Below are 57671 nucleotides of genomic sequence, written 5' to 3' on the forward strand. Positions count from 1 at the left end.
ACGCTTCGCCGATGACATCTATATCGGGCTGCGCCTCCAAAAAAGCGGCGAGTCCCATTCTGACCATTTCATGATCATCAATCAACAATACTCGAATCACGTTCGTTCTCTCCTTTTTCTTCCGGGAAAATCGGGACCTTTACTTCAATTTGTGTACCTTTTCCTTCAACCGAAATCACCTCGGCGACTCCGCCGATTTCGCTTGCACGTTCTTTCATCGAATTCAAGCCGTAGGATGACGCTTTTACCTGCTCCATCTTGAATCCTTTTCCGTTATCAATGACCTTCAGCCGCAGCTGATTGTTTTTTGCGCCGAGAATCACGGATACTTTTGAGGCTTTTGAGTGCCTGAATACATTGGAAAGAGCCTCCTGTACGATCCTGAATAAATGATCCTCTACGCCTTTGGAAATCGGCGTATCCTGTATGTCCCATTCGATATCAAGCGGCTGTTTTTTCCGAAACTCGTCCAAAAGCTCCGTAAGCCCCTCCTTCAGCCCCTTCCCTTCGAGCGTCACAGGTCTTAAATGGAGCAGCAGCGCCCTCATTTCATTTTGGGCTTCTCCCGCCATGTGCTCTACCATCTTGATCCGTTTCACCGTTTTATCATCCGTATCTTTTACGTGTTCTAATACAGCGGAGGTCATCATCGATATCGCAAAGAGCTGCTGGCTGACAGCATCGTGCAGATCTCTGGCCAATCGCTGGCGTTCTTCTGTGATGACTGATTTTTTCATTTGCACCTGCCATTCAGCCCGTTCATTTGAAAGCTTTTGCAGGGAAGCTACTTGAAGTTCAACCCGCTTCGCCATTTCATTCAGCTGATCGGCTGCAAGCCCGATTTCATCGTCCCCGAGCGGCGGTATACGATAAGCGAAGTTGCCATTTTCAAATGTTAAAATCGATTCAATCAATGTATCGACCCTTGTTTTCAGCCGGTTGCCGTACATGTACCCTGACGCAAAACCGATCGTAAGGCTGATCAGCACCAAAATCAGGATAAACGGAATCCCGAACCAGCTTGACGACAGCAACACAAACGGATCAAGCCGATAGTAAACCATCATAAAAGAAATCAAGCAGACAAATAGAAGCAGACTGATTCCCGTTGTCATGCGAATGGCACGCCATTGGAGACTGGCAAGCAGTTTTTTTCTCATACGTATTTCACATCCACATCACCGATAAATAGGGAGACGGATATTTTCACCCGGCGTTTGGACTCGCTGAAATCAGAAGACGCGGCGTATACCTTTGTGCTTAATCCGCTTTTCTTCGAACCGATCAGATTAATGTCGCCGATAAAAACGGACGAGCTGACAGCCACTTCAAGATCTGATGGAACATAAATATCAACGTTTCCGATCACTCCGCTGATGACAATGGTGCTCTCTCCCTCCGGAATCATCGCTTTTGACAAGTCGATTTTCACATCGCCGATAAAACCCGATACAGTTAAATCATTCAGATCAAACGGCTGCTTCATCATCAGAAGTTCGCCGATAAAAAAGCTTCGCATGTCAGGATGTTTCACATCTTTTGGGGGCTCGGACTGTTTTTCTTTTTCCGTTAAATCGGTAGGTTTCTCATTCGGTTCAAAAATAGGCTTTCCTTTCACAAGCCGGTAGCCGGCGTAAATTAAAAATGCGGCAAACGCGTAGCCAAATAAGTTAAAGGTGATGCTGAACAGATTTTTCAAAAATAAGAAAGCGGCAAAGATGTACATGACGGACCCAAGCCAGTCACGGGAGTATTTTTTCAAAAAATAACCGGCAATCAGAAAAAAGAGCGGCCAAAACAGCAGATCGCCTACTCCGATAATTTGCAAAAACATGCTGATGCCAAATAAAGCAATGATAAGTCCAAGAAGCTGTTTTTTTGTCATTCTGGTTGTTCCGCCTCCTTTCTTCTGCCAGATGCTACCGTATCGCTACATCCCCGCTGCCTGTTTTAATATCGACTAGATGCTGTCCGCTTCCTTGTGAGCCTGTGATTTGATGATGATCTTTATGTGTTGTATCAGCAAATGGGTACGCCGAACTGACGCTTCCGCTCTCTGAAGCAGCATTGACTTTGAAACTGCCGTTTTCGGGAAGCTCCAGATTCACATCACCGCTCGTCAATGTGACAGCTGAAGAGCCCGCTGCCTTTTTTAAATCCGCGTCAACGTTTCCTGATGTCATCCGTATATCAAGTGAGCCTGAAACACCATCCAAGTTTGCGTCGCCTGAAGTTAAGCGGATGCTGGCCGTTTTAGCGTCTGTATTTGATATCGACACATCTCCGGAAGAGCCCTTCACCTCCAGCTCCTGTAGGCGGATACCCGTTACGGTCATATTCCCGCTTGCAGATGCTGCGTTCAGCTTAGAAAGCGTGAGATGTTTATTACCGTCTACAGACACGTCGCCGCTTGAGGTTCTCACAGCCAAACCGCCTTTGTACGTGTATGGAATGCGGACGACAAGGGCAGATCGATGAAATCCATTCAAAAATTGAAATTCTTTTTCCTTTGCCGTCAGCTCCAGCTTTCTTCTCTTTTCAGCCACAAACAATTTCCCCGAGTCACCTGAGATGGTTGCTGATATGTCATTACGCTCTTCCGCTATGATCTTCACATTCTTGTTATCCGATTCAATGATTACGCTTTCGATCTCATGCGGTGAAGCACTGGCTGAATCAGCTTCAGTTCCGTTTATGAATGAAAGACCTTCAGCAAACACGTCTTTGATAACAACCGCAGAAAAAATAAGAATACCGGCAATGATCAGCAGTTTGCCCAGCATTTTTTTCATTTGTTTTCATCCTTCTCATTTATTCTATTATAAAGGAAAAGCCTGTGAATGAATACGTGCGGAAGGGAAGGACTTGACGAAAACCCTTCCCTGTCCTGTTTATTCATTTGCTGCATGTGAGGTTTGATCTGATTTTTTCAAAGAGAGTTCCCGCATCTTTTCGATTTCAGCTTCTACTTCGTCTGCAAATTCACTTTGGCTCGTTTCTGTGCCGGCTTCCGCTGACTTCGAATAATCGGCACGGATTTCCAATTCCTCAATTCGGTTTTCTATCCGGAGAAATTCCCGATACGCGCTTTCACTGTCAATTTTGTCGAATGTCGCGTTCATATGCTCTTTTGCTTTTGCAGCGTTTGCCCGGGCAATCAGCGCCTGTTTTTTATCCTTTACGTCCTGTAGCCTTGTTTCAAGTGTGGCCAGCTGTTCTTTCAGCTCAGCCAGCTGGCTGCTTGCCTGTTCATAGGAAGCTTTGTGCTCTGCTGCCTTTCCCTCTAAATACTTCATTTCTGTCAGCGCTTTTTTTGCAAGCTCTTCTTCACCGGCATCAAAAGCGAGCTGAGCTTGATTCTTACGCTTTCCAGCCACTTCATTTGCTTCTTCATATTTTTTCTTAAATTGATAGGCGATCGTATGCTGTTTGACGATCGTTTGTTTTGCTTTTGCAATATCGCTTTCCATATCACGAACGTACTGATTCAGCATCACCTTAGGGTTCTCCAGTTTATCCAAGCCTTCATGAACTGACGCAACAAACATATCTCTCATTCTTTTTAATACCATACTGTTATTCCTCCTCATATCATGTGTTATTTTTTCTTTAAGAAATTTTCCCATTCGTCATCAAAATGAGACTGGTAGCCGGCAGAAGCTGGTTCAGGGTCAAAGCTTGACATATCGCTTTCCGCGGATCCGTTTTTCATCAGTTTCCAGCCGTAATACACCATAGCAGCCGCGAGTGCAATGCCGACGAGAAACGGAAGTGAGCAAATGAGCATCATCGCCCCGATTCCGCCCAAGATGATACCTGTGATGGTTTTGCCTGCTGCGAATCTTTTAATTCCCGCGTATGTCAGCAATCCTCCGATCGCAAGCGGAATGATAAAGCCGAAGCTGCCGCCCCCAAAAAAGACGGAGATTCCAAATACAATTAATAAGAATCCGCCTATCGTTTTCTTGTTGATCTTCATGCAGATCCTCCTTTCGTTTTCCTTGTCTTCATCTTATACAAAACACAAGATGAGCAAAACGAATCAGAGATTGATTTTTGGATAAGACCAGAGTCGTAGACAGCACCGGACCCAGCGGCATAAAAAAAGCCATGCACGAGGCATGGCGTCTTCAAAAACCTTTACATATGAACACTTGCTTCCCTTTCTTTTACCAAATCGGATTGTTCTGCTTTGGCCAGCTTTGTAAACAGAAGAATTCCAATCCCCGCGATAATTTCCACAACTCCCCCGGCAGCGATCACATTTCCTGAACCAAAAGCGGTTGCGGCATATCCGCAAATGACAGCGCCGGCCGGAATTGAAATATTTGAGATCATATGTATGACGGCATAAACTTGCGGCTGGTCCTCACTATCGACAGATGTCTGTATAATTGTATACTCGGGAACATTGATTGCACTGACTGCAGCGCCAAATGTAAAAGCGGCGAAAAAGACGAGCGGCAAAAAGGTATTCATTCCGGTAATAAAGAAAGCGAATCCTTCAATGATGCCGGCGGTTACGAAAAGCAGTCCGTACTTGTTTACTTTTACTTTTGTCAGTACAAACCCCAATAAAAACGCGCCTATTGCGGTGGTGGCTTTTAATAGCGAATACACAATCGGCTGTCCGTTTAAATCCTCCGCAACATATACAGCGGAGAGCGCTTCCCAAGGGGCTGCCGCGAAATTCATAAAGATACAATAGATAGCAAGCGGATATAAGATTTGGTGTTTTCTGACTAGGACAAAACCGCGTTTCAGTCTGCCAAAATATGTACCTCTCTGTGCAACGGCCGCTGATTCCGATTTTGTTTCAACAGCAGTGTATTTAATAAAGAGAACAAGAAAACCAGAAATAAGATAAAGTACGAGAGCCATAAGCATTGTATAAGAAGGACTGATAAACGTAAGGAGAGCGCCGCATAGTGTCACAGCTCCAAGACGGACAATTTGGGCGGACGACTGCAGCACAGCATTTGCTTTTTGAATGCCTTTTTCATCTACAATTTGCGGGATTAAAGCAATGGAAGCAGGATTATAGGCAGCGCCAGTAGCTGAATGCACAATCATAAGAGTCATAACAAACCACAGCGGAGAGAACCCGCCGAAATGGCAGAGCGGAATGATTAAAACAACCGCGGCTCTTGTCAGGTCTGAAAAGTACATCCAGAATTTTAATGTATTCTGTTTCATGAAAGGACCCGTCACAGGTGCTAAAACAGCTTCCGGCAAAAAGGTGACAGCAATCAATAAAGCAGTTCCGATCGCACCTTCACCGTCAAAAATTAAAAACCATAATATCGAATTAAATGCGAACATATCGCCGGAAATCTTGACTATTCTTGAGAAGAAAAGGAAGTTGAAATTTCTCTTCCAGACGCTATCACTTTCAATGAATCCCACCATCAATCAGAGCCCCCCACTGCCTATTTTTTACATCAATTTGTTACAATATCTCATTTTTCCATTTTTCAGTCAATAATTCATAAGGTTCATTTTTTGTCGTAAAAAGGGAAATTGACAAAATGAAAAAATAAAAAGCCGGCATGTATTGAAAATGCCAGCTTTCATTCATGTTTTTTTGATTCGCTGCTGTTTCGATCGCGAAACACAATAGCGCTTCTTTCATACTCCACGTCGTCAATACCGCTTCTCACATTGACAACCCGTGCTGCGGCAAAGAAATAGTCGGACAACCGATTGAGATAACGGAGCACCATTTCATGGATCTCTTCCGTTTTCATCAGCGCCACCACTTGGCGTTCCGCCCGCCTTGTAATCGTGCGTGCCACATGGAGAAGCGAAGCGGCCTTTGATCCGCCCGGAAGAATAAATCTCTTTAGGTCAGGTGCCTCTTCTGTATAGGCGTCGATGCGCATTTCTAAAAAGGAGACGGATTCTTCCTTCAACTTATAGTCTCTTTTTTCTGTGATGATTGCCAGATCGCCCCCGCAGTCAAAGAGCTCGTGCTGGATGTTGAGCAGCTCGGCCGTTAGATCCTCAAAGCCACGCTTTCCGGAGAGCTCAGCCAAGGCCAGCCCGACAAAACTGTTCAGCTCATCAATCGTGCCGTAGCTTTCTACTCGGAGGCTGTCCTTATCTGTTCTGCCTCCGATTAAGCTCGTTTGCCCGTTATCGCCTGTTTTTGTATATAGTTTCATCATATCTGTCTCCTTTACAGACTTATTCAAGCAGGTCCGCAGCCTCTCGCACACATTCAGCTGTCCCAAACCGAATCAATTGTTTCAGCCGTTTTTCTATGTTTTCTTCTGAAGATGTCTCTTTAGTTTGTGTCGCTGCAACGAGGATTTCTCCAGGTTCATTTTGTTCACCGCCCAGCACTTTCATGCGCTCGGCTTCCGCTCCCATGACAGCCCTGACGAAGAATTGGTCTGTCGCAAAGCCGTTGATCAAAATCCATATCGAAAAGCCAGACATGACACAAATACAAACGGACAGCTCTTCGTCTTCAAACGTACGGCACACAAGCCGGTCAAGTCTGCCGGAGGAGGCCATCGCACAGGTTTCCTGCGGATAAAAGCCGTTTTCAGATAAATAGGCTGTAAGCCCTTCTTTTTGATCTGAATGGGCAGGCAGCCGTTTATGGAGAAACGTCCGGTTCCAAGAAAAGCCTGAACCGATAGGAGCCGAAGACAGCGTCCGGAGCGGGATTTCCGTTTGCAAAAGGATCTCGTCGCGCCGCACTTGCAGCAAAGCTTCAAATGGAATCGCCTGCAGCTTTAGGGCGGCCTCTTCAGGCTGAATCGCAATAAGCGGTTTAGGCAATTGATGATGGAGTAAGGCGCTGACTTTCGTGTTATACAACGCCTTTATGTGCTCTTCTGTGATGGCAGTTTCCGGTTTTTGCTTAGGCCCGGCTGTTCCGTTTTTTATAAAGACGATTTCATCACAGTACAGGCTAGCGGTATTAAGATCGTGAAAAACACTGACAGCAGCCAGCCCATTTTCTCTCGTCAGGCGCTTGATAAGATCGAGCAGTTCTTTTTGATAGGCCAAATCCAGAAAAGTAGTCGGTTCGTCTAAAAATAAAATGCGCGGCTGCTGCGCCAGTGCTTGAGCCAAATAAACCCGCTGCTGTTCACCCCCGCTTAGATCACGAATCGATTTGTCAGCGAAGGCAAGTACCCCTGTTTGTTTCATCGCATTCTCAATGATGGCTTCATCCTCTTCAGTCTGCTGGCTGAACAGCCCTTTTTGAAATGGGTATCTGCCGAAGGATACGGTTTCTTTGACAGTAAAGCTAAAGGCTTGATCTGTTTTTTGCGGCAGAACTGCCATCATTTGCGCCAGTTCCTTCGGCTTATATTCAGTGAGTGGTTTGCCAGCCAGACAAACGGAGCCTTCTATTGGCGGAAGTGTTCCTGTCAGCAAGTGAAGCAGTGTTGTTTTTCCACTCCCATTCGGTCCGAGAATGCCAAGAAATTCTCCCTTCTTCACTGTTAAACTGATATTTTTAATCAGCCGGCTGTCTCCGTAACCTCCCGACAGCCCTTCTGCCTTAATCATAAGCTTCTCCCCCCGCGATGCTGCCGAATTAAAATCAGAGCGAAAACAGGAGCTCCCGCTAAAGCTGTAATAATGCCGATCGGCAATTCAATCGGCTCAATCATTGTTCTCGATAGCAGATCGGCCAAGACGAGAAATCCCGCGCCAAGCAAGGCAGACAGCGGCAATAAATGCCGATGATCCGTTCCCCACAGCAATCTTGTGATATGCGGAATCACAAGTCCGACAAAGCCAATGGTGCCGGATACAGCCACAGCGCCGCCCGTCAGCAGTGACCCTGCAATTAAAATCATCATTTTTCTATGCTGGACGCTGACCCCGAGAAGCCTCGCTTTCTCCTCTCCATAGGTCATCACGTTGAGTTCCCTTCCGTTTATGATCAGCAGCATGATTCCTAAAAGAAAAAACGGGAGAAACAGCGCAACGTAGCTCCAGCCTCTCATCGAGACGCTGCCAAGCAGCCAATGCACAATAGGCAGTAAATTATCTCCTGTCAGAGCAATGACAAGAGAAATAAATGCGCCCAAAAATGAATTGATGATGACACCGGTCAAAATGAGGGTGGAAACAGACATTGATGCATGAACGAGGCGGCTGAAGAAAAGGACCGCCGCCATCGTGACAAGTGCCGCGGTTACACTCACAACCGGCAGTGTAAAGCCTCCGATGACAGGAAGCTGCAGGCTAAAGAATAGGGTCACAACCGCCCCCACTGAAGCACCGGATGAAACACCGAGCGTGTAGGGATCAGCAAGCGGATTTTTCAACAGCCCCTGAAAAGCAGCCCCAGCGATAGAAAGAGCCGCCCCCACAAGGGCGGCCAGCACAACTCTCGGCAGTCTGATATTCAACATAATATTTGTATACATTGGATCATAGGAGCCGGCAGAGCCGCCAAAGCCTTCATGCCAAAAGATATGGAAGATGGCGGGTATCGGAATTTGCAGACTGCCGCAGGAAATCCCCAATATGATACTAGCGGCTAAAAATAAGAAACTGATGCTATAAGCAGCAAAACGATTATTCTTTAAACGTATCCGGGTAAATGCTTTCCGCAAGTTCTTCGACCCCTTCGATCAGACGCGGACCTGAACGTGTGACGAGATCCGGATCAACATCATAAACGCGATGATGTTTCACAGCATTGATTCCGCTCCAGCCATCGCGTTTTTCCACCGCATCCGCTTTTACACCGTCCGTTGTGACAATGGTGTCTGGATTCAGCTTAACGATGGCCTCGTCTGTCATTTGCACCCAGCCTTTTTGATCCGCTGCAGCGTTTTTAGCATGGATGACATTCAGCATTTCATTCATAAACGTGTCTTTTCCGGTTGTGTAAATGTCAGGATCAGGCGAAACCTCAATAAAGACGCTTTTTTCCTCGTCTTTTGAAATGGATTTCGCTTTTTCTTTAATCTCCTGCAGGTCTGATTTCATGCTGTTGACCAGTTGGCCCGCTTTTTTCTCGACCCCGGCAGCTTCACCGATCATTTCGATTGATTTGTATACCTCTGCGAAAGATTGTGCATCATTGACAGTCAGCACAGGAATGCCAGCGTCTTTCAGCTGCTTAATGGCATCAGCTGAGGCTGACATGGAAGATTCATGGGCGAGAACGAGATCAGGTTTAAGAGAAATGACTTTCTCAACGTTTACATTCATATCCCCAACCTTCTCAACCTGTTTGACTTCCTTTGGATATGTATCGTTTTTGGTGACGCCGACCACTTTGTCACCGAGTCCGAGAGCATATATAATTTCCGTGTTGCTCGGCATTAATGAAACAATTTTTTTCGGCTCCTTTTTGATGGTAACGTCTTCGCTTGACGCATCATCAATTGTGACAGGGAACGCTTCAGACGCGGCTGTCTTTTGCTTTGCAACGGAATCCTTCTCATCTGCCGCATTGCCGCAGCCTGAAATCATAATAGCGGTCAGCAGAAGCGCCGTCCATATTCCGGCTAATTTTTTCATACCCTTTCCTCCTAAATGAACTAAAAAAGCATCTCTACGATGGTAAAGACGCTGTAAACAACAAAAAAGCCTATTGTTTACACATCATCTGTCCTCGCAGACTTCGTGCTTATCAAACAGGCAGGTATCCTGGCTCTTGGCGCAAAGGCCAATTACAGTGGCGGGACCGCACCGGCTTTTACCGGTTTCCCTATTAAGCCGGCTATTTTCACGTACCGGCACCTGTTTGACATTCGTATCCTTTTTCGGAGTTATTATACTATATGGCTGACAGGCTTGTATATGCAGTATGAATGACTTTTCCGCCGCTGCATGTATGGAAGCAAAATTCTCGTAAACACTAAATTTCATCTTGTATACTAAGTAGCATGATCAATAAAAAAGGAATGATTTTTATGGACTTACAGCTAAAAGACAAGCTCGTCTTAATCACAGGCTCAACTTCCGGCATCGGGAAAGCCGCGGCGAAAAGCTTTTTGCAAGAAGGTGCAGCCGTTGTAGTCAATGGCCGAACACAAGAGACAGTCGATCGCACGGTTGAGGAGCTTTCTTCCTATGGAACGGTGCATGGAGCAGCCGCCGACTTATCAAAACCGGATGAAGCAGCAGCTTTTCTGGAAAAAGTGAAGCAGATCGGTGATATAGATGTTCTTGTCAACAACCTCGGTTTCTTTGAAGTGAAGGATTTCGCCGAGGTAACGGATGAAGAATGGAATCAATATTTTGAAGTAAACGTGATGAGCGCTGTTCGGACAAGCCGTCACTTCCTTCCAAAGATGCTTGCCAAAAACAGCGGCCGCATTTTGAATATTGCAAGTGAAGCAGGCGTTAAACCGCTTCCGACTATGATTCCTTATTCAATGACCAAAACAGCGCTGATCAGCCTGTCCAGAGGAATGGCTGAAATGACGAAGGGCACAAACGTTACGGTTAATTCAGTGCTTCCGGGACCTACTTGGACAGAAGGCGTTGCGTCCTATATGGAGGGCGCCGCAAAGGCAGCCGGCCAGGATACAGATACATTTGTGCAAGACTATTTTAAAGTGAATGAGCCGACTTCACTCATTCAAAGATACGCAACAGCTGAAGAAGTCGCCAACACAATTGTATTCCTCGCATCTGATGCCGCATCTGCCATTAATGGCACGGCACAGCGTGTGGAAGGCGGAATTATCCGTTCACTTTAAATGCAAAAACGCATCCGTTTTCGGATGCGTTTTTTTTATAACTCCCCAGCGAATGGAACCGGCTGATATCCGCCCGTTTCAAGTCTGGCTGAAAACAATCCGCCCGCATGAGGCTGTTCATATCTTTCTGTTTCGGTCATTTGTTCAGTAGCTGTTGTGATGTAAAGGGTTTTCATGTCTTGGCCGCCGAACGCACAGCACGTGACATATTTGGCCGGAACACTTATTGAATCAATTTCTTTTTTCTGAAAAGGATCAATGTGAACCACACGGCTTCCGCCAAACAGCGCTACCCACAGCATGCCGTTTTGATCAATTGTCATGCCATCCGGCAGCCCATCCGATTTTTCAAAACGATAGACAGTCTCGGGGTTTGAGACGTTTCCGCTTTCGGGATCGTATTGATAGCACACAATCTCCTGCGTCGGCGTGTCAATGTAGTACATCAGGTTGCGTTCGCGATCCCAATCCAAACCGTTCGAGGTTGAGACTTGATCTTTCATTTTGACAAGGCTCCCATCTGCGTCCAAACGATAAAGCGAGGCTTGTTTTTGTTCGCCTTCCATGCTCGTCGTCCCTGCCCAAAGCCTTCCGTACGGATCACATTTGGCGTCGTTAAACCGAAGGCTCTCATGCATATCCTTCGGCTGTTTGATTTTTTCAAGACTGTCATCATGAAGATGATACAGGTAAAAACCGTCTTTCATCGTCATGATCAGCTCATCCTTTGAATATTTCGCAAGCGCCGTCACAAAGGATGTAAATTTGACCGAACGATTGATTTTTTCTTTAGGATCAAAAATATGGAGTTCACTTCCTAAAATATCAACCCAATATAGTCGGCCGTTTTCTTCATCCCATAACGGGCCTTCACCGATTACTGCCCTAGTATCTGCTTCTAATACTGCATCCATGTGTAACACCTCTTTAGCTTCATTCTATATATTGTTATTCCCGGCAAAGAGATGTCCAAACCACATGCCTTATTCTTTTTTGAAAAGGATGGTAATGACGGAGCCAATATTGATCCTGCTGTTGACGTGAATCGTTCCATTATGCAGGTGCACCAGCTCTTTGGCAATCGCCAGTCCAAGCCCCGTCCCGGCAGCCGGATCTTTCGTATTGGTTCCCCTGTAATAGCGGTTAAATAAATGGGTGATCGTCTCCTCATCCATTCCTCTCCCATTGTCTTTAACCTTCAATGAAATATGATTTTTTGTCTGTTCAAGAATCACCTGAATTGCTGTTCCTTTATCGTTGTGCTTCACAGCATTTCCGAGCAGATTTTCCAGGATGCGTCTGAACCAGGCTTCATCCAGTGCAAATTCAATATGCTCTTCTCTTGATACAAATGAGATATCATACCCTTCAGAAAACGGATTTTTCTTGAAATCCTCAATGACATTTTTAAAGAACGGAATGAGGCTTGTGAGGTTTCTCTCCATCGGCAGAGCGTCATTTTTTAGACGGTACGTTAAATTTAAGTCCTCGATGAGCTTTGACATGTATTCCGATTTCTCTCTGACCACCTGCCCCATTTCCTTCACTTCATCAGGAGACCAGTCGTATTGCTTCGATTCAAGCATCATGCTGTAGCCGTAAATGCTGCTGAGGGGTGTTTTTAAATCATGAGACAAACCGGCGATCCATTCTTCCCGTGTCGCCTGAATTTTTTCTCGGTTTCTCTTGTCCCGTCGCAGCGTTTCCGTCAGCTGATCCATAGATTCAAATATCTCACCGAAGAAACGGTACGGCTGTTTGATTTTCCCCTTTTTGTTTTTGCTGACTGGGCGCCCTTTACGGTTTTTCGGCTCTTCAAGCTTCCCTTTCGATAGATTGACAAGCCATTTGATTGTATGAAAAATCGGCAGGCCAAACCTGAACATATACCAGGCCGTCATCCAAAAAATATAGAGAAGCAGAACGCCCATAATCAGGAACATCGCTTTAAGGACAACATTAAGAAACGATTTGTTAAACTCCTGATCGGTTACATAGACAGGGTTCGGCACCGTAGCGACCATCCATCTGTCTTTATTGAGGATCTTAACGGAAATTTCCCGTTTATAGTTCCAGGGTTTAGAGCTGTATTTGAGCAGTTCCAGCTGGTTCATCGTTTTTCTTTCACTTTTTGTACTGTTGATGCTGTCGAGAATGTTCCCATCGCTGTCCAATAAGTAAATGGCGCCTTTTTCCCGCTTAATATAGTCAACTGTACCGGACTTATATTGTGACAAAGAGTCGAGGGACGGTTCACGGCTTTCAATGGAAGTCAGCAGCTGCTCGCTCTTTGACTTCCAGCCGAACAAGAGGAGATATGACTTGTCTTCAATATTGATTGCCCAATAATTCAGCTTATAGTTATCAAGCTTCTTGCTTTTATAAATAGACAAAAGCTCCTTCTTTGTGTAGGTGCCGGGCACGTCTTTCGGCACACTGTAGGAATAATCCGTTTTTCCATTAGAATCAATGATTTGCATCCAGCCGTGCTGTTTATCAACAGATTTCTTCAGGAAATCGTCCACTTCCCATGACCCGTCTTCGTTTACATCGAGATATGCCTCAAGCGTGTCAGTCGTTGCCTTTGTCAGCCCTGAATTGGATTCCGCATCGCTAAATCGCGAGTCTAAATAGAAAAAAGAAGCCACAAGCATGATCGAAAGAAGAAGGATAACAATCAGCATCTGCCCGAAAAAGTGAAACAGAAACTTCCATCTTAACCTCATGGGCGCTTTCCGTTTCCTTCTGGACTCGGAATAAAACGGTATCCGAGACCGCGAACGGTTACGATATATTCCGGATTGCTCGGGTCACGCTCAATTTTTTCCCGGAGCTTGCGGATATGAACCATGACCGTATTGTTATCTCCGTACGAAGGATAGCCCCATACTTTTTCATAAATTTGATCTTTAGAAAGCACCACATTGGGATGTTCGCAAAAATATTGAAGCAGCTGCAAAAGCTGAGCCGAACAGGCGACAGTTTCCCCGCCCACAATCAACTCGGCATTTTGCGGAGAAAATGTAAAGTAATCATATGTATAGGTTTTGTTTGTTTCAGCTGGTTTCGACTGATAGGTACGCTTTAAATGCGCTCTGATCCGCGCGGCTAATTCCAGCGGATTAAATGGTTTTGTAATATAATCATCAGCTCCGACCGCAAAACCAGATAATTTGTCAGCGTCCGATGATCTCGCCGTCAGGAAAAAAATCGGGGCGTCTGAATACTCCCTGATTAATGTGCAGGCCTCAAAACCGGTCATTCCGCCCATCATGACATCCAATACGATTAAATCAACCTTATTTGTCTTTACGATCGGAATGGCTTCCTCTGCACTTGCCGCATCCATTATATGTCGATAACCTTCTTTTTCGAGAACACGTTTGATCATATCTACAATCGCTTTCTCATCGTCTACGATTAAAATTGACGCATTTTCCACTTTTATGTTCCTTTCTGTCACTGTTTTTTTTCATCTTATCATTATATCGTTTCTTTTTGGTACATTTTTGAATAGGAGGGCTCTTGACGGGGGTGAACAGCAGAAAACGGGAACCTGCAAAAATGTTCCCGTTTTCTTAGAATGAGGTATCGTTATGAGTTCTCATCTACCATGTATAAAATAAACTCCCAAAATCCCGGAACATCCTGACACAGAAGCATATCAGCCTTTTCAAACATTTTGATTTTCAGCTCCTGCTCTAAATCTTCTCTTTCTTGATAGGACGTATTGCTGAGTTTTTTTCTGATCATCGGTGAAAAGCATGCAATCAGATGCTCAATGTCGTACATTTCATCATGATTCCTATTATGTTCAAACTGGCCGCTCACAGTTTACTTTTCCCCCTTTTTTTGCGCCGCTAGCTGCTTTCTAATATTTTCTAATCCCTTTTTATGAATATTAGAGATATTTTGCCGGGACTCACCTAATGAATCAGCGATTTCCTGCATCGTGGCACCGTGAAGATAGACTTTTGTCAGCACGCTTTTTTGTTTGTCAGTCAGATTCTGAATCGCTTGATAAAGCTGATAATCCTGGACATGCTGGCTCAAATCATCCTGCAGGTCTAAAAACTCCTCAAACGCGTCACTTCCAGTTTCGGAAGGAAGTCGTTCTCCTGCTTCCGGATGATCAACCGTCAGCGGATACCGTTTCTGATTTTTGCGAACCCGCTTATCAAAATCGATGGAAAAAATCCGAATCATCGAATTCATGTACTTGACGATGCGAATCTCCTTATAAAATTGCTTGAATTGCTCGTCCAGCGATTTTGCATCCTTTTCATTCGGGTTTTCCATTACATTTTTGAACAAACGGTAATGTTGAGGATTGCTCAAAAAATGCCTCACGATGGGATGCTTCATAATCTCCTTACATTTCGATCGCAACAGACCCTGATAGTCCATCAAACCGCCTCCCTACTAAATTAAATGAAGGAAAGCAAAAAAAAGTAAACTACTACTTTCAGACTAGCGCTTGCTGAAGCAAACCTTCCAGTCATGGTTTACGATTTCTTGGGTTCCCTTCACTTACTTACATGACTGCACAAAAAGGAGGGAGGTGTTTTTCATGGATCAGGTTTTTATAGAGGAGGTCGTCAAGCAGATCAGCAATCTGGGGTTCCCGGCACTGATTGCGATGTACCTGCTGACCCGTTTCGAGAAAAAGTTCGATCAGCTCATTGAATTGATGACAGAGGTGAAAGATCAGAAAGCGAAACATTAATTTTGTATCGAAGTTGACTTTTCATCGTTTTTTTTCACTTAACAAGACAGAAGGGAAAACGAAAGGCCTTTCACATTCTCTTTCTGCGTCACATTTATTTTTAAGGAGGAGCTGGAAAATGAAAAAACAAAACGACATTCCACAGCCAATTAGAGGAGATAAGGGAGCGACAGTGAAAATCCCGCGTAATATTGAAAGGGACCGCCAGAATCCCGATATGCTTGTACCGCCGGAAACCGATCATGGCACCGTTGAAAATATGAAGTTTTCTTTCTCAGATACTCATAACCGTTTGGAAAAAGGCGGGTACGCCCGTGAAGTTACCGTACGTGAGCTGCCGATTTCAGAAAATCTGGCTTCTGTTAATATGCGGCTGAAGCCAGGCGCCATTCGCGAGCTTCATTGGCATAAGGAAGCAGAGTGGGCATACATGATCTATGGGAAAGCACGTGTCACGATCGTGGATGAAAAGGGCCGCAGCTTTATTGATGATGTAGGCGAGGGAGATTTATGGTACTTCCCGTCAGGCCTGCCGCACTCGATTCAAGCACTCGAAGAAGGGGCAGAGTTCCTGCTCGTGTTTGACGACGGGTCATTCTCTGAAAACAGCACATTCCAGCTGACAGACTGGCTTGCCCACACCCCTAAAGAAGTCATTGCCGCTAATTTCGGCGTGACAGAAGAAGAAATCGCCAATTTGCCAGGCAAAGAAAAATATATATTCGAAAAACCTGTACCCGGCTGTTTAAAAGATGACATTGTGGAAGGGCCGTACGGCGAAGTGCCTTATCCGTTTACGTACCGCCTTCTTGAACAGGAGCCGATTGCATCAGAAGGAGGAAAGGTGTACATTGCGGATTCGACAAACTTTACTGTGTCTAAAACCATTGCATCAGCGCTCGTAACTGTGGAACCTGGCGCAATGAGAGAGCTTCACTGGCATCCGAATACGCATGAATGGCAATATTACATCTCCGGTAAAGCGAGAATGACCGTTTTTGCTGCTGACGGCCATGCGAGAACCTTTAACTATCAAGCCGGTGATGTCGGTTATGTTCCATTTGCGATGGGCCACTACGTAGAAAACCTTGGCGATGAACCGCTCGTTTTTTTAGAAATCTTTAAAGATGACCATTATGCCGATGTGTCTTTAAACCAATGGCTCGCAATGCTTCCTGAAACCTTCGTCCAAGAACACCTTGACTTAGGCAAAGAATTTACGGATGTCCTTTCAAAGGAAAAGCATCCGGTTGTGAAAAAGAAAAGCAGTAAATAATAAACAACTGGCAGCTTGCAGAGAGCGCTCGTTCTCTGCAAGCGCTGATAAGGAGCTGAATCAGTGCTACATCAAAAAGATACAATAAAGCAGGCCGTACAGTACGTGCTGGCAGCGGCGGCTGTGTTATTTTGCTATTTCACTATCATTCTCAGTGTTTTTTCTTTGGCGGGAATGAGCTACCGATCAGCTGCTCATGTCCTGCTATTTGCTGTGTTATTTCTTGTGATCGGACTATGCTTTGAACCTTTTGAACGGCTGATGATACATAGTTTTACGTTTTTCAAGACTGGAAGACGAGCTTTTATCCTTATGGCCGGCACCGTCCAGCTGCTGTTTTTATGGATAACCGCTTATACGACAGATCAAATGATTCATGACATTTGGCTGTCAACCACAGAAGAGATGATTCTCGCAGCCGTTTTTCTTATTTTGGATAAATGCAATTCATCACTGCCCAGCTAAAAAAAGAACGCCATCCGATTGGATGCGTTCTTTTTATTCATATCGAAGCGCGTCGACAGGCTGAAGCTTCGATGCCTTAATGGACGGCAGCAAGCCGAAAATAATGCCGACTGCCATTGAGAAAATGAGTGCTCCGATAACTGCCGGAACGGAGATGATGAAAGGCATCGGAAAGATAACCGTGATAAGTTTAGCGATGCCAAAGCCCGCAAGCACACCGAGAATTCCGCCAATAATTGTCAGCACGACGGCCTCTGTTAAAAATTGAAATAAAATCACGCGCCGCTTGGCACCGAGCGCCTTCTTAATTCCGATTTCCCGCGTGCGCTCCGTCACTGAAACGAGCATAATGTTCATGACACCGATGCCTCCGACCAAAAGTGAGATGCTGGCAATTCCGCCAAGCAGCAGAGCAAATGACTGGTTAAAGGATTCCACTTCCTGAGCGACCTCCTGAAGATCCATCACGCTGTACTCCGCTTTTTCCAAATCAGCATCTGACAGTCCTTGATTTAGAAGATCCGCGGCCATTACACCGGCTTCTTGGATATGCTCAGAAGAGTCTGCCTGCACCGCAATCTGTGTCGGTGCGTCGAATCCTTCAATTAGCGGCCACACTTTTTTCGGCGCATATAAAACCGGATTCGCATAGTCGCCACCAAACATGCTTTCTTCCTGTTTCTTTTCTTGAAAAACACCGGCAACCCGGAACGGCACACCGTTCAGCTCGATGTTTTTGTGGAGAGCGTCCCCGTCAGGAAACAGCTCATCTCTTGCAGCCTCATTGATCATAACCACTTGGTGTGTGCTGTTTAATTCTTTTTCCGTCAGTTTTCTCCCCTCTGTGATGCTGATCGGGAACATATCAAAATAATCAGCATCAACTCCGTACACTTGGGGATATGAAACGTTCGTTAAGTGAAAAACGGAGGCGCCTTCAGACAGGTAATATAAAGATAATCCTTTTACAACAGGGTCTGATTTTATCGTCTCAATCGTTTCTTCAGATACAGGGGGGGCGGACGTATAAGAAACCTCCTGGTAACCGCCTTCCTCCTCCCCGCCTGTTGGCTGGTACACTACATTAATCGCGTTATTTCCCATGCCAATCATACTTTGCTTTAATTGCTCGCTTTGGCCTTTCAGCATAGAAACGATCGCAATGATCGCCGCTATACCGATAATGACACCAAGCATCGTAAGAATCGACCTCAGCTTATGTGAAAAAATAGATTGAAAGGAGATCCGAATATGTTCAAGCATGGCTAATCCCTCTCTCGTCTAACACTAATTCTCCGTCTCTGATAAAAACGGTTCTGTCGGCTTTTCTGGCGACGTCCGGGTCATGGGTGATCATGATAATCGTTGTGCCTTCCTGATGCAATTGTGAAAACAGCGACAAAATTTGTTCACTTGATTTTGTATCAAGCGCCCCGGTCGGTTCATCTGCCAGAATAAACCGCGGCTGATTGACAAGGGCTCTTGCAATCGCCACCCGCTGCTTTTGTCCGCCGGACAGCTTTGGCGGTTTGTAGGAGATCCTATCTTTCAAACCAACCTTTTCAAGAGCTTCGTAGGCTCTTTGCCTTCTTTCTTTTTTCTTTACCTTATTGTAAATCATCGGCAGCTCGACATTTTGCAATGCGGTAAGGCGCGGCAGCAAATGAAAGGTTTGAAACACAAATCCGATTGATTCGTTGCGAATGTCAGCCAAAGCACCGTCTTTCCCTTTTAATACATCCATTTGGTCTAGCATATAGGTTCCGGAGGTCGGCCTGTCCAAACAGCCTATAATATTCATTAACGTAGACTTTCCTGAACCGGACGGCCCCATAATGGCCAGAAATTCACCAGCCTTGACGGTGAGATTAATCTGCTTTAAGATCGGCACCTCTTCTTTGCCCAGCTTGTACGATTTAGAAACATTATTCAGTGTCAGCATTGACTGTAACCTGCTTTCCTTCCTTGACCGCGGGATCAGGATAGATCACATAATCTTCCGGTGTCAGGCCGCTTTTGATTTCGACCATGTCACTTTCGTCTGTTTCCCCGATTTCAACAGGCTGTTTAACCGCCTTCTGATCCTCATCCGTCTTCCAAACATACGGTTCGCCATCGTCCGGGATAATCATGTCGGAAGGCAGCTTAATGGTATTCGCATCAGCTTCGTCACTAATGACTTCAATGTTGACATGATAGCCGACTTCAAGGCCCTTATGGCTGTCCAATAAAACAGTGAAAGGATAGTTAGAAGATTGGGGATTCATTTCCTCTTCAGCATAACTTTCTGACGCTTCCCCCTCACCTGTTCCAGCAGGAAGCTTGCCGATTGAAGTAATTTTGCCTTTCCACTCGCCTTCACTGCCTGTTTTCAGCGTAACTCTGACCTTGCTGCCTTTTTTAATCGTGTCCATTAACAGCTCGTTGATTTGGCTTTTTACAAGGTATTTGCCCGTTGAAACGATTTGGATATACGGTCCTGCTGCCTGATCACCAGTTGCGCCGTCCGCAATATCCTGATTGACGCTTTGAACAATACCGTCATGCTTGCTTGTGATCACATTTGAACCTTTGTTTTTCGATTGTGCAGCCAGTTCTTTTTGGTGCTGCTTCAGTTCAAGCTGGCTTGTCTTTAAATCAAAATTGGCCTGGTCAAGCTCGTCTTGAAGCTGTGCTTTCTCGTCTTTTCCGGCTGTTTTCAGCTTCTTCTCTGTTTCTGCTATTGATTTTTGCAAGCGGCTGATTTGAAGGTTTGTCATTTCAATTTGTAAATTGCTTTGCTCAATTTCGTCAGAATGATCCTCGCCCTCGTACTCAAAAAGCTTATCGCCTTTTTTGACCTTATCGCCTTCTTTGACGTACGTTTTTTTAATGCTTCCTTTCTCTGAATCTATGTATACTTTTTGCTGTTTCTCTGGTTCAACTTTTCCTGAAAACGATTGGGCTGATTCAGATTCACCGCCCATATACACCGCGACTGATTCAGCATAAGGCTCCGATGAAACGGCAACTTGATTCATGTGAGTAAAAAAGTAAAAACCGCCGGCGCCGATCCCCGCCAGTACGAGCACACCGGCACATATCGAACCGGCAATAAGCCATTTTTTCTTCTTGGACACAATGATCTCCTCTTTCTGTAATCTTCGTAATATTTTCGAAACATTCTAACCAATATTATCTATTAATTCAAATAGACTTTCAATCTTTTTCTTCAAAATACGGAATTTGTAAGTGAAATTACATTTTTGGGGGTTGAAAATAAAAAATCCCGGCGTTATACCGGGATTTTTCTTACACAGAAACAAGCTGTTTTTCAGTTTTAATCAGGTCATAGGTTAAGCATACGGGTTTATTTGTACGAGGATCAGTGACGATTTCAGCATCAATCTGGAATACCCGCTTCAAAATATCCGGCGTCATGACCTCCAGTGCGGTCCCTTCCTTGATGACCTTGCCTTTTTTGAGCGCAATCATATAATGGGAAAAACGGGCCGCATGATTCAGATCATGAATGACCATTAAAATCGTCCGCCCCTGTTCCTTGTTCAGTCTGTCAAGCAGCTGCAGGATTTCGAGCTGATGTGCAAGATCGAGATATGTTGTAGGCTCATCAAGCAAAAGCAGCTCTGTCCCTTGTGCAAGCGCCATCGCAATCCACACGCGCTGACGCTGTCCGCCTGACAATGCCTCAATCGGACGCTCTTGGTATTCCGCCATGCCGGTTTCTTCGAGTGCCCATTTGATGATGCGGCGATCTTCATCATTTAATCTGCCGAAGCCTGATTGATGGGGAAATCTGCCGTACGACACCAATTCGTACACCGTTAATCCGCTCGGAGCCTCAGGCGTCTGCGGCAGAATGGCCATATCCTTCGCAATGTCCTTAGTAGACATTTTATGAATCGCATTGCCGTTTAAGTAAACGGCACCTTGATGCGAGCGCATAATTCTGGACATCGTTTTTAATATCGTTGACTTTCCGCAGCCATTCGGCCCAATTAAGGTTGTTATTTTTCCTTTAGGAATGGATATATTTAAATCTTCTACAATCAGCCTGTCGCCATAACCGATCCCAAGCTGTTCCGTTGATAATGAATTCAAGTTCGGTCCCCTCCTCAATTCGATTTCATCAATAAATAAACAAAGTAAGGCGCACCTAAAACGGAGATGACAAGTCCGACCGGAATTTCTGATGGTGCCAATACATTTCTCGCCAGCGTATCAGCCAGCAGAAACAGAAACGCGCCGATAAAGGCGGAAACGGGTATAAGCGTCTGATGGCGGGGACCGGTAAGCCTTCTTGCCACATGCGGTGCGATTAATCCGAGGAACGCGATGCCTCCTGCAGCTGCCACACAGGATGCGGCAAGAGCGACCGCTGCCAGAAGGAGAATCCGTCTTTCCTTTTCAACAGCAGTGCCAAGTCCGGTCGCTAATTGGTCTCCCAGCTGTAAAATGTTCAGATATCGTGCTTTATATAAAGTAAAAGGAAGCAAAATCACAATCCAGGGGAGTACCGCCCAGATCATGTTCCAATTGGCCCCCCATATCGAGCCTGATATCCAAACCGCAGCCTGCATAAAGTCATGCGGGTCCATTTTGAGCTGAAAAATAAGCAAAAGGGCATTAAATCCCGCATTCACACCGATGCCGACCAGGATCAGCCGAATCGGAGTCACACCTTTTTTCCAAGCCAGGAGATAAATGAGAAACGCAGCGAGGAACGCGCCTGCCAGAGCACTGAACGGCAGCATAAACGTCCCTAAGAAGCCCAGATCTGATGCCGACCCTTGAAAAAAGTAAATAAAGAGCACAACAGCAAGCGAACCCCCCGCGTTAATCCCGAGAATACCCGGTTCAGCCAAATCATTTTGAGACACGCTTTGCAAAATGGCTCCGGCAACAGCGATACCCGCCCCAACAAGCAACGACAAAACTATTCGCGGCAGCCTGAACTCAAATAAGACAAGCTCATCCCGCGCCGTCCCTTGCCCGAAAAAGACCTTGAGCGTTTGCAATGGAGCAATTTTAATGACACCCAGATTCAGACTGATAAAAAAGACAAGCACGATCAGCAGTAAAGTCACCGCTATTACCACAAGAGGTTTTTTCGTTTTCGTTTTCATTACAGCCCTCTCCTTTCACGACGTGCCAAATAAAAGAAAAAGGGAACACCGATGAGAGAGGTCAGAGCGCCGACAGGCGTTTCAAACGGCGCGTTCACGAGTCTGGCCGCAATGTCAGCAAAAACAAGCAAAACAGCCCCAAGCACCATCGAGCAAGGAATGATCCACCGATAATCAACCCCTACCAAAAACCTTGTGATATGAGGAATGATCAGTCCAATAAATGCAATAGTGCCGGCAATGGAAACAGCAGCACCGGTCAACACCACAACGACAAGCATCCCAACCAGTTTTACCGCAGAGGTATACTGCCCAAGCCCCTTCGCCAGATCGTCACCAAGGCTTAACACCGTCACAGACCGGGCAATGATAAAAGCAAGCGTTATACCGACAGCTCCTGCGATAACCAGCAGCTGTACGCCTGACCATTTCACACCCGCTACCCCGCCTGCGTACCAAAAGCTGACATCCTGTGCTACATCAAAACGGAGCGCAATTGCGGTTGAAATGCCCGTAAAGAAATAACTGACGGCCGTTCCGGCAAGAGCAAGCTTTACAGGCGTGAGACCGCCTCTGGAAAACATGCCGATGCCCAATACTGTCGATGCCCCCAGTCCCGCACCCGCAAAGGACCACAGCACAAGCCCGATGGCTGAAAGCCCTGGAAAAAAAGCAAACGCAATTGAAATGGCAAAAGCAGAGCCAGATGTTATCCCCATGATAGAAGGCTCCGCCAATGGGTTTCTTGTCATGCCCTGCATGATCGCCCCAGACACGGCTAACAATGCGCCGACAAGTGCGGCGGCAGCCGTTCTTGGCAGCCGAAGATCGTGTATAATTTGGTGGGAGGTTTCATTTGGCTGAAAATGAAAGATAGCGTCCCACACAGTCCGTAAATGGATATCCGCAGCACCGAGAGAAATGGACAGCATCGCCCCGAAGCATAGGAAACATAACCCCGCTACAAGCACAATGACCGCACCTAACGACCGGGATGTCCATTGAATTTCTTCATCTAATATCATCTGTTTATTTTTCATGTGACTCAACAGCCGTACTTCCTTTCGATAATGATAATGATTATCAATTGCTGTTTCAGTATATCACTTTTTTCCGCTGATTTAATAGAGCGTTTTGATAAAAATGAGAATATAAATGCAAAAATATCGTGTCAACTGGCACTTGTGATGGTATAATCACAGATGATAATGATTCTCTTTATCATCTATTTTTTTGAAAGAAGGTATGAGATATGACCCATACATACAAAAAGCTTGGCGCCGCTTTTTTTGCTCTTTTATTGATTGCAGCGCTGGCAGCCTGCGGAAATAATTCAGAAAGCAAAGGCTCTTCCTCTGATTCAAAAGACGGAGAAACCGTTACATACAAGGCTGAAAACGGAAATGTGAAAATTCCTAAACATCCTAAACGGGTGGTTGTCATGGCTGACGGCTACTACGGAGACTTCAAAACACTGGGCATCAACGTCGTCGGTGCACCTGAAAATGTATTTAAAAACCCTTACTACAAAGGTAAAACCGACGGAGTCACAAATATCGGAGACGGCACTTCTGTTGAAAAAGTGATTGATTTAAAGCCTGACCTGATCATCGTTTGGACAACACAAGGCACCGATATTAAAAAGCTCGAAAAAATCGCACCAACTGTTGCGGTGAAATACGATAAGCTCGACAACATTGAACAGCTGAAAGAATTTGCAAAAATGACAGGAACGGAAGATAAAGCGGAGGAGTGGCTTGCCGAGTGGGACAAAAAAGTAGCGGCAGCCAAAACAAAAATTCAAAAAGTCATCGGTGACAAAACAGTTTCCATTATGCAAACAAACGGCAAGGACATTTATGTATTCGGTAAAGATTTCGGAAGAGGCGGAAGCATCGTCTACAAAGATCTTGGTTTACAGGCCACAAAGCTGACAAAGGAAAAAGCCATTGACCAAGGCCCAGGATATACCAGCATTTCTTTAGAAAAGCTCCCTGACTTCGCCGGAGATTACATTTTCGCGGGTCCATGGCAATCAGGCGGAGATGACGGCGGCGTATTTGACAGTTCCATTTGGAAAAACCTCGATGCTGTCAAAAATGATCATGTCTATAAAATTGACCCAATCGGCTTCTATTTCACAGACCCAATTTCACTAGAAGGACAGCTGAAATTTATCACCGAAAGCTTAACAAAATAAACAAAGAGCCGCACTGATCTGCGGCTCTTTTCTATTTTGCAAAGAAACCGACAAGCCGGAGCACCTCATACTGAACCACATCGCATATTTTCTTACTCCATTCATACGAAGCGCGTTCCTGTCAGCTATTTTGTGTATGACATTCGTGGAGTAATATAAAAAAGACACCTGACTGCATTGTCAGGTGTCTTTTTTTATGCTTGTTTTTCTTTCGAGAATTTCTTAATCACAAACGGATAAATCACCAGACCGACAAAGAACAAACCGATGCCGAGAATAAATGTCGTTAAATCGGCAGTTCCTGTTACGATAACAAACAATGAGTATACACACGCTAACAACGCGATCAATCCGTCTTTTACGCGGGAGCCTTTCAGCTGATCATACGTTTCGCCTTTTATAACCAGCTTTAGACTGTAGATCGCAGACACTAAATACGGAATTAAATACGCAAGAGTCGCTGCTGTCGTTAAAAATGTAAATGCGTCACTTATTGTCCGGGAAATAACAGAGAATATGAAGACCTGTGACATCACATTTGTAATGATCAGAGAAATAACCGGGCTTCCCTTTTTATTCGTTTTCGCAAAGACCGCCGGAAAATCGCCTGCTTTAGCAGCTTGGTATGGAACCTCAGAGCCAAGCAAAATCCAGCCGAGCATCGTTCCGAATAAGCAAAGAATCGCAAGTAGTGCCATGATCACGCTTCCTGCGTTTCCGACAATCGCATACAGCACATCAACGAACGGTTTTTCAGATCCGACAAGTTTATCGTGCGGCAGAACACCCATCGTGATCAATGTCACTATAATGTAGATGCTTAACGCGATCAACAACCCTGTGATTGTTGCACGCTTGACATCACGCTGAGTACGCGCGCGTCCAGACAAGATCACTGCTGATTCAATTCCGACAAACGCCCATAAAGTAGAAATGGCGGCGTTGTGAACCTGTCCGCCGATGCCAATGGTTGTGCCATTTTCACCTTGAACCGGAAAATAAAAATGATCGAATAATGTCGTTTGAAACACAAACAATCCGGCAATGATAAAGAAAACAAAACCTAATACTTTCGAAAACGTTGTGATAAAGTTTAATTTACTTGCACCGTTAATGCTTGCAACAAGAATCGTGTGCGTTCCCCAGAGCAAAATCGTACATACAGCAAACGTCAGCAATTGGCCGAGTGTCACCTCTTGGCTGCCGACAGCAAACAGTACACGTTTATCAACTAAGATCGGGAAAAACGAAGTCAAGTAACCGGCGAGACTTGTGATAATCGCCACGTTACTGATCCAGCTCGCCACCCAGTAGCCCCACACCATTGTGAATCCGGCAGCGTTCCCTTTCTTCGGATCAGAAAACAGCGCTCTCGCATAACTTTGCGGCCCCGCTGTCAGCTCAGGCTTGCGAATCGACAAGTGCCCGAAGACAAGCGCAATCATCAGCACGCCCGCACCTGTCAAAAGCCAGGCGGACGTGGCGCCAAGCGGACTTGCAATCGAAGCAAGCGAACTCGGCAGGGAGAAAATTCCCGATCCAACCATATTTCCAACGACAAACGCCGTTAATAACCAAAAACCCCATTTTTTTGTCTGTTCCATTCCAGTACCTCCAATGATTCTTTGTACGGACCAGAACCCGAGATCATGTAAATACAAAAAAAGCCTGAACAAAAGTCCATGCTTAAAGAAACACACACCCTTGATCTCCGGATAGCCCTCCGCGAAAAAGCACGCGGCAGTCCTGCACTTATTCAGATACAGTCCCAGCATAGAGAAGGATCGGCTTTCTCCACACTTCGGCGCTGATGCCTTTTACACATGTTTAACAGCTCCTGTCAGCCTGGCATGTGTGACTCATCATCCGCGCAACCTCTACCTCACTGAGAAAGAGTGAGGATTTATTTATTCAGTTACTCCAGAAGATTATCAAAGAAAGAATGATCTGTCAAAGGGAACAGATGGAAAATGCGGATAGAGCCAAGCCCTATCCGCATGCGGTTAGCGATTATTTTTCTTTTTTTGCACAGCTTCTTGAAGCGGATCATCTTTAAGAGCTGAACCGGCATCCTCAAGAGCTCCTTGGATTACGTTTTTTTCTTTTTCAGATCGTTTCCCTTTATCTTTATTAAAGAAAGCCATTCGTATCACCTCTTTTAGAAAATAGGTACATCTTTAAGATGCCTTTTTCTCAGAAAATTATGCGTCTCATTTTTTTATCGGCCAAAGTTCTGTTGCTCAAACATACATTCTCTTGATATATTTGTAATTCAGAGATTTTTGCAAAAGATAAAGGAGAAGCGGGGAAATGACAGGAAAAACACACATCATGGGAGGCATCGCTTCTTGTACCGCAGCAGCTTATTATTATGGATTTGACCCAGTACTCATGGCGGCGTCCGGCGCGGTTGGCGCATTAATTCCCGACATCTGCCACACACAAAGTAAAATCGGAAGAAGATTTCCTATCTTATCGAAAATAGTAAGTTCCGTATTTGGCCATCGCACCTTTACACACAGCCTGCTGTTTCTTCTCATCATGTTTTTTATCACAGCTACATATATTCCAGATAAAAACATATCAGCAGGGCTGATGATTGGAATGGCAAGCCACTTGGTTCTGGATGCCTGGACAGTGAATGGCATCAAATTGTTATTCCCTTCAACCATTCGCATACGGCTGCCGCTGTATATGAAGACAGGCAGTTTTTCCGAACAGCTTGTGTTGGCCGGTCTGACAATAGCATCATGCTATTATTTTTATATGCTGTTCCATGGGCGCATGTTTTAAACCGAGTGCTGAAGCTTGTCTAAGAAGACTGTTTTTAGTAGGTTTTACATAAGAAGCATCTCATGGCAGATGTTCAAGAAAACGTGAGGAGTTATAAATTGATGAAAGGAACCTTTTTTCACAATCAGCGTTTTTTAAGTTTATCCATCTTATTCATGTGGATCAAAACTTATGTGATCTATAAACTGGGCTTTGATTTGCAGACCGACTCTCTATTACAGGAGCTGATTCTGCTGATCAATCCGCTTAGCTTCATACTCCCTCTATTTGGAATTGGCCTGCTTTTACAGGGCAGCAAGCAGCGCATCTTTTTGCTGATTGCCAATTTGGTTCTGACTGCCATTTTGATCTCCAACACGATTTTTTACGGCTTTTATATCGATTTTATTACCATCCCGGTTTTGTTTCAGGCAAGCAACATGAGCGATATGGGCAGCAGTGTAAAAGAGCTGTTCAATCCTTTGTTCATCGCTCTGTTTGCGGATTTGACTTTTCTTCTTCTGCTCTCCAGAAAAGAAAAGAGACCGGAGTCAAAAGCGAACCCTCGTACGGTCAAACGGTACTATGCCGCTTCCTGCGGGTTTCTTATATGTACGCTGGGGCTTGCCGAAATTGAACAGCCGAAGCTCTTGGCCCATTCCTTCGACCGGGAAGTGCTCGTCAAAAGTATTGGTCTGTTTCAGTTTCACATCTACGATACCATTTCTCAGTCTGTCAATATGAGTGCGAAGGCATTTGCCGATGAAGACAGCCTCTCTACAATCAAAAACTACACTGAGGCTGACTACAGCAAGCCCAATCAAAGCAAGTTCGGACTCGCAAAGGGACGGAATGTAATTTTTGTGACGCTTGAATCGACTCAAAGCTTTGTTCTGAATGAAAAGGTAAACGGAAAAGAAATTACCCCGTTCATGAATGACCTGATGAAGAAGAGCTATACCTTTGATCATTTTTATCAGCAAACAGAGCAAGGCAAAACGTCTGATTCGGAATTTATCGTCGCTAACTCTCTCTACCCTTCCCTAAGCGGCGCCGTCTTTTTTACGAAAAGCGACCATCAATTTCATACGATGTACAAATCACTCAAGCAGAATGATTATTATTCAGCCGTCTTTCACGCCAATCATAAGACATTTTGGAACAGAGACGTGATGTATGAAACGTTTGGGATTGACCGCTTTTTTGATGTCGATGAGTTCCATGTGACTCCTGAAACCTCAACAGGCTGGGGATTAAAGGATAAGGAATTTCTGGAACAGTCAGCTGGTAAACTGAAAAGCCTGCCGCAGCCGTTCTACAGCAATTTCATCACATTGACGAACCATTTTCCGTTTGAAATTGACGAAAAGGATCAGCTGATTGATGAATATGATTCAAGCAGCGACCTGTTAAACCGCTATGTGACGACGGTTCGCTATGAGGATGAAGCACTGAAGCATTTTATCAAAAAGCTCAAGGATGAAGGCTTATACGAAAACTCGATGATTGTCTTTATGGGAGATCATTACGGCATCTCAGAAGCTCATAATAAAGCCCTGGCAGAGTTTTTAGGAAAAAGTGACATTACGCCGTATGACACCGTCCAGCTTCAGCGGGTGCCGTTTATCATTCATATTCCTGGAATCACTGATCAAAATCCGGAAACAATCTCCGATGCCGGAGGGCAGGTTGACGTCAGGCCGACTCTGATGCACCTACTCGGATTCAATACAAAAGGTGATATTCAGTTCGGCAATGATTTGCTGTCAAACGACCGAACGCCATTTGCCGTGCTGAGAAACGGCAGCTTTATCACGAACGACTATGTGTATACGAAAAACACATGCTACAGCCAAAAAACAGGAGAAGTGTTAGAAAACCAAGATGCGTGCACTCCCTATAAGGAAAAAGCAAATGAAGAGCTGTCTCTCTCTGATAAAATGTTAAACGGAGACCTTCTGCGTTTTTATGGTCAATAAAAAAATCCCTCTTAGAGGGATTTTTTTTCATGTTTCGTATATCACTTTGCCTGTCAGCTTCGTTTGATAGCCATTGAGATGAGATAGGTTGGCCTTATATTCTTCCGATTTCAAGATGCTCTTTACAGCTTTAAGCAGCTGCTGGTGTTTTTTCAAAATGACAACGTCGTATTGCTCCTCGATGAGCGGGATAAAATCAACGCTTCCCATATGTGCCGCGTGCTGCGCCCCGATTCCCGCGTCTGCCTGTCCGCTTGAGACTTGGGAGGCAACAGCATAATGATCAGTCACAGTGTCACTGTACCCCTTGACATCTGAAGGCGTCACACCAAGCAGACCAAGCTGTTCGTCAAGAAGCACTCTTGCGCCCGATCCTTTTTCTCTGTTGATGATGCGGATGTCAGTTCGTTTCAGGTCATCCCAGCCTTTTATGTTTTTTGGATTTCCTTTTTGAACGTATAGGCCGGCTTTGCGAAGAACAACATTCATCTGACAAAACGGTTCGCCTGTCAGAATGCGTTTGACATAAGGCGTATTATATTGAGCGGTTTCCGCATCGTACAAATGCAGGCTGACAATGTCGCATTTGCCTTGGTACATGTCAATCAGGCTGTTTAAGCTGCCTTTGTATTGGCGGAGCGGCGTCTCTTGAATGGCATTTTCCAAATGCTTGCTGAGCAGATCCATCGATATATCCTGTCCGCTGATAACGACATTCTGCCTGCCCTCCGGCATCGGCTCCTGTGCCTTTCTTGGCTCTTCGTGTGTAGACACAGGCTGAGACATCCTCATGTTTGCCTTATATTGCTTTAAATCTACTTCATCGACACGCATCTGCCTTCCTACACGGTAAGCAGGGATCATGCCTTTTTTAATCAAATCATAAACGGTCAGCTTTGATACCTTCAGCAGACCAGCAACTTCTTCTATCGTATAGGAAGAGGTTTCATTCATTATCATCACTCTCCTATTTCATTATACCTTTTCGGAGAATGTATAAAAACCCACATAACCCAAACATAATCCGTTATAATTAGATATAACTAATCATAAGGGGTGCAATCATGTTTAAGAAGTATTCCATTCTGACCACAGCATTAACTGTTTTTCTGCTTGCAGCAGGCTGCTCTGCCAGCCAGTCATCAAGTGACAATGAGAAAGAAGTGACCTTAACTGTTTCAGCAGCTGCCAGTGCCCAGGATGCACTCGAGGAAATTCAAAAGAATTATGAGAAAACCCATCACAATATTACAATCCAAGATAACTTTGGCTCATCAGGCGCCTTACAAAAGCAAATTTCTCAAGGAGCCGGGGCTGATCTGTTCTTCTCAGCCGCTGAGGACAAATTCCAAAAGCTTGTAGATGATGGGGATATCGCTAAAAAAGACAGCACTGATGTAGTCGGAAATGAAATTGTGCTGGTCGTGCCAAAAGACGGAGATTCACCTGTCAAAAGCTTCGACAATCTGACTGATTCAGAAAAAATCGCTCTTGGAACCCCGGAATCCGTTCCGGCAGGAGCTTATGGAAAAGAATCACTGACAAAGCTGTCTTTATGGAACAAAATAAAAGATAAGATCGTTTACGGAAAAGACGTTCGCCAGGTTCTTTCATATGTAGAAACAGGCAATGTAGACGCAGGCGTCGTTTATAAAACGGACGCGCTGATCTCTAAGAAAGTCAAAATCGTCGACGAGGCAAAAGCTGACACACACAGCCCGATTGTTTATCCGTTAGGAATTGTAAAAGATACGAAACACCATAAGGAAGCGAAGGAATTTTACGATTACCTGCAAACAGATGAAGCGATGAAAGTGTTTGAGAAGTATGGTTTTACTGCTGCATAACATCAGCACTTCAGAATTTTTTACGCCGGTTGCGCTTTCCTTTCAAGTGGCGGCGGTCGCCGGAATCGCGGTGATCATTCTCGGAACATTGGCGGGAGCGTGGATGGCGCGGGCTTCATTTTTCGGAAAAACTGCACTCGAAACGATTTTTATGCTTCCTCTCGTTCTTCCGCCCACCGTTGTCGGTTTTATTTTGATTGTCATTTTTGGAAAGCACAGCTTCATCGGACAAGCGATCGAATGGATCTTTCACCAGCCCGTCATTTTCACCTGGTGGGCCGCTGTGATTGCTTCTGCTATCGTTGCTTTTCCGCTTATGTATCAATCGGCCAAAACTGGATTTTCCGATATTGACCCTGATATAGAGGGAGCGGCAATGGTAGACGGCGCAAGCAGATGGAAGGTGTTTATCCATATCTCCATTCCGCTGGCATATCCTTCATTGCTGACCGGAAGCATCCTCAGCCTGGCGCGGGCGCTCGGTGAATTCGGCGCCACCTTGATGTTTGCCGGGAATATCCCGGGTGTTACCCAAACACTGCCGACGGCCATTTATGTGGCTTTGGATTCCGGCAACAACACACTTGCGTGGGCTTGGGTCATCTGTATCATCGTGATTTCCTTTCTGATGCTGTTTTTGATTCAACTGAAAAAAACACATGAAAAAACTCCCCGTACTTAGACGGGGAGTTTTTGATTAAAACAGAAGCTCATCGGGGTTTGGACCGACACGTTCATCTTGATTTAACGCATCAATTTTGTCCATGTCTTCTTGAGACAATTCAAAATCAAAAATATCAGCGTTTTCGATAATACGGTGTTCTTTAATGGATTTTGGAATCGTTACAACTTCATGCTGAAGATCCCAGCGCAAAATCACTTGTGCTACAGATTTATTATATTTTTCTGCGATCTGTGTGAGCACATCGTTATCAAGCAGCTGCCCCTGCATAAGCGGAGACCATGCTTCCAGCTGGATGCCTTGCGCTTTGCAATAATCTCTTAATTCTTTCTGCGTCAAACGAGGGTGAAATTCAACTTGGTTCACCATCGGTTTGATTTCAGCATCTTTCAAAAGCTCTTCTAAATGATGAACTTGGAAGTTGCTGACGCCGATCGCGCGGATTTTGCCGTCTTTATACAGCTTTTCAAGCGCGCGCCATGTATCTTTATATTTATCCTTGCCAGGCCAGTGGATTAAATATAAGTCTAAATAATCAAGCTGAAGTCTTTCCAGGCTTTTTTCAAAGGCAGCAAGCGTAGTGTCATAGCCCTGATCTTCATTCCATACCTTTGATGTAATGAAGAGCTCTTCTCTTGCAACACCGGATTCTTTGATGCCGATGCCTACACCTTCTTCATTTTTATAGACAGCCGCTGTATCAATGCTGCGGTAGCCATTTTTAATCGCAGCTTTAACAGATTCAGTCGCTTCACTGCCGTTTTCTACTTTAAAAACACCAAGACCGAACCAAGGCATTTCAACTCCGTTATGTAGCTTTACAGTATCTTTTAAACTTGTTGCCACTTGAACATCCACCCTTTCATTGAAATGTAAGCGTCTATATTATCTCACATTCCTCTCAGCAGATACCAATAATACGCTTAAGAGCCTCTTATTGCTTCTTTTTTCATAAGGATGAATTTCATCTCATAGTAAATTATGAGCATTACCGCTAATTTTTTCCTATTTTATCAATTATAAGATTAGTTAGACAGCGAGCAGGGTAAGCGAATACTGTAGCCCACAAAAACATAGAGGAGGAAACAAATTGAAACGTATTCGTATCCCAATGACTATTGCTCTTGGCGCCGCTTTGACAATTGCCCCTTTTTCCCTTGCCTCTGCTGAGGAAAATCCCGCACCGAAGATCTCACAGAAAACAACCGCCGGAACTGCTGCCGCAGAAGTCGGTTTAAACGTTAACCTTGATTTGCTTGGAATTGCCAACCAAATTTCAGATGCCATTAAATCAGCCCAGAACCGCGATGGTTTTGTGAAAAATCTCATGGAATCTTCCTTCTACGCATCCGGCCAAAAATATAACGTCATGGTTTTTAACTTAAGCCAGGAATATGAAGATCATTTAAATGGTGTGCAGTTTTACGGCTCGGCCGTTTATGACGGCATTACGTACGGCATTTGGGTATTTGAAGACGGAAGCTTCACAAACAAAGGAGACGGCGGCTGGATCAACTGGGCCTTCAGAGGCTGGTTCGACCGGCATGACAACACTGTCGAATTCCATCGCCCCTAACCTATAGAAAAAAGCTGGCATCCGATGCCAGCTTTTTTTCTTGAAGTTATTCGCCGCCTTCTAGCATTGCGGCTTCCACATCATTAATATATTGGCGAAGCTCATGAGAGATGTCCCGGGAAATTTCCCGCTCCTCAAAGAGTGTCTGAATCTCATTTCTGATCGCCTGCACAGCCTTCAGCTTTACTTCCAGCTTCTGATTTTCGAAATGGGCGCTCGATTTATGTTCGTGATGGCTGTGCTTCAATCTGAAAATTAATTGTTTATAAAACGAGATGACAGATAAAAATACTTCCTTATGTTCTTCCGGTATATGCTTTTCCAAATGTTCAAGCGCGGCTTTAGCCGTTTTAACTCTAGTTGCTCTCATTAATCCCTCTTCGTTTAAAATCGACATCTCCGGCTTTTTATGCTCTCCGAAGAAAATCCAATGCATCAGCCGTTTCAGCCTTGTCTTTGATAAACCGACTTTAAACGGGTTGGCATACAAAATTTCTAATTCATTAAACCGTTCCTGCAGGGCGTTTGCCGTTTCTTCCGGGATGTCTCCCCGCTCCAGCAGTTTCATCAGTTCTTCTTGCTCGGCTTTAATCCCTTGAGCGCGGATTTTCCGTTCATACTTTTTTATGCGGGTTGACGTTGTGTATTGCTGAAAACGAAGGTTTTTCATTTTCTCATTGTATTCAGCAATGACCGCAAGAGACGCCGTTTTGTTTGTATCATTCATGCCTTCTTTAATCGTTTTGAGAGCCGTTTTAATCAGCTTGCGTCTCGCCGTCAGCAGCTTCTTATTTTTTTCTTCGTCATCTTCTTCTTTTTCAGTCAGAAGCGGAAGCACAACGGTGGCGATGACAAGCGTACATAAAATGACGCCTGCGGCTAAAAAGAGAATCAGATTTCTTTGCGGAAACGGTGTGCCGTCTTCCAAGAAATATGGGATGGAGAATGAACCTGCAAGCGTAACTGCTCCCCGCACACCTGAAATGGAAATCAACAGTGTAGAACGAAGTCCCGGCTTATAAATGGTTTGATCTTTATTAAAGAACCACTTGCCGTTCCAGAAAAACAGCACCCACAGAAATCTGAGGAGCATTAACGTAAATGTAATGACCAGAATATAGCCGATCACTTTCATGTTGCTGATCGCTGTATCATTAAAAATGACGGAAATGACATCCGGAATCTGTGTGCCAAGGATGACAAAGACAAGACCGTTCAAAATAAATAAAATAATATTCCACGTACTTGATGAGACGATTTGCAGCTTGACCATCGTCGATTCGAGACGATCCTGTTCAACCGCATGCGTAATACCGCCTGCCACAACGGCTAAAATGCCGGAAACACCGATTTCCTCCGCTGCCAAATAAATCACAAACGGCGTCAGAATTTGAATCAGCATGTGCATCGTGACATCCTGCATGCCAAGGCGGCGCAGGAATAGACGAAAGCGGATAATCAAGAACGAAATCACAACCCCGCACAAAAGGCCGCCAACAGAAATAAACACAAAGCTGACAGCTGCTTGGGCCAATGAAAATGCCCCGGTAACCGCTGCGGCAATCGCAAACTTAAAGGCAACCAGACCTGATGCATCATTCATCAGTCCTTCCCCTTCAAGCAGGCGCAGAATTCCTTTGGGCATCTTCACTCTTCCTGATAATGCGCTGACAGCGACAACATCAGTCGGTGAAAGAATGGCTGCCAGTCCAAAGGCCGCTGCCAGCGGAATATCAGGAATCATCCAGTGGATCGTGTATCCTCCTACAATCACAGTGGCAAATACAAGGCCAAGTGCAAGCAATAAAATGGGGGCTCTTAAATTCCAAAGCTCCGCCCGAGGCGTCCTCTTTCCATCATTAAATAGAAGAGGCGCAATAAACAAAACGAAAAACAATTCCGTGTTTAATTCAAAATGAAGCCCCTGTGGAAATGAGGCGGCAATAATCCCAAGCGCCACCTGAATCAGAGGCACTGGAATAAACGGGATAAACCGATTGACAATGTTAGAAATCGCAATAATAGCCAGTAAAACAAGGACGACTAAAAATATGTCCAAATGCATAACCTCCTTAATCTGTTGCGTATCTGCATGATGAGTTAATCAATATTTGTCCGAAGAGGCTTAGGCTTGCAAAAGATAAAAGATGGCCTTACATCCCATACTGGATTCCGCAGGAGTCTCCTCCACACTAGTCTTCTTTTATAGTACCCTTTTTAGGGTATTTTTTCTCATGATATGCTCATGGTGAACTTTTTTGCCGTAAAGCAAAATGAAAAAGAGACAGGGCAATCCTCCCTGTCTCTCGTATCTATAATCAATCATGAAAATTCGTGCCGTCAGTTGTCGCTTTAATGATACCGGCGCGAATGACGAAATCACCGAAGTGCTCGCCTTCCTCGCGTTCTTTCGCATAGCGGGAAAGCAGGACGCGCAGCTCGCTCAAAATGTCTTCTTCTCCGATATTTTCGCGGTACATTTTGCTTAAGCGGCTGCCGTCAAACGCAGCGCCTAGATACATATTATATTTGCCAGGCGCCTTTCCGATAAATCCAATCTCTCCGAGCGCATGGCGGGCGCAGCCGTTCGGGCAGCCTGTCATGCGAATGGTAATTTCCTCATCACGAAGACCGTTTTCGTCAATAATCTCTTCTACTTTATCTAAAAGGGACGGCAAGTAACGTTCTGCTTCAGCCATTGCCAATCCGCAGGTCGGAAGTGCGACACATGCCATAGAGCTGCGACGGAGCGCTGAATGATGCTTCCCGTCAGTTAAACCGTATTGGTCGATTAACGCGTTGATTTCGTCCTTTTTCTCGCTTGAAACGTTACCGATAATCAAATTCTGATTGGCTGTCAGACGAAAATCACCTGTATGAACTTTAGCAATTTCACGCAAGCCTGTCATCAGCTTATAATCCTCGTAATCCGTCACGCGGCCGCCTTCGACAAACAACGTAAAATGCCATTTATCCTCAATGCCTTCTACCCAGCCGTAGCGGTCGCCGTTATGGTCAAAATGGTAAGGCTTCGCTTCTTCCAGGCTCCAGCCGAGACGATTTTCCAATTCCTCTTTCACTGTTTCCAAACCGAGGCGGTCAACTGTGTATTTGAAACGGGCATTTTTACGGACGGAACGGTTTCCGTAGTCTCGCTGAATGGTAATTGTTTTTTCAGCAACGTCATACATTTGTTCAGGGCGGCAGAATCCAATTACCTTGGCTAATTGCGGATATGTCGCTTTGTCGCCGTGCGTCATTCCCATACCGCCGCCGATTGCCACGTTAAATCCGATAAGCTTGCCATCTTCCACAATTGCAATGAATCCGAGATCCTGAGAAAAGACATCAATATCGTTTGACGGCGGAACCGCAATACCGATTTTGAATTTCCGCGGCAGGTAAAGCGGCCCGTACATTGGCTCGATTTCTTCTGCGTCAGGTGTGCCGGCCACTCTTTCTTCATCAAGCCAAATTTCATGATACGCTCTCGTCCGAGGGAGAAGATCATCACTTAATGTTTTGGACCATTCGTATACTTCAGAATGGATTTCAGACTGGTAAGGATTCGATGTGCACATGACATTCCTGTTTACATCTCCGCAAGCTGCGATTGTGTCCAGAAGAGCCGAGTGGATCGTCTGAATGGTTTTTTTCATGTTCCATTTTAAAATCCCATGCATTTGGAACGTCTCACGAGTCGTCAGCTTTAGGGTGCCGTTACCGTATTTCTGTGAAAGATCATCCATCACGAGCCATTGCTCAGGCGTTGATACGCCGCCCGGCATACGGACACGCAGCATGAACTGATAAGCCGGTTCAAGCTTTTGCTTTTGGCGTTCATTGCGGAGGTCCCGGTCATCCTGCAAATAACTGCCGTGGTGTTTCATCAGGCGGTTATCATCATCCGGAATTCCCGCACTGATCCGATCCAGCATCACTTCTTTCAGTGTGCCGCGCAAATAATCGCTTTTTTCTTTAATGCGCTCGACGTCACTTGGAGAGCCGTCCGGTGCTTTTAAGATTTTGGTCACCATGTTGAAAAACTCCTTTCAGGTCAAATCAGTATACATCACGCTGATAACGTTTTTGCTGCTGCATATCGGCAAGATAAACTTCCGCTTCTTCACGGGTCATATTGCCTTCTTTTTCTATAATTTCTAAAAGGGTGTTATGGACATCGTGTGCCATGTACTTTTCATCTCCGCAAATGTAAACAGCCGCTCCTTCTTGAAGCCATTCAAACAGTTCTGCACTCTGTTCAAGCATGCGGTGCTGCACATACACTTTTTCTTCCGTATCGCGTGAAAACGCAACGTCCATTTTTGTCAGCACGCCGTCTTTCAGCCAATTCTGCCACTCTGTCTGATAAAGGAAATCTGTAACAAAATGCTGATCACCGAAGAACATCCATGCTTTTCCTTCAGCTCCCGTCTCCTCTCGTTCCTGCATAAAGGAACGGAACGGCGCAACGCCTGTCCCAGGGCCGACCATGATAATTGGTGTTTCAGGATCCTTCGGAAGCTTGAAGTTCTGATTATGCTGGACATAAACCGGCAGTGTGTCTCCCGGCTGCAGACGCTCAGCGCATAAAATCGAGCAGACGCCTTTTCGTTCGCGGCCATGCGCGTCGTACCGGACTGCACCAATCGTTAAATGCACTTCATCCGGGTTTGCGGATAAGCTGCTCGCAATTGAATAGAGGCGGGCCGGCATTTTTCGAAGAATGGATACAAATTCTTGCGCCGTTACACTGAACGGGCCATAATCCCGGATCAAATCAAGCAAATCGCGCCCTTCCATATACGCTTTCACTTTCCCCTCATTTCCCGGTGCTAAAAGCTCTCTAAGCTCCTCGCTTCCCGTCAAATGAGCAGCCTGTTCAAGAAGCGGCTTTGTGAGAACAGTAATTTCATAATGGGAAATCAGCGCTTCTTTCAGCGGACGGACATCGCCTTGCTTATTCAGCGTCACAATCTCTTCGGGATCCCAATTCATTTCCTGAAGCAGCGCATCGACAAGCTCCGGATCATTTTCCGGATAGACGCCGAGGCTGTCACCAGGTTCATACGTAAGGCCTGATCCTTCAAGAGACAATTCCACATGGCGTGTTTCTTTATTTGATCCGCGGCCGTTTAAATTTAAATTTTCTAACACTTCCGCCCGAAACGGATTTGTTCTTGAATACGCAGATTCACCAGTTTGAGGCGCTGCTGCCGGCGCAGGCGCGGCGCTTCCGCCCTCTGCTTCACTTAAGCCCTCAAATACGCTTTCCAGCCATTCAGCAACCGGCTCATCATAGTCCAAATCACAATCAACGCGCGGAGAAATTCGTTTCCCGCCAAGCTCTTCCAAGCGCTGATCAAATTCTTTTCCTGTCTGACAGAAGAATTCGTATGAACTGTCACCAAGCGCCAAAACAGAAAAGCGAAGATCCTCAAGCTTAGGCGCCCGTCTTCCGTGCAAAAATTCGTGAAACGACAGTGCGTTATCAGGCGGCTCGCCTTCGCCATGCGTACTGACGACAATCAGAAGATTGTTAATTTTCTTGAGCTGGTTCGGCTTAAAATCACTCATAGATGAAACGGTGACTTGAAAGCCTCGCTCCTCAAGCTGCTTGCCGGCGTTCTCTGCAAGCCCTTGTGCGTTTCCCGTCTGTGAACCGTAAAGAACGGTGACTTCTTTTGAAATGGCCGGTGCCGTAACACCCGCAGACTCAGCAGCCGGCGCCCCCGTTGTTTCCAGTACGGAAACAGATGGCGCTGATAAATAGCCGCTCAGCCAAATTTTCTGAGATTCTGTCAAGGTTGGCAGAAGGCGGTTAAGGAGCTCTGCCTGCTCCTGATTAAACGGACTGTTCATGACCTGAAGTTGCAACGTATCCACCTCACAAAATTGTATAAACTGATCGAAATAGTATCTAATTGAACTTTACCGGAAGACACACCGCAAGTAAAATATATTTACATGATGATAACGATTAAGATTATTAATGATAAAACCCTTTGTCTCATTGAAATGAAGAAAAAAAGAGAAGGGATCCCTTCTCTTTCAATCAGCAATCTTATACAAATGAGGGGGCACAGCACTCACAAACGGACTTGGCTCACCGATAGAAGAAACAGTCAGCCCGTGCATGGCCCGGGTGCAGGCAGTGTACAGCAGCCTGCGGTCGTGCTCTGTTCTATATTGCTCTTCTGAGGCATCATAAACAAGTACTGCGTCAAACTCAATTCCCTTCGCTAAATAAACCGGAATAACACAGACTCCCTTTTGAAACGTTTGGTTTTCTTTATGGATCAGCCGAATATCGATATATTCGCTCATTTGAGCGCGAGCCTGTCTTGACTGCTGCGCCGTTTTGCAAATAACGGCAATGGTTTCATGCCCTTTCTTTCTAAGGCGCCCAATTTCTTTCGTAAGCTTTTGGCAAAGATCCTCGCGACCCTCGCTTTTTAACACGCAGGGCATTTCCCCATCTCTGTTAAAAGGCTCGATATCCGCCCCGTCCTGAAGCAGCGCCTTTGTCAATTCCACAATTTGTCTCGTTGATCTGTACGTTCTTTTTAAACGGACACATTCAGCCTGCTCATCTTCAAAGCCGACATCCATACGCGCTGCACCGTTTATTGCATGGGCATAAATAGACTGATTGATGTCACCGAGCACCGTCATGCTGGCAGACGGGAAAATACTCCTTATATACGCCATCTGGAATGGAGAATAATCTTGAGCTTCATCGATAAATAGATGTTTGATCTGCGTGTTTTTCTTTCTGCCTTCTAGCAAATCCTGCAAATATAGAAATGGAGACGCGTCCTCATAGAGCAGTTTATTTTCTCCAAATGCCGATCTTGTCAGCTCCCCTATTGCCGCAATTTCCTCTGTTTGAGCTTTGCTTCCCCAGTCAGAAAACAATTGCAGATACAGCTGTTTGACATCAAGAAACGCCAGCTGTCTGACTGCCTGTTTAATTGGGCTGAAAGCCTTTTTTACAATCATGGCGGCAAGCAGCTGCTGTTCTCTTTGATGATCGTTAAATGTACTCTCACTAAACCGTTTTCTTGCCTGCAGCTTTTTGTACACTTCCAAATATTCCTCTTTGTCGAGAAGCTCGGCTTCCTGTACGACCCAATCCTTTCGCCGTTCCTTTTTCTCCAGCTTGTTAAGCTCACTCAGCAGCCAATTTGCTGTTTGTTCCATTCGGTTCGGAATGGACTGGCTTTGATCGAGCGAGTAAAAATATGCTTGGACCTGTTCCTTTGTGATCAGTTTTTGCTCGCGGAAAACGATATTTTTAAAGATCATTCCTTCAGAAGACAGCCTGATGACGTATTCATCAATAAATTGCTGAAAAGATAAGCCTGCCTTCCATGTGATTCCGGCAAGCCTTGATTGAAAACGGCCATCTTTTGTTTTGGCCAGGCAATATTCCAGCTGATCAAAGGGGCTTTCACATTGAAACTTGCGGCCAAGCCGATGCTCGATATATTCCTGAAACGTCGCCTGCTCCATATTTTCTTCGCCTAATTCAGGCAAAACAGAGGAGACATAGCTGTTAAACAAAAAGTTGGGGGAAAATAAAACGATTTGTCCGGCATCAATGACACCGCGGTGCCTGTATAACAAATAAGCGACACGCTGGAGCGCCGCTGACGTTTTTCCGCTGCCTGCCGCACCCTGCACAATCAGGAATTTGCTTTTTTCATTTCGGATAATCTGATTTTGTTCTTTTTGGATCGTGGACACAATGTTTTTCATTTGTGTATCAGAGTGGTGGCTTAACACCTCTTGGAGCATCTCATCTCCGATCGTCATTTCTGTATTAAACATCGCTTTGAGAGCGCCGTTTTTAATGATAAACTGGCGCTTCAGCACCATTTCCCCTTCTATCGTTTCACCGGGTACCTCGTATTCGGCTTTTCCTGGGGAATAATTATAGTAAAGGCTCGATATCGGCGCTCTCCAATCATAAATCAAAAAGTGTTCCTCCTTCTCATCCATACAGGATGCTAAACCGATATAGATCTGCTCTGCCTGTTTGTCGCCGTTTTCAATAAAATCAATCCGGCCGAAATAAGGCGTTGCTTTTAATTGATGAATTCGCTTGAGCTGTTGATCCATATGCCGATGATTCCGTTCCCGATCAGACAGCAGCTCTGCTTGCTGCTTAATGCTTGCCATCGTTTCAACAGCTTCATGGGCGTCATCAAAGTTAACCGTGACATCTTCCCAGAAGTTTTTTCGTAATCCGATAATATCATGCTTTAACCCGCCCGCGGACGTTTCGAGAAGCCGCTCTTTATTCTCGAGCTCCTGCAGTACATCATATATTCTTGACTGCTCTTCTTTCCATTCCTTACCATGCTGATTCATGAACGGCACCTCCAGAAAATAGTTGACAAACGAAGAAGAAATAAGGTAAAATAGAATTGGATATATATTTAATATATGATAAAAACAGGCAAATACAATTTATAATAGCACATTCACCCAACATCGTTCAAGGTTTGGGTTATTTATATGCATAAAAAAACCGATTTCAACTCGAGATCGGTTTTTTATTTTAAGATTTCACATTGATCACTGCTGGACGTGTTTTTCTTAGGTTGCGAATCTTCTCTTTCATCAGTATCGATTCCTTATTCCATTCCATCTTCGATAGGATATATCTTTTTCATTTTAAAAACATACAGAGCTTTACCTTGATTGTCTGTTCTTCTAACGTGAAGAATGATTAAACTGGCTGTTATTGTCATCTTCCATAAAGCAACTACATCCTTGCTATCGTACCTATAGTCGCAGTAAAATAGTCATTTTTCATCCAATTTCGACATATTTCAACAAATTGAAGTTTTTAATTTGGGAGAATAGGACGATGTTACATTATTTCTCTCGGTTTATGATATGAACATGAGGAAAGAACCAGAATAAGTTAGGAGGAAATACTCAGTGAAGAAAAAGCTATCTATGATGTTGCTGGCATTTGTCGTAGCCGTTACAAGTTTTACGGCGATTGACCTAGTAAACAACAAAGCGGAAGCTAAAGATTGGGTTAAAAAAGGGCAAATATGGAGTACTCATTACCATTCGGGCTCATTTAAAAACTATACTTACTCGCCAACTTTTCATATTTATTATCCAGGGCAAGGAACTTGGGCCAACATTAAGGCAAACGGATCAGGCAGCGGGAAAATTACAGCAACTCTGCAACAAAAGACAAATAAAGGCTGGAAAAATGTTAAAACTTTTTATGCAACGAAAAAAGGCTCTACAAATTTAAGTTACAAACAAGCTTCTAAAAGCTACAAAACAACATACAGATTCAAATTCACTAACACAGGAACTAAAAAAACCATCAGCTATACATTTTGGGCTACCTATTAATTTTCAAACAGCTTTGCTCTGTGCGGCCAGCATTCGAAAGGGCTTTTTATTTGATCCCTTCAGGCTGCCATAAAAGAAACCTCTCCATGACGGAGAGGTTTCTTTTATTTTACTGACTATCTAAGCGATAATAACGGTTTGGCAGCTTCCAATTGAACATATACGAACAAACGCGGCATACGACGAGCACAAAAAACAGCGCGTATAAACCGATCGAGTTTCCGGTCCAGCCCAAGCCGACGATTAAACCGCCGAGCGCCGCCCATACCGCATAGATTTCCGCTTTCAGCACGAGCGGCTTGCGCCCGGCAAGCAGGTCCCGAATGATTCCTCCGCCGCTTCCCGTCAGCACCGCAGCCACGATAACGGCACTAAGCGGATGCCCCATTTTAACGGCATACAGGGCGCCCTGAATAGCGAAGGCTGCAAGACCAATCGCATCCGATAAATTTCCCCATTTGTTCCAATGCTTCAGCAGCAGCTTTGGAAACAAGAAAACGATCGTGATCGATACCAGAGCGATTTGAAAGTACGCACCCTGCTCCCACAATGCTGACACCGGAACGCCGATCAGCAAATTGCGGATCGCTCCTCCTCCAAAAGCTGTGACAATTCCTAATATATAAACACCTAAAATATCATATTCTTCTTCCATCGCAACAATTGCGCCGCTAACCGCAAACGCAATGATGCCGATCACACTGAGCAGCTCCCAAGCCATTCTGATGACTCCCTTTATATTTGTTAAATTTTCTGACGACCTCTAGATTTTATAACCGCTTCAGGTGAAAATCAATAACATTTTTATGATAAAAAAAGATAAATTTAGAGGGAAAACAGCAAACACCGATCAGCATGGGTTTACCTCTGGCAGCTCTTATCATTTGTACAAGTAAAAAAAGCGCCCTGCATTCGCGGGCGCTTTTTTCTTATTCAGATTTTTCACCTTTTAAAAGGCACATAAAAATGATGATCAAAATAAAAGCAATCAAGGCCAAAAACGGAATGGTTACAAAACCGAACCAGTTAATATATTGACCCGAGCAAGGCACACCGCTTATACATGGCTTGATGCCGCTAAAGCCCGGCACTTTTTGCTCCAGATAGTGCATAATCGAAATAAAGGCACCGATAATCGCCATCGGCAGCACATATTTTTTCACGCGTGTGTCACCCTGAAAGGTGGCGATTCCTAAAATCAGAACGAGCGGATACATGAGAATACGCTGGTACCAGCACAGTTCACACGGGATGAACTTTCTGATTTCACTGAAATACAGGCTGCCCAGCATGGCAATTAGAGCGACAACCCAGGAAGTATATAAAAAAACCATTCTATTTTTCATGCGCTTACTTCCCTTTCAGCTCTTTTTCTATCGTTTCTTTAATTTCTTCATAATCCGAAAAATTACTGATCACTTTATCATTAACGTAAATTGTAGGCGTTGCTTTTATGTTCATTTTATTATTAAGAGCTGAATCCTTTTCCACTGCAGAAGCAAACGTTTCCTTATCAAGATTGTCCTTCAGCGTATCAGGGTTTATCTTCGTCGTGCTTTTTGCAATATCACCGAGAACCGCTGGCGTTACCCATTCCTGCTCTGTGTCCGGCTGCTTATCAAACAGCTTCTCATGAAATGCCCAGAAAGAATCAGGATCTTCTTTCCATACTTCCTCTGAGGCAAGAGCTGCTAACGTTGAGCCTTTTCCATGGAACATGACGTTCACGAAAGAAAATTTCACATCGCCCTTGTCAATAAAATCTTTTTGGATTTTGGGGAAGATGTCGCTGTTAAACATCTTGCAAGACGGACATTTGTAATCTCCGAATTCCACTACTGTTACCGGTGCATCATCGTCGCCAAGCACAGGCTGGCCTTTGATAGACGGCTGTCCTGACACTGCTTCGTTGCCTTGCTCTGTTTTGTTATTAATGATGACAATTGCTGCTAATAAGACAACAACGACAACCGTAAGGATGACCGCGAATTTCGCAGAAGACTGCTGTTTCTTTTTCACTCCGACACCTCATCGTTTTAAAATTAAAAAAGAAGCGGATCTCCATTGACCCACTTCTTTATTTTAACAAGACAACCGTCTATAAGAAAAGCCCGAAATAGTGAATTCTGTCCGACAATTATCTCATTTTGAGGCGCATCACACGCATGGCGTTTGCAACAGCAAGAAGCGTAACACCGACATCTGAGAAAACCGCCTCCCACATGGTCGCAAATCCAAACGCTCCGAGTAAGAGGAAAATAGCCTTAACACCTAAAGCAAAGCCGATGTTTTGCCACACGATTCGCCGAGTCCGTTTGGCAATCCGAATCGCTTCCGCTATTTTCGACGGCTGATCTGTCATCAGCACAACATCCGCGGCTTCTACAGCTGCATCTGATCCGAGTCCGCCCATCGCCGCTCCGATATCCGCGCGCGCAAGCACCGGCGTGTCATTAATTCCATCACCGACAAAAATGAGCTTTTCATTCGGGAGCAGCTTCGATTCCAGTGCTTCTACCCGCTCCACTTTATCCTCCGGCAGCAGCTCCGCATAAACCTCGTCGAGGCCGAGCTGTTTTCCGACTGTTTCTCCTGTCTGTTTTGAATCGCCCGTCAGCATGACTGTCTGTTTGATACCGAGTGATTTCAAATCTGCGATTGCTTGTTTTGCGTCTTCCTTTACTTCATCTGCTATGATGATCGCCCCGGCATAGCGCTGATCAATAGCCACGTGAACAATTGTACCGGCGTTTTCATCCGGGACGCTCTTAATCTGTTCTCTTTCCATCAGCTTCTTGTTCCCCGCAAGGATTTCTTTTCCGTTCACCTTAGCGAAAATACCGTGGCCGGATATTTCCTCATATGACTCGATTTTGTCAGGAGAAAGTAGCTTACCATAGGCTTTCCGGACAGATTCTGCAATCGGGTGCTGAGAGTGAAGCTCAGCGTATGCCGCGGCTTCGAGTAAAGTCTCCTTCGAAAGGCCTTCCGCAGGTTTGATCTCTGTCACTTCAAAGCTGCCTTTTGTCAGGGTGCCTGTTTTATCAAACACAGCGTACTTGACTTGATGTAAGGCTTCTAAATAATTGCTTCCTTTCACAAGCACCCCGGCCTTCGAAGCTGCGCCGATTCCGCCGAAGAAACCGAGCGGAATTGAGACAACAAGGGCGCATGGGCATGAAATGACTAAGAAAATAAGCGCGCGGTACACCCAATCAGAAAGTAAAGCGCCAGGAATAACCAGCGGCGGGACAAATGCAAGCAGAGCGGCGATGATGACGACAGCCGGTGTATAATACTTGGCAAACTTCGTGATAAAGTTTTCAGTCCGCGCTTTGCGGCTGCTCGCATTTTGAACCATATCTAATATTTTGGATACCGCGGAATCCTTATAGCCTTTTGTTACTTCGATATGCAGAACGCCGTTTTGATTGATAAAGCCGGACATGACTTCTTGTCCTTCTGCCGCTTTTCTTGGAACAGATTCTCCTGTCAGCGCTGATGTATCAACCATCGCTGATCCCTGTACGACTTTTCCGTCCAGCGGGATGCTTTCTCCCGGGTTGACGACAATGATATCTCCTGTTTGCACGTCCTCCGGAGAAACGGTCTTGATGCCGTCCCCTATTTTCATATTGGCGTAATCCGGCCTGATATCCATTAATGCACTGATCGATTTTCTTGAACGGCTGACCGCGGCTCCTTGAAACAGCTCACCGATTTGATAAAACAGCATTACAGCAACGCCTTCCGGGTATTGCTGAATCAAAAAAGCGCCGATTGTAGCAAGAGCCATTAAAAAATGTTCATCAAACACTTGTCCGCGGCTGATGTTTTTGACCGCTCGAACGACAATATCCCCCCCAATTATCAAGTAGGCGGCAAAGAATAATAAAAATTCCAGTATTGGGCCGGCATGAATCAAATATGCCGCTGCTCCGAGAATGACCGCTGCTGCCATTCTGATCAGCATATTGATCATTCTTTTTCGATAACCGTCATCTGCTGATTTCTTTTTATGTTTCGGACGAACGGTTACATGAGGATCAATTGATTTTACTTTTTTCTCGACCTTATTGGTGACCCATTGTTCTTCTTTGCCATCGGCTGAGACAGTCAGTGTGCTTGCTGCAAAGTTAACCGCGCATCCGTCAACGCCTTTGATGCCTTTGACGCCATTTTCAATTTTTTGTGCGCAGTTGCTGCAATCCAAACCGTCCAGAACATATTCCCGCTTCACTTGTTTCATTTGTCTCACCTTACCTTCCGATTTAGGATTCCCTCATCAAAGCAGATGAATGAGTGTGAGTATTAAAATTACATATATGAGCATATACTCATATACTAGTTACATTTATTATATGGTGTCTTCCAAGAAAGTGTCAATGAAAAATAAAAACCGGCAAAACACCGGTTTTTATTTTACTTTTTGCAGACGCAATGCATTCAGAACAACAGATACAGAGCTAAAAGCCATTGCCGCTCCCGCTATCCATGGCGCTAAAAATCCAAGGGCCGCGACTGGAATGCCGAGACTGTTATAGCCAAGTGCCCAGAATAAGTTTTGTTTAATGTTTTTCATGGTAAGTCTGCTCATACGGATGGCGTCCGCAATACTGTTCAGATCACCGCGAATGAGCGTGATGTCCGCTGTTTCCATCGCGATGTCGGTGCCTGTTCCAATTGCCATGCCGATATCCGCTGTGGCAAGCGCGGGTGCATCGTTGATTCCATCACCGACCATTGCTGTCTGGCGTCCTTCTTTTTGCAGGCGGGAAATTTCCGCTGCCTTTTGCTCAGGAAGGACCTCAGCAATGACGCTGGCAATTCCAGCTTCCTTCGCAATTGCTTCTGCCGTTCTGCGATTGTCCCCGGTCATCATGATGACATCCAGCCCCATCTCTTTCAGGCGGGTGACTGCCTCCCGCGATGTGTCTTTTATCGTATCGGCAACCGCTATAAGTCCCGCTGCGGCACCATCAATGGACACGAGCATCACTGTTTTCCCTTCTCCTTCAAGCTCCTCCATCCGAGGAAGAAGAGCCTCATGCTCAATCCGTTCGCTCTCCATTAACCGTCTTGTGCCGACGAGTATCGTTTTGCCTCCGGCTTCGGCTGATATACCCGCGCCTACTTTTGCTTCAAAATGGGTCAGCTTTGGTATCTCCAGCCCTTTATCTTTCACACCGGCAACGATCGCTTCACCTAACGGGTGTTCCGAGCCCGTCTCAGCAGCTGCTGCGAACCGGAGCAGCTCTGTTTCTTCAAAGGCATCAGATGGAAGGGCATCCGTCAGCTTCGGCTTTCCGTTTGTCACTGTTCCTGTTTTATCGAGAACAATGGTATCAAGGCGATGTGTTTTTTCTAAATGCTCTCCGCCTTTAAAAAGAATGCCAAATTCAGCCGCCCGTCCGGATCCTGCCATAATGCTTGTCGGGGTGGCAAGACCCAGTGCACATGGACAGGCGATGACGAGAACCGCAATAAACTTGCTGATCGCTTCAGCAAAATCACCTGGAGACGCCCAAAGATACCAAATAAGGAACGTGAGAACGGCGATCCCCAATACAATCGGCACAAAAATGCCGGAGATCTGGTCGGCGAGACGCTGAATCGGCGCTTTTGATCCCTGTGCTTCCTCCACAATTTTGATGATATGAGAAAGCGCTGTTTCTTTCCCGACGTTCACAGCCTTGATTTTCAGAAAACCGTTTGAGTTCACAGTCGCCCCTGTCACGCTGTCACCGGGTGATTTGTCAACGGGAAGACTTTCTCCTGTGATCATGGATTCATCTACAGCCGAGCGGCCTTCCAGCACCTCTCCATCGACAGGAATTCGTTCGCCTGGTTTGACATGAACAATATCACCAACAGCCACTTCATCTATCGGGATGATTTGCTCCTGTCCGTCTCTTACAACCGCCGCTGTTTTGGCTTGCAGCTTCATGAGCTTTTTAATCGCATCTGATGAGCGCCCTTTCGCCTTTGTTTCAAACAGCTTTCCTAACAAAATGAGCGTCAGCAAAATCGCGCTAGTTTCATAGTAAAGGCCGTCAGTATGCCCATGGGAACCGAGGCTTTGAATCGTAAGATAAAGACTGTAAGCATAAGCAGCCGTTGTTCCGAGTGCAACCAATACATCCATATTGGCGCTTTTATTTCTGAGCGCCTTATATGCGCCGACGTAAAACGGCCAGCCGATCAAAAACTGCACCGGAGTCGCAAGGGCAAATTGCATCCACGGATTGAGGAATAAATCCGGCACCCAAATGAACGAAGTAAATGTAAAATGGCTCACCATTGCCCACAGCAAAGGAAATGACAGAATAGCTGAAAAGATCAGTCTCGCTGTTTGCTGCCGTTCTTCTTTCTTTTTAGAAGCAGCGGCTTCGCTATCCTCATCGCCTTTCAGCTTAAGCTTATATCCGAGCTTATCAACGGCTTCTTTAAAATCGCTGACAGCCGCTTCTTTTGGGTTGTATTCAACTGTCACAGTTTCTAAAGCAAAGTTCACCGGAGCATTTGTCACGCCTTCTAATTTGTTAAGCCGTTTTTCAATCCGATTGGCGCATGCCGCACAGGTCATGCCCTCAATATCAAACTCAGCTTTTTCCGTTACGACGTGATAGCCCAGTTTTTCTATTTTTTCTTGGATTTTTTCTGTTCCTGTTTCAGCAGGGTCATAGGTGACATTTGACGTTTCCGTCGCCAGATTCACATTGGCGTCTGTGACACCAGGCATCCGTTTCAAGCCTTTTTCAATTCTGGCGGCACACGCCGCACAAGTCATACCAGATACCTGCATCGCAATTTCCTTTTGCTCACTCAATACACTCACTCCTTTATATACACCCGGGGGGTATATAAAAATGAAAGAAATATCGCACCTTCATCAAGGTGCGATACCGTGAATCAGTTGGCTACATCATAGCCTTGGTCTTCTATCGCATCCGCAATGTCTTTGACTGACACTTTGCCGGCATCAAACGTGACATCAACTTTTCCTGCTTCAAGATGAACGCGAACAGCGCTAACGCCGTCCAGCTCTCCCACACTCGTTTCAACTGCTTTGACGCAGTGCTGACAAGACATGCCTTTAACTTGTAATGTTTTTTGTTCCATATCAATACCTCCTGTTTGTTTTGTCTGTTTTCATCCTACCATACCCCCGTAGGGTATTACAATGATGAAAGCATGATTATTTCGTTAATTTTTTAAATACGTCTAATAGCTCGGAAATGGCTTGATCCCCGTCTCCGCTTTTGATGGCGTCTGCTACGCAATGATGGGCGTGATCTTCAAGCAAGTGGAGAGCCACTTTTTGCATTGCCGCCTGAACAGCTGAAATCTGCACTAGAATGTCAACACAATATCGATCGTTTTCCACCATATTTTGAATGCCTCTGACTTGGCCTTCAATCCGTTTCAATCGATTTGTAATTTGATCCTTTTCTTTCGAGCTTTTATGGTTTAATGCTTTATGTTCATTATGCTTCTCCATGCGCACACCTCTGTTTCATATATTAATTCCCATTATACTGATTGTCCAAACCGTTGTCTAAGCTTGCGGCTGCAAAAAAATTCACTATGCAGGTTTTACCATTTGAAGGAAAGGGTATATACCTTTATCAAAGCACTTTTAAAAGGGGAGAAGAAAAGTGGATACGATACAGGTAGGGATATTAGGGTATGGACTGTCAGGCTCCGTCTTTCACGCGCCGCTGCTTGCCGTTCTGGATGAGTATCATATCAGTAAGGTGATGACGTCGCGAACGGAAGAGGTGAAGCGTGATTTCCCTGATGCCGAAGTAGTACATGAGCTTGAGGAGATGACAAATGACCCGGCAATTGAGCTTGTCATCGTCACCACTCCGAGCGGCCTCCACTACGAGCACGCACTGGCATGCATTCAGGCGGGCAAACATGTCGTCATCGAAAAACCAATGACAGCCACTGCTGAAGAAGGGGAAAAATTAAAAAAAGCGGCCGACGAACGAGGCGTATTGTTAAGCGTATACCATAACAGACGATGGGATAATGACTTTTTAACAATTAAGAAACTGATTGATGACGGGTCTCTTGAAGATATCAATACATATCAGGTCTCCTATGACCGATACAAACCAGAGGTTCAAGCAAGATGGCGGGAAAAAGAAGGGGTTGCCACCGGTACGCTGTATGATCTCGGCTCCCATATCATAGACCAGACGCTGCATTTATTCGGAATGCCTAAAGCTGTAACCGCAAAAGTCATGGCTCAAAGGGAACATGCTGAAACCGTTGATTATTTTCATTTGACAATGGATTACGGTAAGCTTCAAGCCATTCTATACGGCGGATCAATCGCCGCGGCAAACGGCCCGCGTTATCAAATTCACGGACAGCATTCAAGTTTTATCAAATACGGGATCGACGGACAGGAAGATGCCCTCAGAGCCGGAAAAAAACCGGAGAATGACAGCTGGGGTGCGGATGATCCCGAATCATACGGTCAGCTGACAACTGTTCATGGCGAAAACAAAAAAACTGAAACCATTCCATCAGTTAACGGCTCTTACCTTACCTATTACCGCAAAATAGCGGACAGCATACGCAAAGGCGCGCCGCTCCCTGTCACAGCTGAAGAGGGAATTGATGTCATCCGGATTATTGAAGCGGCTGTGAAAAGCAGTGAAGAGAAACGGACCATTTCGTTAGAACAATAAATAAAGCCTCCCTTTATACGGGGAGGCTTTTTTCATTAGAATGTTTTTCCTGCTTCTTTTGCGCGGGCAATTGCATCTTCTTTGATTTGCTGTGCTTTGTCAGGCTCTGCATTATGGCCCTCTACGAAAATGCCATCGAAGGATGGAACGCCGAAGAAGTTCATCATAATGCCGATGTAGCGGTGGCCCATTTCCATTTCAGCCGCAGGGCCTTCTGAATAATAGCCGCCGCGCGCTTGAATGTGAATCGCTTTTTTATCAGTTAACAAGCCGACTGGACCTTGTTCAGTGTATTTAAAAGACTTTCCTGCTACTGCAACTGAATCAAGGTATGCTTTCATCACTGGCGGGAATGAGAAGTTCCATAGTGGCGTGACGAATACATATTTATCAGCAGATGCAAATTGATCGCTAAGCTCTCCTAAACGGCCCACTTTCGCTTTTTCGTTTTCAGAAAGTTCGTCGCCTGACTGGAGCTTGCCCCAGCCGCTGAATACATCAGCATCAATGTGAGGAATGTTTTCTTTGTACAAATCGATATGTACAACTTCATCATTTGGATTTGCTTCTTTGTATGATTCAATAAACGCTTTACCTGTTGCCATGCTGTAAGAAGTCGCTTCATCATGCGGGTGAGCAGTGATATACAATACTTTTGCCATTTTTACCAGCCCTTTCAATTTTAAAATTACACATCCGTTATTATCATTCAGACGCGTCATGATTATTCTTTATCTCTTAAACCTTATTATAGGTGCAATAAAAATTGCTTTCAAGTAAAATATCTCGAATTAAAGATTTTTTTCAAATCCGTACGAACAGCTTACTTTTCATAAGCTGTTCGCAAACCTGTATACAATGTGTAGAGCTCCCCGCTGATTCGCGGATAATACGGAAAACGCGGCACTTCTACAACAGCGGGCGGCATTTTCATCAGTACTGATTGCTCAGCCTGTTCAAAAAACGCTCTCAAATGGTTTATTTCTTCTTCAGAAACCGGAGAGGGCGGACGGTGATGGGCTTGAGCCGAGAGCAAATAATAACCTAAGTGCTGGACTCCAGAGATCGCCGCCCACAGCGTATCCGCTTTCGCTTTTGGAAAATCTCCAAGTGCTTTATCATATGCATCCCGAAGCCTGACTAAGCTCACTCTAAGCTGATGTCCGTCTATTTGCTGTCCGGCTAACAGTTTCTCCATAAACTGCCCTTCCAGCCTGATCACTTCCCTCATGTATTCAGGCAGGCGTTTTGCTGAAAAACGTCTCCACAAAAGGATCGTTCCCAATAGGCCAATTGTGCTGCCGACAGCCACATCGGTCAGCCTCGCCGCTATAAAATAACCGGCCCCCAAGCCGCCATGCATGCTTTCTGTGATGACAAGCGCGTTTGCGGTCAGAAAAGGAACAGCCAAAGCATAATTGCGGACAATCAGCATTTCAAGAAGAAATTGAAGCATTGTGATACATAAAGCGATATACACGCCGGCTGGCTTAAAGAACAGGATCGCCCCTGCCAGCATCACGCCAAGTACGGTTCCTGCCGAACGCTGAATAGCTCTATGCAGCGTAAAGACAACAGTCGTGCCCAGCATCACTGCCGCTGCAGAGAGCGGGATCCAATAAGAACGGTGAAAACCGAAGGCATTGGCAAACAAAGCAGCCGCAAACAGCACAATTCCATACTTTAATGCCCGAATCAAAACAGGTGACTTCCAGTCAAAGGCATTTCTCGGAAAATAATAGGAGGATGGCAGCCGGCTTGGCTCCGCATCCGATGGATCATCATTCCGTCCTGAAGCGATGCTCAAAACCTCGTTGATTCCTTCATACAGCTTCCGGGTTGGCTCCGCTTCACCCTCCTTGATCAGAAACGGATCGGAAACACGAGCCTGTCCAAGCATATTGGCAGTTTGGCGAAATGCCTTTGCGAGCTGAACTGTATCTGCGTTTGGTGTTTCAGCAGAAAAATGAATGATGGCGATAAAGAGATTATCAGCTTTTTCCAGAAAGCGGATAAACCGTTCATCATGAGGCGACTTTCTCCATCTGTTTCCTTTGCCGAGTACCGTTTGACGGGCTGTTCTCAGCATCAGCACGGTCTCATGCTGCGCGTTATGAAAATCAGGAGTTCCGACAGCAGAAAGGCAAGATGCTAGCTGGCGGTATGTGGTTTGCAGCACTTCATTTTCCGGTCCATGTCTGTTATTGATCCAGCCAATCAAGGCGATTCCCGTGGCGAAAAGCCCGCCGGCAAATGTCAGTCCCGCTCTGAGCGGAGCTTCTGAAGGATCTGCCGGCAAACCCGAACTCACCAAAAACGCAAGGACAAAAAACATGGGTGCTGGACCTTGAATCCCAAGCGCGCCAAAAATAAACATTGCAGCTGCCCCGATAAGCCCCAGAACAGCTGCCATGCTCCAAAAAGTCCCTGCCAACAGCGTCCCCAATCCAAACGAGACGGCGATCCCTATTGAAACAAACAGCAGCTTCAGGATACGTTTCGTATACGATTCCCCGCCTGCATATATAAAAACAAAACCGCCGATGCTTGCGGTTAGACCATAACCCGTGTGTCCCGACAATGCGCCGACAAACACAGGAAATCCTGAAGCGATGCCTGAACCGATCGCCTTTTTCCATGGAAAAGGAGTTGCATGAATGCGAAAGGCATCCTTGACGACACTTGGCACTGTTCTACGATTTTGATCAGAAGACTTGTTCATATCACATAACCCTCTTCTACAACGAAATGATGTAGGTCTCTTCCCGTTTATTCGCCATAGTATGCCCAGAAACCAACTCATCTTCTCATTGGATATGCTCTCATCAAAAAAGACAGAGACCCATCTTCTCTGCCTTCATTACACAAGTTTTTTCGCAATGTCCTGCATTGGTTTGATCCAGTTGCTGTATGTCAGCTCAACCGCCTTTTTCCGGTCCTTCTCCTTATATGCTTGAATGATTTGCTTATGTTCTTCAATAGAATTCTGCGGAGACTTGAAAAAGAGGTACTCAAGCCGAAGAATATGCATATGAAGAACAGAGGTAAAATTGCTGATATATTCATTATCAGCCGCCTCAATAATCACATCATGAAACGCTTTATCAATGCCAAGCACTTCATAGATTTCGTTTTGATCAATTGCCGCTTTCATTTCGTAATTGATGGCTGTCAGCTGCTCTATATGAGACGATTGAATGTTTTCAATCGCCAATTCGGCAGCGGTGGACTGGAGAGACGCCATCGGCGGATAGACTTTGAAGACATCGTTTTTTTCAATCTGTGAAATTCGTGTTTCTTTTCCCGGCGACATTTCAACAAACCCCTGCATCTCTAATAATTGCAAGGCTTCTCTGACCGGTGTTCTGCTGACGCCAAGCGCTTTGGCCAATGCGTCGTCATTCAATTTTTCTCCGGGCATGAGCACTCCTTCCACGATCCACTTTTGAATTTGCTCAAACGCAAGCTTTTTGGCAGTCTGCCGTTTCGGCTTCGGGGCATTTGACGGTATCGGCATAAAGCATCACCTCTGAATATTGTTTTTTAATGCTGCCGTTTTGCCGGCACTTTTCTTCTGTGAAAGGACAAAAATCATGACTAAAATGCATGCCGCTCCTGCCGCCTGAAATAACCCAAAGGACACACCAAGCCAAAGAATAGAAGACGCGACTGCGGCAACCGGCTCTGTGCATCCCAGCATGCTCGCCTCTTGGGGAAATAAATATTTCAAGCTTTCTAGATACATGCAGAATCCCAATAACGTTCCGAAAATGACAATAAAAGCGACCGATACAATTCCAGAAACCGTCCAGCCTTCTGCCTGGACAGCCCAAGGCGGATGAATAAAGCTCATGCCGACGCCCCCGATCAGCATCCCCCAGCCTATGACGAGAGCCGACCCCCATGTTTTCACAAGAGAACTGGAATACAGCGTATAGAAGGCAAGCGCGCCAGCAGACAGAATCCCCCACACAACAGACAAAGGAGAAACTGTTAAATTGCTGATGTTTCCATTCGTCAGCAGCAAAAAAGTGCCTCCTAAAGCCAACAAAAGCCCCAAAAAATCGAAAAACTGAAAGGAATTCTTTCGGGTTAGAAGCAAATACAGCATAATCAGAACAGGCGCTAAGTATTGGAGCAGCGTGGCCACCGCTGCGTTCCCGTTGCCGATTGAAGCTAAAAATGTATACTGAACACCCAGCATGCCGGCAATCCCGAAAACAATAAGCTGGACAGCCGCTTTTTTATCTTTCCATATGCCCCAAACTGCCCTCCTGTTTTTACCGGCGGATACTATAATCAGCACCAACAGGCCTGATAACAGTAAACGCACCGTTACAAGCCACTCCACCGATACATCACTCGTTTCAAATAAATGCTGGGCAACCGTACCCGATAATCCCCAAAAAGCGGCTCCGACAATCACCATAAAAAAGCCGTACAACCGTTGTTTCTGAGTCGCCAACGTATATCCTCCTGACATGTAATATGCAATATATTACATATTGTATCGTTAAATTTTCTGAAAACAAGGTGTTTTCGAAAAATAAAAGCAGTGCTACTCGCACTGCTTAGATAAAAGTCTGTGAATAAAAAATAAAGGATAAATCAACAGGTATCCATTAAACAGCCACCATGCAAGATCAAAATCCCCGCTAAATGTCCAGAATGATAAAGCCTGAAGGCCTGAACAGAAGGTCAGCACAAGAGAAATCAGCGCCATTTGCCTCCATATTGCTCTTTTGACGCGCTGCAAATACAAGCTGTACAAACCAGTCATGGAGATTAAAATATCCAAGGGAAAAAAGGACCAATTCCAAGCGATCATAAACGGATCTTGATAATGTTTAAAGGCCCAGCTTTCCGGCATTAATGAAAAGCCGGCAGACAGCCAGTACAATATAAAACCGATATCAGTCACGAGAAAGAACAGTTTCATCACTCTCATGTTACTGCTCACTTTTATGTACTGTTTGAGGCTCCGCACCTTGACCGATCAGGTTTAAAGACACTACACCGGCAATAATCAGCCCGATTGAAATCAGTTTCATGACACTTATATTCTCTTGAAAATACAAAAACCCAACAATTGTGATCAGGACAATGCCCATCCCCGACCAGACTGCGTAAGCAACAGATACATCGATAGATTTGAGCGTAAGCGTCAGAAAGAAAAGACTCCCGCCATAAAAAAACATCAATAGCACACTCGGCAGAAGCCTTGTAAAACCCGATGAAAGCTTCATACTGACCGTTCCGGCAACTTCAAATAAAATGGCCAAACATAAAAACATCCACTGCATGCGCCACCAGCCTCCTCATTTTTCTGTTATGCCGTTACATAATACATCTACAATTGATTCAAGAACCTCTCCTGTTGTGTACTGATGTTTAAGCGGATAATCAGGATCGTACACTTGGTTGATGCTCCCTATATACATTTGAACCAATAAATCTATATTGATGTTTCTGATCTTCTTTTGCTCCTTGCATTCGTTTAACAAATCGATAACAACTGACCATTCCTCCTTCATAAAGATGTCTAATGTGAGCCACGCATCGTAATGGGATTTCTTCAGCTCTTGTAATAACCCCATGTTCAGCAGTTCCATTTCCTGTGGAAGACCGATCAGCAATTGCTTCACCTTTTCAAGCGCATCTAGGGTCTCATCTTCATAGATGCTTTTTTCCATTTGCTTCATCTCTGCGATGAACTGCTCCACGACGGCCTCCGCAAGCTGATCTTTCGACGAATAATGCGCATAAAGCGTCCGCTTGCTTGTTCCAAGCGCTGCCGCCAGATCGTTCATTGTAAATGAAAAACCTTTCTGTCTGATCAGCCGAATGGTTTCCGCCAATATTCTTTTCTCCAAATCAACCACCTCGCTTTTGGTACTATCAAAACTATTTCGGTACCAATATTATACGATAGCAGGTTCTGGAAATCAATATAATAAAAAAACCTCATCCCAGAGGGAGAGGTTTTCTAAAAGACGCTGCGGACCAAGCCGCCGTCCGCCCGCAGTGCCGCGCCATTAATTGCGGAAGACAGCGGACTGCTTAGGAATGTAACAAAATGGGCGATTTCTTCCGGCCGAATCAGCCTTTGGATAATTGAAGTCGGACGGTTTTCCTTCATAAAACGGGTTTCGGCTTCTTGAACAGTCAGGTTTTCACCAGGATAAAGAGAGTTCAGCATTGTTTCCACTCCCTCTGTTAAGGTTGAACCCGGCAAGACT

The 57671-nt window shown here is 45.2% G+C and carries 57 protein-coding genes and 2 riboswitches (2 of these 59 cut by a window edge); of the genes, 12 read left to right on the forward strand and 45 right to left on the reverse strand.

Annotation, left to right across the window (positions count from 1 at the left end; genetic code table 11):
- From liaR to HC660_RS16715, 11 genes are all read right to left on the reverse strand, one after another.
- Positions 1-100: the start of a two-component system response regulator LiaR gene (gene liaR / locus HC660_RS16665; protein WP_168748715.1), read on the reverse strand. 536 nt of this gene lie to the left of the window's left edge; the window shows 100 of its 636 coding nt (coding positions 1-100); its start codon is at positions 98-100; its stop codon lies off the left edge, out of view.
- On the reverse strand, positions 78-1160 hold the full coding sequence (gene liaS, locus HC660_RS16670) for a two-component system sensor histidine kinase LiaS (RefSeq protein WP_168748716.1): 1083 nt from the start codon (positions 1158-1160) through the stop codon (positions 78-80). Before liaS ends, liaR begins: the two co-directional genes overlap by 23 nt.
- Positions 1157-1885 (reverse strand): cell wall-active antibiotics response protein LiaF, encoded by a 729-nt coding sequence (liaF, locus tag HC660_RS16675; protein ID WP_168748717.1) that lies wholly within the window; start codon positions 1883-1885, stop codon positions 1157-1159. The genes liaS and liaF overlap by 4 nt, the downstream gene beginning before the upstream one ends.
- Positions 1886-1919: 34 nt before the next feature.
- Positions 1920-2792 carry a LiaG family protein gene (gene liaG / locus HC660_RS16680; protein WP_168748718.1) on the reverse strand — a complete coding sequence of 291 codons (873 nt, stop codon included), beginning with the start codon at positions 2790-2792 and terminating at the stop codon, positions 1920-1922.
- Between the two features lie 99 nt (positions 2793-2891).
- Positions 2892-3572, reverse strand: a complete 681-nt coding sequence (liaH, locus tag HC660_RS16685) for a stress responsive protein LiaH (protein ID WP_010331838.1) — start codon at positions 3570-3572, stop codon at positions 2892-2894.
- A 26-nt stretch (positions 3573-3598) separates the two neighbouring features.
- Complete coding sequence (liaI, locus tag HC660_RS16690; protein ID WP_010331839.1) at positions 3599-3979, reverse strand: cell envelope stress-induced membrane anchor protein LiaI; 381 nt, start codon at positions 3977-3979, stop codon at positions 3599-3601.
- 161 nt (positions 3980-4140) lie between these two features.
- Positions 4141-5409, reverse strand: a complete 1269-nt coding sequence (locus HC660_RS16695) for an MFS transporter (protein ID WP_168748719.1) — start codon at positions 5407-5409, stop codon at positions 4141-4143.
- A 161-nt stretch (positions 5410-5570) separates the two neighbouring features.
- The gene (locus HC660_RS16700; RefSeq protein ID WP_168748720.1) at positions 5571-6164 is read right to left on the reverse strand and encodes a cob(I)yrinic acid a,c-diamide adenosyltransferase; all 594 of its coding nucleotides are present in this window, start codon (positions 6162-6164) and stop codon (positions 5571-5573) included.
- A 22-nt stretch (positions 6165-6186) separates the two neighbouring features.
- On the reverse strand, positions 6187-7527 hold the full coding sequence (locus HC660_RS16705; protein WP_168749504.1) for an ABC transporter ATP-binding protein: 1341 nt from the start codon (positions 7525-7527) through the stop codon (positions 6187-6189).
- Complete coding sequence (locus HC660_RS16710; protein WP_168748721.1) at positions 7527-8588, reverse strand: FecCD family ABC transporter permease; 1062 nt, start codon at positions 8586-8588, stop codon at positions 7527-7529. The genes HC660_RS16705 and HC660_RS16710 overlap by 1 nt, the downstream gene beginning before the upstream one ends.
- Complete coding sequence (locus HC660_RS16715) at positions 8551-9504, reverse strand: ABC transporter substrate-binding protein (RefSeq protein WP_168748722.1); 954 nt, start codon at positions 9502-9504, stop codon at positions 8551-8553. The genes HC660_RS16710 and HC660_RS16715 overlap by 38 nt, the downstream gene beginning before the upstream one ends.
- 102 nt (positions 9505-9606) lie before the next feature.
- A riboswitch (cobalamin riboswitch) is annotated at positions 9607-9745 on the reverse strand.
- 154 nt (positions 9746-9899) lie between these two features.
- On the opposite strand from HC660_RS16715, the gene HC660_RS16720 reads away from it, so the two are divergent.
- A complete protein-coding gene (locus tag HC660_RS16720) occupies positions 9900-10691 on the forward strand; it encodes an SDR family NAD(P)-dependent oxidoreductase (protein WP_010331846.1) in 792 nt (263 codons plus the stop codon).
- A gap of 35 nt (positions 10692-10726) precedes the next feature.
- On the opposite strand, the gene HC660_RS16725 is transcribed toward HC660_RS16720, so the two are convergent.
- The 5 genes from HC660_RS16725 to sigO form a co-directional block, all read right to left on the reverse strand.
- Positions 10727-11605 carry an SMP-30/gluconolactonase/LRE family protein gene (locus tag HC660_RS16725; RefSeq protein ID WP_010331847.1) on the reverse strand — a complete coding sequence of 293 codons (879 nt, stop codon included), beginning with the start codon at positions 11603-11605 and terminating at the stop codon, positions 10727-10729.
- 69 nt (positions 11606-11674) lie between these two features.
- Positions 11675-13417 (reverse strand): two-component system sensor histidine kinase YvrG, encoded by a 1743-nt coding sequence (gene yvrG / locus HC660_RS16730; RefSeq protein ID WP_010331848.1) that lies wholly within the window; start codon positions 13415-13417, stop codon positions 11675-11677.
- On the reverse strand, positions 13414-14133 hold the full coding sequence (yvrH, locus tag HC660_RS16735; RefSeq protein WP_026014607.1) for a two-component system response regulator YvrH: 720 nt from the start codon (positions 14131-14133) through the stop codon (positions 13414-13416). Before yvrH ends, yvrG begins: the two co-directional genes overlap by 4 nt.
- A gap of 152 nt (positions 14134-14285) precedes the next feature.
- Positions 14286-14522 carry a sigma-O factor regulator RsoA gene (rsoA, locus tag HC660_RS16740; RefSeq protein ID WP_168748723.1) on the reverse strand — a complete coding sequence of 79 codons (237 nt, stop codon included), beginning with the start codon at positions 14520-14522 and terminating at the stop codon, positions 14286-14288.
- A 3-nt stretch (positions 14523-14525) separates the two neighbouring features.
- A complete protein-coding gene (gene sigO, locus HC660_RS16745; RefSeq protein ID WP_168749505.1) occupies positions 14526-15056 on the reverse strand; it encodes an RNA polymerase sigma factor SigO in 531 nt (176 codons plus the stop codon).
- A 205-nt stretch (positions 15057-15261) separates the two neighbouring features.
- On the opposite strand from sigO, the gene HC660_RS16750 reads away from it, so the two are divergent.
- The 3 genes from HC660_RS16750 to HC660_RS16760 all read left to right on the forward strand — a co-directional run bounded on the left by HC660_RS16750 (position 15262) and on the right by HC660_RS16760 (position 17158).
- A complete protein-coding gene (locus HC660_RS16750) occupies positions 15262-15417 on the forward strand; it encodes a YvrJ family protein (RefSeq protein ID WP_010331852.1) in 156 nt (51 codons plus the stop codon).
- Positions 15418-15535: 118 nt separating this feature from the next.
- Positions 15536-16693 carry an oxalate decarboxylase gene (gene oxdC / locus HC660_RS16755; protein ID WP_010331853.1) on the forward strand — a complete coding sequence of 386 codons (1158 nt, stop codon included), beginning with the start codon at positions 15536-15538 and terminating at the stop codon, positions 16691-16693.
- A 63-nt stretch (positions 16694-16756) separates the two neighbouring features.
- Positions 16757-17158: an acid stress-sensitive anti sigma factor RsiO gene (locus HC660_RS16760; protein ID WP_168748724.1), complete on the forward strand. Its 402-nt coding sequence runs from the start codon at positions 16757-16759 to the stop codon at positions 17156-17158.
- Between the two features lie 33 nt (positions 17159-17191).
- Here the strand turns inward: HC660_RS16760 and HC660_RS16765 are convergent, their stop codons facing one another.
- The 6 genes from HC660_RS16765 to HC660_RS16790 all read right to left on the reverse strand — a co-directional run bounded on the left by HC660_RS16765 (position 17192) and on the right by HC660_RS16790 (position 23324).
- Positions 17192-18421 carry an ABC transporter permease gene (locus HC660_RS16765; RefSeq protein ID WP_168748725.1) on the reverse strand — a complete coding sequence of 410 codons (1230 nt, stop codon included), beginning with the start codon at positions 18419-18421 and terminating at the stop codon, positions 17192-17194.
- Positions 18414-19100, reverse strand: a complete 687-nt coding sequence (locus tag HC660_RS16770; protein ID WP_010331856.1) for an ABC transporter ATP-binding protein — start codon at positions 19098-19100, stop codon at positions 18414-18416. Before HC660_RS16770 ends, HC660_RS16765 begins: the two co-directional genes overlap by 8 nt.
- The gene (locus tag HC660_RS16775) at positions 19084-20277 is read right to left on the reverse strand and encodes an efflux RND transporter periplasmic adaptor subunit (RefSeq protein ID WP_168748726.1); all 1194 of its coding nucleotides are present in this window, start codon (positions 20275-20277) and stop codon (positions 19084-19086) included. Before HC660_RS16775 ends, HC660_RS16770 begins: the two co-directional genes overlap by 17 nt.
- Before the next feature lie 172 nt (positions 20278-20449).
- Entirely contained in the window at positions 20450-21259 is an 810-nt protein-coding gene (locus HC660_RS16780; RefSeq protein WP_168748727.1) for an ABC transporter ATP-binding protein, read from the reverse strand.
- A 14-nt stretch (positions 21260-21273) separates the two neighbouring features.
- Complete coding sequence (locus HC660_RS16785; RefSeq protein WP_168748728.1) at positions 21274-22284, reverse strand: FecCD family ABC transporter permease; 1011 nt, start codon at positions 22282-22284, stop codon at positions 21274-21276.
- On the reverse strand, positions 22284-23324 hold the full coding sequence (locus HC660_RS16790; RefSeq protein ID WP_168749506.1) for a FecCD family ABC transporter permease: 1041 nt from the start codon (positions 23322-23324) through the stop codon (positions 22284-22286). Before HC660_RS16790 ends, HC660_RS16785 begins: the two co-directional genes overlap by 1 nt.
- Before the next feature lie 212 nt (positions 23325-23536).
- On the opposite strand from HC660_RS16790, the gene HC660_RS16795 reads away from it, so the two are divergent.
- Positions 23537-24484, forward strand: a complete 948-nt coding sequence (locus HC660_RS16795; RefSeq protein ID WP_168748729.1) for an iron-hydroxamate ABC transporter substrate-binding protein — start codon at positions 23537-23539, stop codon at positions 24482-24484.
- A 194-nt stretch (positions 24485-24678) separates the two neighbouring features.
- Here the strand turns inward: HC660_RS16795 and HC660_RS16800 are convergent, their stop codons facing one another.
- Both HC660_RS16800 and sspJ read right to left on the reverse strand, forming a co-directional pair.
- Positions 24679-26088 carry an amino acid permease gene (locus HC660_RS16800; protein WP_168748730.1) on the reverse strand — a complete coding sequence of 470 codons (1410 nt, stop codon included), beginning with the start codon at positions 26086-26088 and terminating at the stop codon, positions 24679-24681.
- Positions 26089-26192: 104 nt separating this feature from the next.
- Positions 26193-26372: riboswitch (Lysine riboswitch) on the reverse strand.
- 115 nt (positions 26373-26487) lie between these two features.
- A complete protein-coding gene (gene sspJ / locus HC660_RS16805; protein WP_010331863.1) occupies positions 26488-26628 on the reverse strand; it encodes a small acid-soluble spore protein SspJ in 141 nt (46 codons plus the stop codon).
- 166 nt (positions 26629-26794) lie between these two features.
- Between sspJ and HC660_RS16810 the strand changes: the two genes are divergently transcribed.
- Together HC660_RS16810 and HC660_RS16815 are read left to right on the forward strand one after the other, a co-directional pair.
- Positions 26795-27277, forward strand: coding sequence for a metal-dependent hydrolase (locus HC660_RS16810; protein ID WP_024122827.1), 483 nt, complete (start codon positions 26795-26797; stop codon positions 27275-27277).
- A gap of 101 nt (positions 27278-27378) precedes the next feature.
- Positions 27379-29235 (forward strand): LTA synthase family protein, encoded by a 1857-nt coding sequence (locus HC660_RS16815; protein WP_168748731.1) that lies wholly within the window; start codon positions 27379-27381, stop codon positions 29233-29235.
- 27 nt (positions 29236-29262) lie between these two features.
- On the opposite strand, the gene HC660_RS16820 is transcribed toward HC660_RS16815, so the two are convergent.
- Entirely contained in the window at positions 29263-30189 is a 927-nt protein-coding gene (locus tag HC660_RS16820; protein ID WP_168748732.1) for a helix-turn-helix transcriptional regulator, read from the reverse strand.
- 110 nt (positions 30190-30299) lie between these two features.
- Between HC660_RS16820 and modA the strand changes: the two genes are divergently transcribed.
- Positions 30300-31082: a molybdate ABC transporter substrate-binding protein gene (gene modA / locus HC660_RS16825; protein ID WP_168748733.1), complete on the forward strand. Its 783-nt coding sequence runs from the start codon at positions 30300-30302 to the stop codon at positions 31080-31082.
- Complete coding sequence (gene modB / locus HC660_RS16830; RefSeq protein WP_168748734.1) at positions 31054-31764, forward strand: molybdate ABC transporter permease subunit; 711 nt, start codon at positions 31054-31056, stop codon at positions 31762-31764. The genes modA and modB overlap by 29 nt, the downstream gene beginning before the upstream one ends.
- A gap of 15 nt (positions 31765-31779) precedes the next feature.
- Here modB and pgoN read toward each other — a convergent pair whose 3' ends face one another.
- Positions 31780-32610: a glyoxal/methylglyoxal reductase gene (gene pgoN / locus HC660_RS16835; RefSeq protein WP_010331868.1), complete on the reverse strand. Its 831-nt coding sequence runs from the start codon at positions 32608-32610 to the stop codon at positions 31780-31782.
- A gap of 244 nt (positions 32611-32854) precedes the next feature.
- Here pgoN and yvgO point away from each other — a divergent pair, with 244 nt between their 5' ends.
- Entirely contained in the window at positions 32855-33340 is a 486-nt protein-coding gene (gene yvgO / locus HC660_RS16840; RefSeq protein WP_010331869.1) for a stress response protein YvgO, read from the forward strand.
- 46 nt (positions 33341-33386) lie between these two features.
- On the opposite strand, the gene HC660_RS16845 is transcribed toward yvgO, so the two are convergent.
- The 4 genes from HC660_RS16845 to helD all read right to left on the reverse strand — a co-directional run bounded on the left by HC660_RS16845 (position 33387) and on the right by helD (position 41716).
- A complete protein-coding gene (locus HC660_RS16845) occupies positions 33387-35399 on the reverse strand; it encodes a Na+/H+ antiporter (RefSeq protein WP_168748735.1) in 2013 nt (670 codons plus the stop codon).
- A 259-nt stretch (positions 35400-35658) separates the two neighbouring features.
- On the reverse strand, positions 35659-37377 hold the full coding sequence (cysI, locus tag HC660_RS16850; protein ID WP_168748736.1) for an assimilatory sulfite reductase (NADPH) hemoprotein subunit: 1719 nt from the start codon (positions 37375-37377) through the stop codon (positions 35659-35661).
- Between the two features lie 25 nt (positions 37378-37402).
- Positions 37403-39217: an assimilatory sulfite reductase (NADPH) flavoprotein subunit gene (locus tag HC660_RS16855; protein ID WP_168748737.1), complete on the reverse strand. Its 1815-nt coding sequence runs from the start codon at positions 39215-39217 to the stop codon at positions 37403-37405.
- Between the two features lie 174 nt (positions 39218-39391).
- Positions 39392-41716: an RNA polymerase recycling motor HelD gene (gene helD, locus HC660_RS16860; protein WP_168748738.1), complete on the reverse strand. Its 2325-nt coding sequence runs from the start codon at positions 41714-41716 to the stop codon at positions 39392-39394.
- A 576-nt stretch (positions 41717-42292) separates the two neighbouring features.
- Between helD and HC660_RS16865 the strand changes: the two genes are divergently transcribed.
- Positions 42293-42727: a hypothetical protein gene (locus HC660_RS16865; protein ID WP_168748739.1), complete on the forward strand. Its 435-nt coding sequence runs from the start codon at positions 42293-42295 to the stop codon at positions 42725-42727.
- 109 nt (positions 42728-42836) lie between these two features.
- Here the strand turns inward: HC660_RS16865 and HC660_RS16870 are convergent, their stop codons facing one another.
- The 7 genes from HC660_RS16870 to csoR all read right to left on the reverse strand — a co-directional run bounded on the left by HC660_RS16870 (position 42837) and on the right by csoR (position 50228).
- The gene (locus HC660_RS16870) at positions 42837-43448 is read right to left on the reverse strand and encodes a trimeric intracellular cation channel family protein (protein WP_168748740.1); all 612 of its coding nucleotides are present in this window, start codon (positions 43446-43448) and stop codon (positions 42837-42839) included.
- Positions 43449-43656: 208 nt separating this feature from the next.
- Positions 43657-44073 carry a disulfide oxidoreductase gene (locus HC660_RS16875; protein WP_168748741.1) on the reverse strand — a complete coding sequence of 139 codons (417 nt, stop codon included), beginning with the start codon at positions 44071-44073 and terminating at the stop codon, positions 43657-43659.
- 4 nt (positions 44074-44077) lie between these two features.
- Positions 44078-44746: a disulfide bond formation protein BdbD gene (locus HC660_RS16880; RefSeq protein WP_168748742.1), complete on the reverse strand. Its 669-nt coding sequence runs from the start codon at positions 44744-44746 to the stop codon at positions 44078-44080.
- 118 nt (positions 44747-44864) lie between these two features.
- Positions 44865-46976 (reverse strand): heavy metal translocating P-type ATPase, encoded by a 2112-nt coding sequence (locus HC660_RS16885; protein ID WP_168748743.1) that lies wholly within the window; start codon positions 46974-46976, stop codon positions 44865-44867.
- Positions 46977-47144: 168 nt separating this feature from the next.
- Positions 47145-49556, reverse strand: a complete 2412-nt coding sequence (copA, locus tag HC660_RS16890) for a copper-exporting P-type ATPase CopA (protein ID WP_168748744.1) — start codon at positions 49554-49556, stop codon at positions 47145-47147.
- Positions 49557-49639: 83 nt separating this feature from the next.
- On the reverse strand, positions 49640-49849 hold the full coding sequence (copZ, locus tag HC660_RS16895) for a copper chaperone CopZ (RefSeq protein WP_168748745.1): 210 nt from the start codon (positions 49847-49849) through the stop codon (positions 49640-49642).
- Positions 49850-49925: 76 nt separating this feature from the next.
- A complete protein-coding gene (gene csoR / locus HC660_RS16900; protein WP_010331880.1) occupies positions 49926-50228 on the reverse strand; it encodes a copper-sensing transcriptional repressor CsoR in 303 nt (100 codons plus the stop codon).
- 157 nt (positions 50229-50385) lie between these two features.
- On the opposite strand from csoR, the gene HC660_RS16905 reads away from it, so the two are divergent.
- Positions 50386-51432 carry a scyllo-inositol 2-dehydrogenase gene (locus HC660_RS16905; RefSeq protein WP_168748746.1) on the forward strand — a complete coding sequence of 349 codons (1047 nt, stop codon included), beginning with the start codon at positions 50386-50388 and terminating at the stop codon, positions 51430-51432.
- A 35-nt stretch (positions 51433-51467) separates the two neighbouring features.
- Here HC660_RS16905 and azoRB read toward each other — a convergent pair whose 3' ends face one another.
- The 8 genes from azoRB to HC660_RS16945 all read right to left on the reverse strand — a co-directional run.
- On the reverse strand, positions 51468-52094 hold the full coding sequence (gene azoRB / locus HC660_RS16910) for an FMN-dependent NADH-azoreductase AzoRB (RefSeq protein WP_168748747.1): 627 nt from the start codon (positions 52092-52094) through the stop codon (positions 51468-51470).
- 161 nt (positions 52095-52255) lie between these two features.
- Entirely contained in the window at positions 52256-54154 is a 1899-nt protein-coding gene (locus HC660_RS16915; protein ID WP_168748748.1) for an FUSC family protein, read from the reverse strand.
- 138 nt (positions 54155-54292) lie between these two features.
- Entirely contained in the window at positions 54293-54949 is a 657-nt protein-coding gene (locus tag HC660_RS16920; RefSeq protein ID WP_168748749.1) for a GntR family transcriptional regulator, read from the reverse strand.
- Between the two features lie 6 nt (positions 54950-54955).
- On the reverse strand, positions 54956-55897 hold the full coding sequence (locus HC660_RS16925; RefSeq protein ID WP_168748750.1) for an EamA family transporter: 942 nt from the start codon (positions 55895-55897) through the stop codon (positions 54956-54958).
- 93 nt (positions 55898-55990) lie between these two features.
- The gene (locus HC660_RS16930) at positions 55991-56380 is read right to left on the reverse strand and encodes a YvaD family protein (RefSeq protein ID WP_168748751.1); all 390 of its coding nucleotides are present in this window, start codon (positions 56378-56380) and stop codon (positions 55991-55993) included.
- Position 56381: 1 nt separating this feature from the next.
- Entirely contained in the window at positions 56382-56735 is a 354-nt protein-coding gene (locus tag HC660_RS16935) for a DMT family transporter (protein WP_168748752.1), read from the reverse strand.
- A 15-nt stretch (positions 56736-56750) separates the two neighbouring features.
- Complete coding sequence (locus tag HC660_RS16940) at positions 56751-57305, reverse strand: TetR/AcrR family transcriptional regulator (protein ID WP_168748753.1); 555 nt, start codon at positions 57303-57305, stop codon at positions 56751-56753.
- A 113-nt stretch (positions 57306-57418) separates the two neighbouring features.
- A protein-coding gene (locus HC660_RS16945) for an SDR family NAD(P)-dependent oxidoreductase (RefSeq protein WP_168748754.1) crosses the window boundary here: on the reverse strand, positions 57419-57671 show its 3' portion. Its footprint extends 542 nt past the window's final position; the window shows 253 of its 795 coding nt (coding positions 543-795); its start codon lies off the right edge, out of view; the stop codon is at positions 57419-57421.

The sequence above is a fragment of the Bacillus mojavensis genome (assembly GCF_012648005.1).
Taxonomy (GTDB): Bacteria; Bacillota; Bacilli; order Bacillales; family Bacillaceae; genus Bacillus; species Bacillus mojavensis.

Bases quoted from the DNA above. Each gene is read 5' to 3' on its own strand.
- HC660_RS16785 (WP_168748728.1), bottom strand. From the start codon at position 22,284: ATGAAAACGAAAACGAAAAAACCTCTTGTGGTAATAGCGGTGACTTTA.
- liaF (WP_168748717.1), bottom strand. From the start codon at position 1,885: ATGACAAAAAAACAGCTTCTTGGACTTATCATTGCTTTATTTGGCATC.
- HC660_RS16930 (WP_168748751.1), bottom strand. From the start codon at position 56,380: ATGAGAGTGATGAAACTGTTCTTTCTCGTGACTGATATCGGTTTTATA.
- modA (WP_168748733.1), top strand. From the start codon at position 30,300: ATGTTTAAGAAGTATTCCATTCTGACCACAGCATTAACTGTTTTTCTG.
- azoRB (WP_168748747.1), bottom strand. From the start codon at position 52,094: ATGGCAAAAGTATTGTATATCACTGCTCACCCGCATGATGAAGCGACT.
- HC660_RS16820 (WP_168748732.1), bottom strand. From the start codon at position 30,189: ATGAATGAAACCTCTTCCTATACGATAGAAGAAGTTGCTGGTCTGCTG.
- HC660_RS16920 (WP_168748749.1), bottom strand. From the start codon at position 54,949: ATGCCGATACCGTCAAATGCCCCGAAGCCGAAACGGCAGACTGCCAAA.
- sigO (WP_168749505.1), bottom strand. From the start codon at position 15,056: ATGAAGCATCCCATCGTGAGGCATTTTTTGAGCAATCCTCAACATTAC.
- HC660_RS16765 (WP_168748725.1), bottom strand. From the start codon at position 18,421: ATGCTTGAACATATTCGGATCTCCTTTCAATCTATTTTTTCACATAAG.
- oxdC (WP_010331853.1), top strand. From the start codon at position 15,536: ATGAAAAAACAAAACGACATTCCACAGCCAATTAGAGGAGATAAGGGA.
- HC660_RS16875 (WP_168748741.1), bottom strand. From the start codon at position 44,073: ATGAAAAATAGAATGGTTTTTTTATATACTTCCTGGGTTGTCGCTCTA.
- HC660_RS16870 (WP_168748740.1), bottom strand. From the start codon at position 43,448: ATGGCTTGGGAGCTGCTCAGTGTGATCGGCATCATTGCGTTTGCGGTT.
- HC660_RS16935 (WP_168748752.1), bottom strand. From the start codon at position 56,735: ATGCAGTGGATGTTTTTATGTTTGGCCATTTTATTTGAAGTTGCCGGA.
- cysI (WP_168748736.1), bottom strand. From the start codon at position 37,377: ATGGTGACCAAAATCTTAAAAGCACCGGACGGCTCTCCAAGTGACGTC.
- HC660_RS16915 (WP_168748748.1), bottom strand. From the start codon at position 54,154: ATGAACAAGTCTTCTGATCAAAATCGTAGAACAGTGCCAAGTGTCGTC.
- liaS (WP_168748716.1), bottom strand. From the start codon at position 1,160: ATGAGAAAAAAACTGCTTGCCAGTCTCCAATGGCGTGCCATTCGCATG.
- HC660_RS16695 (WP_168748719.1), bottom strand. From the start codon at position 5,409: ATGGTGGGATTCATTGAAAGTGATAGCGTCTGGAAGAGAAATTTCAAC.
- HC660_RS16885 (WP_168748743.1), bottom strand. From the start codon at position 46,976: ATGAAACAAGTGAAGCGGGAATATGTTCTGGACGGTTTGGATTGCAGC.
- HC660_RS16800 (WP_168748730.1), bottom strand. From the start codon at position 26,088: ATGGAACAGACAAAAAAATGGGGTTTTTGGTTATTAACGGCGTTTGTC.
- HC660_RS16750 (WP_010331852.1), top strand. From the start codon at position 15,262: ATGGATCAGGTTTTTATAGAGGAGGTCGTCAAGCAGATCAGCAATCTG.
- helD (WP_168748738.1), bottom strand. From the start codon at position 41,716: ATGAATCAGCATGGTAAGGAATGGAAAGAAGAGCAGTCAAGAATATAT.
- HC660_RS16810 (WP_024122827.1), top strand. From the start codon at position 26,795: ATGACAGGAAAAACACACATCATGGGAGGCATCGCTTCTTGTACCGCA.
- copZ (WP_168748745.1), bottom strand. From the start codon at position 49,849: ATGGAACAAAAAACATTACAAGTTAAAGGCATGTCTTGTCAGCACTGC.
- HC660_RS16770 (WP_010331856.1), bottom strand. From the start codon at position 19,100: ATGCTGACACTGAATAATGTTTCTAAATCGTACAAGCTGGGCAAAGAA.
- liaH (WP_010331838.1), bottom strand. From the start codon at position 3,572: ATGGTATTAAAAAGAATGAGAGATATGTTTGTTGCGTCAGTTCATGAA.
- csoR (WP_010331880.1), bottom strand. From the start codon at position 50,228: ATGGAGAAGCATAATGAACATAAAGCATTAAACCATAAAAGCTCGAAA.
- liaI (WP_010331839.1), bottom strand. From the start codon at position 3,979: ATGAAGATCAACAAGAAAACGATAGGCGGATTCTTATTAATTGTATTT.
- yvrG (WP_010331848.1), bottom strand. From the start codon at position 13,417: ATGAGGTTAAGATGGAAGTTTCTGTTTCACTTTTTCGGGCAGATGCTG.
- HC660_RS16700 (WP_168748720.1), bottom strand. From the start codon at position 6,164: ATGAAACTATATACAAAAACAGGCGATAACGGGCAAACGAGCTTAATC.
- liaG (WP_168748718.1), bottom strand. From the start codon at position 2,792: ATGAAAAAAATGCTGGGCAAACTGCTGATCATTGCCGGTATTCTTATT.
- HC660_RS16790 (WP_168749506.1), bottom strand. From the start codon at position 23,324: ATGAAAAATAAACAGATGATATTAGATGAAGAAATTCAATGGACATCC.
- sspJ (WP_010331863.1), bottom strand. From the start codon at position 26,628: ATGGCTTTCTTTAATAAAGATAAAGGGAAACGATCTGAAAAAGAAAAA.
- HC660_RS16715 (WP_168748722.1), bottom strand. From the start codon at position 9,504: ATGAAAAAATTAGCCGGAATATGGACGGCGCTTCTGCTGACCGCTATT.
- HC660_RS16720 (WP_010331846.1), top strand. From the start codon at position 9,900: ATGGACTTACAGCTAAAAGACAAGCTCGTCTTAATCACAGGCTCAACT.
- HC660_RS16725 (WP_010331847.1), bottom strand. From the start codon at position 11,605: ATGGATGCAGTATTAGAAGCAGATACTAGGGCAGTAATCGGTGAAGGC.
- HC660_RS16815 (WP_168748731.1), top strand. From the start codon at position 27,379: ATGAAAGGAACCTTTTTTCACAATCAGCGTTTTTTAAGTTTATCCATC.
- HC660_RS16795 (WP_168748729.1), top strand. From the start codon at position 23,537: ATGACCCATACATACAAAAAGCTTGGCGCCGCTTTTTTTGCTCTTTTA.